The sequence below is a fragment of the Arthrobacter cheniae genome (genome assembly GCF_003602275.1).
Lineage (GTDB): Bacteria > Actinomycetota > Actinomycetes > Actinomycetales > Micrococcaceae > Arthrobacter_D > Arthrobacter_D cheniae.
This window is the reverse complement of sequence record NZ_QZVT01000010.1, coordinates 56,914-103,466: the sequence shown is the minus strand read 5'-3', so window position 1 is coordinate 103,466 and position 46,553 is coordinate 56,914. Positions and strand designations below refer to the sequence as shown.

Below are 46,553 nucleotides of genomic sequence, written 5' to 3'. Positions count from 1 at the left end.
CGCTACAGCGGCCTCGCGCTGAGCCTCAGACAACGAGCTACTCGCATACATGAACTGCTCCTCGGAAGTTAGATTTCTAGTCCAACTTTCGGGGAGCAGTTCACACAGTCGGTCCCCTCACTTCGTACTGCCCGCTGGAGCTTTCGCCGTCAAGCAGCCTTCGTCTCGGCGGTAACTTGTTCTGCGATTTCGTCCGCTGTCCCCGCCAGCGGTGAAGCTGTCTTCGGATCCCCGGAGTCCGTGGATGAGGGGTCGACGACTGCACCGTCAAGAGCCCGCTTCATCTCGGCGGCGCTGAGCCCAAGACGGGCCGCGACCGCCGCGCGGCTCTCACCGGTGTCGAGCATCTGCTGCACCTTCACCCCGGCTTCCTTCGCGGCCGCTTCCGCGTCCTGCTCGGCTTTCGCCAGGATCGCGTCCGCCCGCTCCTGCGCCTCGGCGCGGATCTGCTCGGCCTGCTGCTCCTGCTCGAAGAACTCCGCCGCCAGGTCAATCAACCGCTCATGCCGCTCGGTCAGCTCCTGAGCCTTCGCCCTCGCCTTTTCCCGTGCCGCTACCTGCTGCGCTGACTTCCTCGGTGCTGCCATGATGACTCGTCCCCTTCACTCATCCTGCGTTCAAAACCTGTGCCTGATCCTGCCCCGGCCGCGACTTGCAATCCGGCGCGTATTCCATCCCAAACCTAACGGTTAGCGCCCGACCACCACGGACCGACCCCAACCGAGAACCAGCCAATCACGGACACCGTTCGACCTCGAGGCCGGCACCCACAACTACTCATGCGGACCTCGCTGACGCTCGGACTGGATCTAACGGACGTTGACCACACGTGGACAGCTCCGAGATAACCCTTGCGTCTCTCCGCTTCCCACCTGGTGGATAACGTCCGTTTGCGGTTCCACACAACCGAACGAACTGTGGATAACGGTGAATCGTGTTACCCACAGCCCATTCTCATGTGCACAACCGCATCACGTTCGTGATGGACCAATTGTAGTGGCTTCCACGCGGTTCCATCGCGTTTCCTCCTCCGTCGTCACCTCACAATTCCACCCCGTTCCAACCACCACAATCTGTCACACCTCATGCACTCATGTAAGTGAGGTCGACCGCGCGCCCATTTTGCGCGACAATGGGCCTGTGATGACCGTCCATAAGCTCAGTGCTGGGGACGGCTACGCCTACTACACTTCCGAGGTCGCCAGCGCTGACGAGCTCCGCGCGGGCGACCGTGAGCTGGGGGACTACTACACCGTCGAAGGCATGCCCCCGGGCCAGTGGGTCGGACACTCCGAACAGTTGCTGGGAGTCTCCGGTGAGGTAACCGAGGCGCAGATGAAAGCTCTCTTTGGTGAGGGAATCAAGCCCAACGCAGCGCAGATCCTTGCAAACGGGGGAACCAAGAAGGACGTGGCCTTGGGGAAGCCGTACCTCCAGTTCGGCGCCGCCGACACTGAGATGACCCGCCGCATCGAGGAAGAGTCAGCAAGATTTCGTAGGCTCGGTGGCCCCGCGTGGAGTGGACCGGAGAACGCAGATAAGGCGCTGCCGAAGGATGTTCTGCACGAGATTCGCTCCCGGGTTGGTGGCGAGCTGTTCCGTGAGTCCCACGGGAGAAACGCCCGCAGTGATGAGGAACTTGCCCAGTACGTGACCGCGCAGACGACACCAAAGCAGCAGACCGTTGCGGGCTATGACCTGGTGTTTTCGCCCGCGAAATCAGTGTCGGTATTGTGGGCGTTGGGCGGCGACGAGGCCCGAAGAGTCATCGAGACCGCACACAACGAAGCGATTGCCGAGACGATCACCTTCCTTGAGAAGAACGCCACCTACACCCGGCGGGGAGCACAAGGTGTCCGGCAGATCGACGTCGACGGCGGGCTGGTCGCAACCCAGTTCCGGCACTACGACTCCCGCGCCGGAGACCCCCAGCTGCACGACCACGTTGTTATCGCGAACAAGGTCATGGGCACCGACGGGAAGTGGTCCTCCCTCGACGGACGCACCCTCTACAAGATGAACGTCGCCGCGTCAGAAACCTACAACGCGAAGGTCATCGAGAAGGTCTGTGCGTCCCTCGGCGTCAGCACAGTGGCCCGCGCAGCCGGTGGTGGAGAGCCCATCTACGAGGTTGCCGGTATCGACCTCGACACCATCCACCGGGCATCCTCACGACGGTCAGACATCGCCGGAACCATCGGCAGACTCGAAGCTGAGTTCGCTGACAAGCACGGGTACGCGCCGAACGAGAAGCAGAAGATTGCCCTCGCGCAGCAGGCCACCCTGGAGACACGGCCGGAGAAGAAGAGTGCCCGTCGGCTGTCGGAGCTGGTCGAGGAATGGCAGCAGGATTACAGTTCGAGCACGAACATGCCGGTTGGACCTGACCTGCTCGAGCACGTCCGCAACGCGAGCACAGGAACGCCGGTGGGTGCACTGGTCAACGACCTCGACGCCCACGAACACGCACGCCTGGTCGTCCACGAGCTGGCTGCGAAGCGTGCCGTGTGGGGACGGAACCACGTCATCGCGCAGACTCGCAGGCACCTCAAAGAAGCGTTCCCGGGACAGACCATCACCGACGAGACCGTGGAGAACGTCACCCGGGAAGCCACCGGGACGCACAGCCTCCAGGTCACCCCGGACACGATCACGCCGAAGCTGGCCGAGTTCCTGCGTGCCGACGGCACGAGTCAGTTCCAGCAGGCCGACGTCGCGCTGTTCACCTCGCAGGAGGTGTTGAACGCCGAGCACCGGGTCCTGGCCGCGGGACAGAAGATCGTCATTCCGGCCGTGTCCGCTGAGCGCTTCGACACTCTGTTGTCACAGCACGTCGAGGCCGCCGCTGCCAGTGGGGGGCCGGTGTTGTCGCAGGGTCAGATCGACCTCGCACGCGCCTTTGCGACCGACGAGAAGCTGCTGACCCTCGGCATCGGACCCGCCGGCGCGGGTAAGACCAAGAGCCTGTCCTTGGCCGCTGACGCGGTCCGTGACAGCGGCGGGAAGGTCATCGGACTGGCACCGACCGCAGCGGCCGCAGCGGTGATGTCCAAGGACATCGGGGCGGACGCGACGACGATCGACGCGTTCCTCATTTCACACCGGAACCAGCAGGGCCAGCAGAGCACCACAGCCAAGGATGGCCACGACAACGGCGGGTCTGCGTTCGCTCTCGGTGCCGGGGACGTGATCATCGTCGATGAGGCAGGGATGGTCACCACCCCGAAACTTGCCGAGGTCGTCGCGGTCGCCAGGCGCAACGGTGCCGTGGTGCGTGCGATCGGAGATGACCGGCAGCTCGGAGCCATCGGCTCCGGCGGCGCGCTGCGCCTGCTCAACAACGAGGTCGGAGCAGTCCGCCTCGAGGAGGTCCACCGCTTCCACACCGAAGGCGAAGCAGACGCTTCCCTGGCCCTCCGTGAACCGGCAACCGTCGGAGCTGACACCCCCTTCCAGTGGTACGTGGACAACCAGCGTGTCACCGCCGGCACCCTTGAGGCCATGACCCAGAATGCTTTCACCGCGTGGATGACCGACACCGCAGCAGGTAAGACGTCGCTGATGATCGCCACCGACAACGCCACCGTCACGGACCTGAACGCCCGCGCCCAGGCCGCCCGCATCGCCACCGGTGACCTCACCGACGGGGTAGGCCCGATCACGGAGTCGACGCCGTCCGTGGTCCTCCGGGACGGGCTCCGCGCCTACCCCGGCGACACCGTCGTCACCCGCAGGAACGACCGAACGTTGCAGCTCAACCAGGGCAAGGACTTCGTCAAGAACAACGATGTCTGGACCGTGGAACAGGTCACCGCCAACCCCACCACCGACCACGCAGCAGCACAGACGGAGACTCAGGACCGGCAGCGTATAACCCTCCGGCACTCCGGCCACCGGGGACGTATCACCGTGAACGCCGATTACCTGAGCGAGCACGGACAGCTCGGCTACGCCGCGACCGTGCACCGCGCCCAGGGCGCCACCGTGGACACCGCACACGCGATCCTCGACGAGCGGACCGACCGGGCCGGCGCCTACGTTGCCGCCACCCGCGGACGCGAGACGAACAAGCTCTACGTCGCTCTTGGCGACGACCGTGATGTCAGGGACCAGACCGTCACCCGTGACAGTGTCCTCGCGTCGATCACCGCGAACCACGACCGGACCCTGTCCGCCCACGAAACAGTCCGCGCCGAAGCCGTCCGCACCGGTGACGTTGCCACCTTCGCCGGCGTCTACAACGACGTCGAAGCAGCAGCATGGACCGCGAAAACCCGGGGCATCGCGCAGGACGTCATGGGGCAGGAAGCCGCCGCTGCGTTCACCTCGCACGAGTCATGGGGCGCAGTGGCCACGCATCTGCGGCGGGCTGAGAACGAGGGCTTGGATGCGTCCACGGTCCTCGCTCAGGCGTACCGGGAACGCGGGTTCGCAGGCGCCGACGACGCGTCCGCCGTCCTCGCCTTCCGGGTGGAGAATCGGATCGAGACCGCGCAGCAGATCCGGGCGAACACCGGACAGCGGCCGCTCGGTGCCCTCACCGACGATCATCTCGACCGCCTCGCGCAGCAGGCCGAGAAGCACGCCGAGGGCGCTGACACCGGTCAGCTCCGCCGGACGCCCGGTGAGGCTCCCATGGACACCGAATGGGCTGCCCGGCCGTTCGCGCTCCTGCACACCAGCAGACTCACCGAGACACGCGACAACGTTGTGGAACGGTTGCAGTCCGTTGACCCGACCGCCTCAATCAGTGCCGCGACGAGGAAAGAGCAGTGGATGGTGAAGACCATGACCCTTGAGCTCGAGCGCAGGCAGGATCTCTCTCCGACGCAGACCGCGATCGAACGCGCCGCCCGTGGTGAGGATCCCCGCAGCGCCCACCAGGTCACGATCGCCGAGGCAATCCGCCAGGAACGCCAGCTACGCGAGGCCGGTATCCCCAGCACCAGCACGCCGGCGTCCACCGAACTCGTCAGCACCAGCAGTCGGACAGTCACCAGTGCCGGCGGTGCAGGGTTCGGGCGGACCACCATCAGCGAGGACCTCGCACCGTCCGTGCTTCTGCAGGACGCCCGGGTACCGGTCGAGTACCGGGATGAACTTGACCGGCTCCGGGCCCATTTGGGCCAGCGGGTCATGGTCCGTGGGGCGCAGCTTGCGGAAGAACAACCGGCCTGGGCGGCCGCGCTCGGGCCGGTGCCGGCGAAGGAGTCCAAGGCCGCCGAATGGCACAGCATTGCGGCCGAGACCGAGGCGTATCGGAACCGGTACAACATCGGCACTCATGAGACGGCGATGATCCCGAAGCAGTACCAGGACGACCCTGTCGCGCAGCGGTTGGTCGAGCGTGCCACGGCCCTGCACAAGCACAGTGCCCTCACACACGTCCCGCCGCGCAGCGCCGCCCAGGTGCAGCAGACAGCCGACGAAGCAGCGATCACCGACCGCATGACCGCGAATCAGGCCGCAGCGCGCAGGGCTATCGAACGCCTCCAGGCCGAACGTGCCGCTGCCAGCGACCCGCTGCCGGCACCGCAGCAGCGCGAAGCGCGCATCGTCGACGCCATACAGTCCACTGACTCTGTGCCGGCCGCTGTGCAGCCCGCGGGGACGCCTGAGGTGCAGCCGCAACGCTCCGCGACGGAAGAGGCCGCGATCGAACGTGCGATCGCACGGCATCGGGCAGTTGCGGAGAAGTCCGCAGGGACGTCGTCCTCCGACACGTCCGGGTCCGACAGTGAAGCAATCGGGCAGTCAACGAGTTCCCAGAAGAAGGAGAGCACCGTGAGTCAGGAAAAGGGTGGCACCGCACAGGATGCAGCGCGGAAGAAAGAAAGGAGTCAGCGGCAAGCCGAGCTGATTCAGAGCAGAAAGGCTACTGCCGCCGAGCGTCAGGCCCGGGAGACGGCATCAGGCAAGAACGATTCAGCTGCCGCGAAGCGTCGAGCTGAGCAGGCAAAAAACAGCGGCCGGTCACTGTGACTAGCCGCTGTTCAGGGCAACCTAGTTAGTCCCAGGACCAGTCGGTAGGAGGCGCTTCACACGCGAGCACCCTCCGGCTGGTCTTCGGCTGGTGCGTGGTGCCGCACTCTCCGAAGGGACCACGCTTGGCGAAAAGTACCGCTGCGTGACTGTCGAAATGATCGACCCACCAGCCTGACATCCCGCCCCCGGCCTGAGCTTCCAACCACTTTTCGTGCAGCGCACGAAACCGGCTGACTGCCTCGGGGTGATTCCACCACTGGGAACACCAGTGCTGGCCGCTGGAGCGGTCCACGGACTCCACTTCTGAGATGAACTCCTCGACCCATGCGACCAGGTCGGCCGGGGTGATGACCTCCGGATCCTGTTCGGTGCTTTCGTCCGACGCCAGATCATCGCTCATGAGGTTTTTCCTGTCTTGATGCGCTCGACCGTAGGGCCAATGCGGGTATTGAGGGTCTTGTCGCGGAACCAGGGGACGGTGCGGACAATGGTGCCGCCTCCGTTGGAGGTCTTCACCCACGCTCGGTTCACGGGTAGCTCGGAGAGCTGGGAGACGGACATAATGTCCCGCCGCTGGGTCTGCACTGACCGGGAGGACCCGTTCTTCGACGTCGAGGAGCTGCGGACCTTCGCGTCGTACTGACCGATGACCTTGGACAGCGAGCCGAGGAACGCGTCGTCGTCGGACCCGCCGCCGTAGACCTTGACCGCGGCCGCGGACCAGAGGGTGTCCCAGCCGGTGCGCTCGAGCATGGCCACGCCCTGGCCTTTCGTCTGGAAGTACGCACTGACGACGATGCCCATGGACCCGAAGAACGAATACCACTCCGGCAGCTGCTTGAGCTTGACCACGTTCCCGACCTCATCCAGGTCAGCAACCAACGGCACAGTCAGGCGCCCACCGGCGCGGCGGGCGGCCTGCTGCGCGGCGGTGAACACCGCGTACACGAGGGTGGACACGAACGCAGCCCCGGAACCGGCGGCGTCCTGTGAGAGCAGGATCAACGTGTCCTTACCGGTGACGAACCGGGCCGGGTCGAACATCGGAACCCCCGGCGTCGGCGTCGACCATGCCACGAGCTCGTCGTGGACGAGGGCCGAGGCCATGCGCTGCGCACTGGCCGCCACGGATCCGCGAGTGTCCTCCGGCTGGTCACCCATGCCCTTCAACGCGGCCGCCGGGCCCGGATGACCGGCGCGCTCGAGCAGACCCGCCGGTTCCAGGAAGTCAGCACCGGACACCCAATGCAGGACGTCCCTCATCGTCCCGTCACTTTTCGCGGCCGCGAGCAGGCACCAGGACAGGAAGTCGCGGCCCTGCGAATCGAACTGTGCATCCCCCCGGCCCGACCCAGCACCGGGAGCGGACGAGGTCTCGAAGATCGAGGCGACTTCGCCGGCGCTGATCGTGTCGGTGACGACCGAGAGTGGGTTGAAGATCATCGCGGGCCGGTGGCTGTCCCGCCAGATCCGCTGCGGGTCGAACAACCACACCGTCCCGGTCTCGGACCGGGCGGCGATCACTTCGGCGACGCCGTCAACCTTGTTGCTGGTCATCAGATACGGGCCGGGCGCTTCGGTGGCATGACGGACAACCTGCGTCGTCGTCTTACCTCTACCCGTCCCCCAGACGTGCGCGGAGCACTCACGCCACCCTTGGATGACTGCCTTCGTGCCAGTGTCCCCGGTGTACCCGATGGTCAGACCCGGACCGATCCCCTCAGCGTCAGGGTGCAGGCGTGCAGCCTCGGTCAACCGGTCTTCCTCCATGGCCGGACGCATCTTCCCGCCAGGACTCATCCGACGCGCGGCGCTACTGGTCCTCGAGGGAGTGCGAGTCCCCCACCAACCCAGCGCCACGATGACCAACAGTGCTTCGACGCCGAGCAACCACGAGGCCGCCGGCGGCCACGGTGTGCCCCTCATCAGGCCAATGCCCAGGGCGATCGGATTCCACGGCAGGGATACCGGCACAGGGGTCAGAACCGCCCCGAGGTGGATCAGGCCAACCGCGAGAGCGATCGCGCCCATGACCCCAAGGACTGTGACAGCCGAACCGTTCTCCTGATCGTTCAACGGTTCACCTTCTCCTGCGCAGCAGCCCATGCCTTGTTCGTGTCGTGGGCGCGGCGCTCCCCGGCAGTGAGGTTCACCCGGAACGGCACACCGGGCTCGTCTCCGGTTTTCAGCATGAACCGGCCCCGCCCGGGCGGAGGCGAGACCTGACCGGTATTCGGGTTCATCGACCCTTCTGCTGACCAGCCGACCAGCAGGGCTTTCTCCCGCTCGGAGACCGGGAATACCGTCTCGATAAGGCTCATCTCGTTCTGAGCGAGCCCGCCGAGGATCTTCACGGAGGAGCGTTCCACGAAGCCGGTGGCGATCTTCGTCAGCTCGTCCGTGGAGAGCAGCAGGTCCTTCATGGAGTGCGTGATCATCAGCTGTCCCAGTCCCTTGGTCCTGTTCAGGCGGGTCAGGGCGTCGATCTGGTGGACCAGCAGCTCGCTGGCTCGCAGCGACTGCCACAACTCGTCCATGATCATCAGGTGATGGCGTTCCTCCATCAGCCCGGCGTCGGCCATGGTCTTCGCAGCCGAGACACCGGCCTGCCCGTAGGACCAGCACACGGTCTGCACTGCGGCGCGGAGCATCAGCTGGGACTCGTCGATCATCGAGATGTCGAAGTCCACCGACTTGTCCATGAGCATTTCTTCGGTCGTCGGCTGGCAGAACACATCTCCGAACGGGCCGTGCTCCCCGAGCGCGTTCAGGCCCGCGAGGAGGTTCTTCACCTGAGGCATATACTCCGTGGAGTCCTCGATGAGCAGCGCCGCCTTGATCTGCGGTGGGCCTGCTTTGATGACGCCGACGACGTCGCCGACCAGCGGCTGCCGTCCCTCGGCTTCGGCCTTTTCTGCTGCCATAGCGATCGCCATGGACAGGACGGTTTGCTCCTGCTTCTTCGCATCCAGGGGCTCCTTGAACACGAGTTCGATGAGCCCGGTGAGCGTCATCAGCCGGCGGCTGTGAATCTCGGCGCGCATCTGCCGCTGCACGGGAGCTTCCAGACCTCCGAGCCTGTTCCAGAGCGGCCCGGCGTCCAACGGGTTGATCGCCCCGACACCGGGGGCCACACGGATGATCTGGCCGTTGGTTTCCTTCACGACGCCGGCGAAGTCGGGTTTGAGGTCCCCGGCCACCAGGATCAGGAACCCCTGATCAATCAGGGCCAACGCCATGCGGACAGCCACTGAGGACTTTCCCCGACCGTTCAGGCCGAGGATGAACCCGGACGGGGAGGAGATGATCCCGCGCAGGAACAGACTGATCGGATCCCCGCACACCACGGACCCGTTCAGGAGGTTCCGGCCGAGGATCGCCCCCACCAGAGGCGAGGACGTGCCGACGCAGAACGGCCACAGACCTGCGGTCTGGTTCGAGGTGGCCGTGAATTCCGGGGGCGGTTCCACCCACGTCACCATCCCGCCGTCGGACACCTTGATGCCCTTGTCGGTGAGCTGCGGGAAGGACGCGGCGGCCGCCGTCGTCGCCGCCACCGATTTGCCGAAGAACCTGTCGCTGACCTTGTCGACCAGCTCATCGAAGACAGACATCTAGAGGGCCTTTCTCACGCTGGCGGAAATGGTGGCGACGTTTTCTGGGATAAGCCCCAGGCCGAGGTTGAACGCGAACGCCGCATCGTCGTTGTAGTCACACCCACGCACCCTCATCTGGATCCCGCTCGAGGCGTTGCGCATGATGGACGCCTCCACCTGAGGCAGCTGCTCCGGGGTGTGGACGGTCGCGGTAATCCCGATCGCGAACCGCACCAGGGCTGCACCTTCGGCCTGCTCCCGCTCAGCTTTGCGCGCCTTCTCGAGCGCGATGATCTGCGAGCTGGTCGGGCGTCGGCCCTTCTGGTTCGTGGCGAACTGCGCGTTGGTCAACGCTTCCTGGACCTGCACCGCTGACTTCTCCGGCGGCTGCGGCCGGTAGAACACGGTGACCCGCTTCTGCACCATGCTCGAATCCGGGCTCAACAGCGCCACCAGCGCGTTTTCCCGGAACGTTCCGGCCGGCGGGCGGAACATCTGCCACGACTTCGACACGAGGCCGGCGTGCTCGTACCGGCCCGGGAACCCGACCGTCCGTGCTGAGGCCGGACCGACCTCATGCCACGTCAATCCTGTGCCGGTGCCGGTCAGACGGGCCCGTTCCACCGCTGCCGCGCCCAGTGGGTTGTACGCCACATAAGTCTGATCCGTCAGGTCCGTGGCCTTCATCAGCGCCACACTGCCCGCACCGGCGGACTCCAGTTCCTCGATGAACCCCTGGAGTAGGGACTTCACGTCGGACACCAGCTCGTCGACGGTGCGCTCCGGCGCCCGGCCCTGGTCACTGGCCTTGCCGCTGAACGTCAGCGACACCCACTGCTCGAGCTTGGGGACATTGTGGTTGAGGTTGTGCACGACGTCGTCCATGACCTGCCGGGCGAAGGATGGAACCTCGTGGTTCCCCGCCTGCTGGCGGGCCACGGCCACCGCGTCCGGGAGACGTTCGCCGGGGTCGGTGGTCGACTGGGTGGTCACCGCGATCTGTTCGACCCGGGCGTTCGATCCGGCGTCACGCTGGAAGGCCGCCCATGACCCGACCAGGCGGTTCACCCGGTCCTGATCGAGCAACCCGAGACCGGAGGAGTTGGTGGAGAGAAACACGGTCCCGGTTTTCAGCCGTGGGTGCCACAGCATCACGCCCTCGTGACCGAAGAGGTCCTGGAAGTTGATCAACTCCGTCGCGGCAAGCAGGCCCGGTGCACGGAATGAACCGTCCGGGATCTGCGACACCGGCCCGGCCTTGTAGGTGGTGGCTCCTGCTTTCTTGCCCTTGGTGTGCAAGCTGCGGGCAATCCACCGCTCCGGCTTGGAACGGCCGTACCGATCTTTGGATCCGAGTACTGCGGCCACGGCCAACGCGAAAACGGCGAGCCCGATCGCCACCCAAATCTGCGACATCATGATCGCGACGAACACTCCCACCGCCCCGATACCCAGGACAGCGGTCGAGGCCATGGTGAACCCCATCAAGCCCGCCGTCTTGTCCTCGGCGATGTTGCCGTACTGCCGGACAACCTGCTGATCAGTGCTCATACGTCATTCCCGCTTTCCACTCCGTGTTCGGCTTCTCGCGCTGCGTCCCGCAACGCGAACTCGACGCGCTGCCGGGCAAACCCCGACCTATCCGCCGTCTTCTCCGCCCCACCAGGGGCTCCATCCCGGTACCCCTGCGCCGCCGGGGATTCACTGCCCGCACCCTGTGGTCCGCCACCGGCGTCACCATCCGGCACGGCAGACCCCGTCGAAGGACTATTTGACCCAGCTGACGGTTCAGCACCCGCTGGACCTCCCCCTGACCCGTTGGGCCCTCCATCACCTGAGCCGGACCCCGGGCCGCCCTCCGTCTGAGCAGGTGCGCCTGAGCTAGCTGTCTGCCGCTCCGCACCTGTCGGTCCGCCTGCGCCACCGCCAGACTCGGCACCAGCACCTCCACCAGCTCCTCCACTGTTGTTGCTGTCCGCTCCGGTCTCCGTGGCCCCCGGTGCGCCGGATCGCTGAGCTTGCTGCTCCGCACCCGTCGGTCCACCAGCAGAACCACCAGCACTTCCGGATCCACCGGTGCCGCCACCAGAACCAGCACCACCATCAGCTCCGGCAGCACCGCTCGAGGCAGCACCGCTCGAGGCAGCACCGCTCGAGGCAGCACCGCCGCTGACTCCGTCGCCACCACCGGGAACAGCACCACCAGGTCCACCACCAGAACCAGTACCTCCGGTCAGGGCAGGTGTGCCGCTCATCCCGTCAGCACTAGCGGCTCCCGCCGTTCCGGCAGTGCCTGCGGTCCCAGCCGCCTCGGTTGCCGCTGCGGTGCCTGCGGTCCCAGCTCCTCCTGCGGTCCCGGCCGCGGCCATGCCCGCCGCCCCGACGCCAGCAGTGACCGCACCGAGTGCCAGTGCTCCACCGAGCATCGCGAGCCCTGACGCGCCCATACCCTGCGGTCCGGCGCTGATCGCCGGAACGAGGACTTTCGCCAGGGCAGGCATCGCAACGGAGGCGCTGAGGATTACGACGAGGCCAGTGATCAGGCTGATCATCGTGTTCCCCAGCTCGTTGTCGGCCGTGCCTTCGATACCTTTGAGCAATGCGAGTCCCGCCCCGTAGAGGATCGCCGCAGCAGGCTTGAACAGCACCACGGCAGCGAGCCATGCCACGGCCTTGTCGAAGGACTTCCGGCCGCGCTCGGTTTGCGAGGCAGCGGCGAAGATCGGTAGGACACCGCACAGGGCGATCGCCATGCCGTAGGAGAAAATGACGATCAGCGCGTTCAGGATTGCCCCCAACAGGGCCAAAGGAACGATGAACAAGATGATGCCGGCGAGTTGCATCGTCATCGTCCCGCTCGCGATAGCGTCCAGCCCCATGGCTTGCCCGAGTCCGTCTTCCTGCGCGGACCCGGAGATGGTTGTGACCAACCACGGTGCGAGCTCATCAGTCGCAGCGAACAGCAGCGCCACCATGGGGACCGCGATCGCCGTCGTCAGAATGGTGCGGACCATTCCCATCACCAGGTTCTCGGCCGAGTTGCGGTCCTGATCACGGGCAATCTTGATCAGCGCGAACGCAGTACCGAGGACACCAGCGACACCGACGAAAAGCACCGTCGACGTCTGAATCCGCTCAGTCGCGGAGCCCTCCCCCATCGAGGGCGCCCCGATCTTCAACCACCACGTTCCGACGAAGTTCAGAATCTCCGTCAGAATCTGGATGACCCACCCTGCGAGAAAAGTAATGAGCTTCTCAATCGCGTCCCCAGCAACTCCTTCAAAGAGATCTCCAACCCAGTTCCCCATCAGCTTTTCGGTCCCCACTCGACGTACGGCTGCCCCTGGTATCGAGCACCTGTGATGAAGTCATTGCCCGAGGCCGGGTCGAGCTTCCAGTCACCGTCTTCCCAGACCAGGTCAACTTGAGCCATTACCGTCTGGTCTAGCCCGCTGTCATCCACTGCCGTGTATACGAGAAGGTAGGAAGCTGCATCGGCGTCGTAGCTGTTCTGGATGTAGCCGATCAAATTCAGCCGGGTAATGGCTGTAGAGTCTTCGCTTTGCTCGATTCCGTCCCGAATGCGCTGCGCCCTCTCCCCCAGCAGGACTCGGTTCGGTCCTTCCGCCACCGCCGCCTCGAGGTCGGGTGCTGCCTCTTCGCTGACCGAGGGGTCGAGTGCGACGGCATAGGTGGCCGCTGCCATCAGTGCGCCGGCTTCGGTGTGTGAGTATCCGACCCGGAGGGTTGAAGGCTGTTTCTGGCAGCCTCCGAACTCCGAGAACGGAACGACGTTGTAGCCGGCGGCTACCCACTCCTCAACTACAGGAGCGGAATCCGCGACGGAGGTGTCGTCATCGCTGAGGTCCGCCTGGCAGTCCCACGCGGTATCAGCCTCCACCACGGCGGGTTCTGTTGTGGTGGAAGATGTGGGCTCCGCCGCACCGGGAGCCTGACTGGTCGGGCTCGTCGGTGCGGCAGAGTCATCAGCGTTGTTATCGAAGAAGAAGGTCCGTATGCCCCAGGCCGCGAGGCCCACCACTACGAGGATCAGAAGCATGACAGCAGCACCGAACCATGCGGGTCGGCCGGTGGGTCGGTCGGTAGTGTCCTGTGTGCTCATCGTCTGTCCTTGTCTTGAGGGAAGTGAAGTAATCAGGGGTCAATCAGGCGGCGGTGACAGCGGTCCAGATCGCCCCGGACGAGCCGATCAGGAGTGCTCCGATCATCGGCCAGAGCGGTGCCTCGACTGACTCCCCGTTGCGGCGTGCTTTACCAGCCTGTACCAGCCCGAAGATGAAGTAGACGAACAGCAACGCGGTGGCGCCCCAGAGGATCCATCCCATGACCGTGGTGAGACCTTCGGTGCCGGGAGGCTGCGTCGGGGTGTACTGCTGCGCCGTGATCGTGCCCTCCGTGGAGGGAGTGAATGCGTTGATGGTGGTGATGGTGTGTGCTGCCAGTGCGCTTCCGAACATGATGGTTTCCTTCTCTCAGTGCCCGGTGTGGGCGATCTTTTCGATTTTCCGGAGCACGCTTTTGAGTCGCGTGCCGGAAGATTGTGGGGTTGCGCCGACTTCACGCCAGGACGCCTCATAAGGGATGGTCATGGCGACCGGGAACATGCGGGCGACACCGCGCGCGAAGTCCAGGGTCGGCTTCGTCAGCCGGTTTTTTGGCCGGTCGTGGACGATAACCAGGCCGACCAGCTCGTAAGCGAGCTGCCCGGAAGCCGATTTACGGGCCAGCTGCTGCGCCGCCTCGAGGGAGGACCCGCTGGTCGAACACACCAGCAAGGCCCGCCCCGCCCACGTCGGGCGCTGGTCGGACTCGTCCACGACGTCGTCCGAGCACATGCCCGCAAGGGTGGTGGTCCCGACTCCACCGGAGGCACCAACCAGCCACAGCGTCGCCGTAGTCACCGTGACTGACGCCGCAGGTTCGGTTTCCTTGACCGGCTCCTCGGCCAGGGTCTGCTGAATGTTCTGCGGACCGCGCAGCGACTCACGGTGCCCCAGGATCGGGTCATCGTCGATCGGGTCCTCTGCCGGTGCTACTTCCGGTTCAGTGATGAACGGGTTCCCTTTGGTCGTCACGCTCACAGCTCCTCCGCGATCAGAGCGGCAGCACGGAGCCAGGCACGTCGGGTCCGCGGGAGCATCGCAGAGAACCGGATACGGCCCTCGACCAGGGACGGGTCATAGGGCACCGTGGCGACAGCTTTCACGAACGGCCGGAAGGAATCAGCCAGCGCGTCCAGTTTTGCCTTGCCATGCGCCGGAGTGCAGCCCAGGACGATCACAACGGCGCGGTCCGCGAGGGACTGCGCGTGCTCGTCCCCGGCCCGTAGTGCGCTGAGAATCCTCGACGCACCCTCGGCTGCGTCATCGACGGACTTCACGGGGATCACGACCTGATCGGTGTGGCTGATCATCGCTTCCCAGTTGTCGCCGCGCTCGGTGTTCCCGGAGTCCTTGACGATCAGCCGGTAATACTTTGCGGCAACGGCGTACAGGCGGTGAACCTCGGCGCCGGTGACCTCATGACGGGCCTTGGCACCGGAACGGTCATCGGAGCGGAGCACGTCGTACTGGTCGGAGGGCTGGTGGTGAACGTAGGACGCAAGGTCTCCCGCCCGGGCACCGGCGGTCATGAAGTAGTCCGTCTGCCCGAGGAGGTCGACCACCGTTGCTTCGTGGCCGGCATCGCAGGTCCGCCACCCCAACGAGCCCAGCGAGTTGTTGTTGTCCCATGCCAGGACACCGGACCCACCCATACGGGCGAACACCGCCGACAGGCAGATGACCGTCGGGGTCTTGCCTGCGCCGCCCTTGGGGTTGAGGATCGTGATCGTCCGGGGCCCCTCCCAGTGTTGAGAGACGGCTTTCTCGTCTTCCCGCTGCGCCAGCTCATCGGCGGACGGAGCGAGTTTCATCCCGAAGTGGTTCAGCAATCCACGCATCCCGAGCTGCGCCGGAGACGCCGTATCGGGTCGGTCCACGAACGACGGCATCGAGGACCGGCGCGTCGGCAGGACTTCTGCAGTCGTGACCTCTTCCTGCTCGGCCGGTGCTGCCACTGGTGCCTGCTTGACGACGTCCGCAGGAGCCTGCGCCGTGTCCGTCTCAGTGTCCGTGTCCGGTTCAAGGACCGCCACCGCTGTCTTCGGTGCAGGTGATTCTGTCACCGGCTTGGTGGGTGCCGGGATTGCTGTGGAAACTCGCCGGGATGCCGGAAGAGGTGCCGCAGGAGCAGGAGCAGGCGCTGGTGTTGGCTCAGTCGGAGCCAGCGACATAGCCGGTGCTGCCTCGGTCGTAAGGGTTTGCTGCTCTTCCGGGGTTGTGGTGGGGGCCTGCTCGATGACGGCTCCATCGGCCTGCACGAGGACTGTCCGAGCCCCGGCCGGGTCTTCGATGTGGAGTTCAACGCTGGTAGTCGCGTCTGCGGCAAGGCCGGTCGCGGTCGTCATCACTGAGCGCCGCGCTTCCATCACCGTGGAGTAATCCGCGTGGGTCTTGTGTCCTTCCACGTCCAGGTCGAGGGCTCCGGTCTGGTCGATCACAGCGGTCATTTTCATCAGGGGTTCTCCTTCGGGGAAACGGCGGAAGTGGAGGCAGGATCAGGGGTATTTGTCGTTGCAGGAGTCGGCGCGATGGTTGAGGTCGGTGAGGCTGCCGGGCGGGGGCCGGTGTCCGCCAGCGCGTACAGGGAGTTCGGTGAGTCTCCGGTGGGTGATCCAGTGGCACGGGTGATGGCCTTTCCGTCCGCCGTGATGAGGTCCGGGACGGACGCCTGCGTGGAGTCGGTGGTGTCCTCGATTTCGCCCTGGGGATTGATGCGCGACTGTTCGCCGTCGGTGTTGACCCAGGCGTACCCGGCCGAGAGCTTGCCCGCGCCGGGTAACCGGTGAGCTTTCATGGTGGAGACGTCGATGAGGACGGACCCGGCCAGCATGAGAGTGTTCTCACGGTCCAGCTGGAGCCCGGAGGCTGAGACGTCCCCGCCCTCAAGAGTCACGAGTCCGGCCTGCGTCACCTCCGTGGCATCCGGGGCTGTCCCGAGGTCGTAAAAACCGATGCTCACTCCGTCGCTTGCCCCGCCGCTTGGCCCGTCACCGTTCTTCCATGCGGCCACCACGCGACCGTCGATGGATCCGAGGACGCTGATCAGTTCCGCACCCTCTGCCGGGGCTGGCAGTGTCGCCGGGGACGGCAGGGCGGCAGAGTCCGTGGTGACCCGCCAGATTCGGCCGGCTTGCAGGTCCGCGGTCACCAGGTCCGCGCCGAGGGCTTCGATCGGTTCGGCGGCCGCGGGGACCACCCGAGACACGGTGCTGCCGTCAGCTGCGACGATCAGAGTCTGCTTGGTCGGAAGGTCCACCCGGGGCGCAGTGCCCCCGTCGAGAACGATCGTCCCGTTCTGCGGAACGTCCACGCGGATCGGATCAGGCCCGTCCCCGAACATGACCAGCTCACGCGCGGTCGACGCCGCGACCCGGGACTGTCCGTCGAGAGTGAACAAGGCCACCTGGCTGATGGTGAACGGGGCGGTACGCGTCCACCGCTCCACCCCCGTCTTCGGATCATGAGCGGTCAGGGTCGAACCGTCCACACTCACCGGGTGACCAGAGGAATCCAGGATCGCCCGGACCGTGGAGGACTGCATTGGCGCAGTCCACGTCGCGTAGGTGTCCCACCCGGCAGGAGCAGGAACCGGGAGCTGCGCCGGGGGCGGCGTGTAGACGGTGGCGGCAGGTGTCACTTCGGGATCCTGCAGAACGTAAACCCCGCACACCCCGACGGTCACGACGAAGACCCCGGCACTGCCCCACATCATCAGCTTCCGGCGGCGTGCCTGCGGACGCCGCACGCCACCCCGGGCGGCGGTCGCTCCGCTCGAGGTACGGCGACGGCCAAGACGTCCACCCGTACGCGCACTGGTCTGTCCGTGAACTGTCCCTTGGCCGCTGGTAAGAGTCGTTGCGGGGTCGGTGGAACGCTCCTCGAGGGTGCCGAACTCGGTGTCGACGATCATCTCGTACACCTCGCCGTCCTCGGTGTGGCCCTGCACCCGGCAGGCTTTCAAGCCCAGCCGACGGCAGGCTTCCGACGCGGCGTCGGCCGCGACGTCGGCCGGGGACGCATCCTCGAGCACCGGGTAGGTCAGGACGTCCCCGTTGGCGTCGGCGACGATTTCGCCCTCACCGATGGTCAGGACGATCACCGGCCACGGGTGCACGGCGTGACTCATCGTTGACCCCCAACCGCTGCGGTCAGGTCCCGGGTCTGGTGCCCGACGACGTCCCACCGGCCGTCCACCTTCTCGAGGTAGAGAGTCACCTGCCGCTGGCCGCTGCCCTCGAGCGGTGTCTCATCCCGTGCAACCCACCGCCAGGTAACGTCGAGGACCCGGATCGCCTTGTCCGGGGAGACGTCCTGAGCGGCGTCACCGATCGCGGGAACAGCTCGCGGAACGCTGTAGGCGCGGTGCTCGGCTGGTTCCAGCCAATCACCGTTGCTCGCGTTCCGTTCCGGTTCGATCTGGTTCGCCGCCCACTCCTCACTCATCAGCGGCTTCGCGCGGACCGTGGCCGCTGTCTCCGTGCGATCCACCGTCGTGTCCCAGGAGTGCAGCATCAGGGCAGCAACTCGGGCCGTCGACTCGACATCGGAACGGTCAGCGTCCTCAGGGGACGCGAAGGTGTCGCCACCCAGGACCTCCTCGGCCGCAGCGGAGGTGGAGGAGCCTTCGGAGATCGTCGTCGGCGCGGAGATAGGCGCGACGTCGTCCTCAGCTGCCGGAGCATCAACGCCGCAGCTGGTCAGGGCGACCATCGAGACCACGAGAGCTGCTGTCCGGTACAGGTGTGCGCGTGAGCGATAGGTCATTGCACCCACGCTCCTTTCTCTTTCAGGATCGGCTCGGGGTCGAGGTTGAAGTTGTTGTAGGGGTAGGCCGCGTCCGGGGATTCAGGACTGTAAATCTCGAAGTGCAGGTGCGTGGCCACGCGTCCGAGTTCGGCTTTGTTGCCCTCGATGCCGACGATGTCACCGCGTTCCAGGACATCGCCCATTTGCACGTCGTAGCTGTTCAGGTGGCAGAAGCTGAACTTGAACGCCGGTTCTCCCTCCTCGATGACCTTGGCAATGACGCAACCGTCAACAGGGAGGAAGCTGGTGACCTGAATCTTGGTCGGGGCGATGACCTGGCCGCCATCGTTGTAGCCGGCGCCCGGGGTCGAGATGTCGACGCCGACGTGTTCCTGCGCCCACGCGGGGACGCCCTGAATTTCTCGGTGCCCGTAGCCGGAGGTGAACACGCCGCCCGGCAAGGGTGTCGTCCACTCGCCGTCGCCGAGGTCCCCGTCCCACGCCACTCCCCCGGCCGGGGCCGCACAGTCGGCGGTGAACTCGTTCTGCCCGGTGTTCAGGATCTTCTCGATGTACTGCTGGGTCTCCGTGAACGGCGGGACGCCCTTCGCGTTCTGCACCGCACCGGGGCCCGCGTTGTAGGCGGCGAGGGTGAGCTTCACCAGAAGATCCGCGTCGTCACCGGCCAACGGCTGCACCTGGTCCTTGAGAGCCGCCATGTAACGGCCGTAGGCGGGAATCGCGTCCTCAGCCGAGTACGGGTCCCCGACCTCCCCGTACATCGCCCACGTACCAGGCATGAACTGGGCCACTCCCTGAGCACCCACAGGGCTCCGAGCGGCCTCGTTCCAGCCTGATTCCTGCTTCAACTGCGCGGCCACCACGCTCACCGGCAGGCCCGCGGTCGTCGCCGCAGCATCGACCAGGTCGCCCCAACCATTCGGGATCGTCGAGGTCGACGCCAGCGTTCCGGTGTCCGTGATCGAACATGTACCAGTACGTTCCTCGGTCTGCGTCAACACGGCCACCGCACCAACCCCAGCGACCGGAAGGCCGGCGAGCAGCAGCCCCACAACAGCAACGACGGCCACCATCGCCCCAGATCCTTTGGTCTCTTCGTCCGCCACCTACGCTCCCCTCATCGTTGTTTTGGCCTGCTGGCACGCAGTGCTCTGACGGACCGATTGAGAGGTTTCGTCCACCGGGTTCACCGGGGCGAGGAGGAAACAAGTTTGAGCGGGGGGTTCCTGCGCAGCGGGCCGGTCAAAGTTTTTCCGGAACGCGCCGGCGCGCAGCGCCCGGTTGACGACACCTCGCGGTCCGTCATGATCCGAAGGACAGCAGACCGAAACAGTGCCCTTACAACCCGAGCGCAGCGAGGACCGCTTGGTTACGGACGTGTCCGTACCCTCGACCGCGTGAATATGCCGGTCATTCGTGGCGACGTGCGAGACCATCCACATCACTGCCTTCCTTGGACCCTTGCGGGCCAGATGCCCCCAACAGGCACGATTCACAATTAGCACGGAGCCCCGACGTCCATATGTTCCTTGGTGTGACTGCAAGCTGAACTACCACCCAAGTCTAACACTTAATGTTAATGTATTATCCGACCGTGACCATCTACGGCAAAATGATTAGGTGCCCCGTGATGCCGATACCACTACCGCCGCGCCCTCTTGGGCGGAGCGCGCAATGAACACGTTCGGCATGAGCAAGATCAGGACCGAAGTGATGCGCTATCTGTCGCAACATCCTTTAGGTGCGACATCGGGGCAGATTGCTCGAGACCTCGGCGCAACTCCGATGACAGTGTTCCGGCATCTCCAGGACCTGGAGCACCAGCAGATTGTCGTTGCGGATGCCGACACGGTTCGCCACGGCCAGCGGGTGATGTATCGACTGGATGTCGAAGCCCGAGACAAGGCCCTGGCTGACTATGCGAAGTATCTGGATGGTGCTTGAGAGTCGTCGGGTGGAACTGATGGCGCTCTTGTCTCATCGTTTCTTCCTTGATCGAGACCGCCCCCCAGCCTCTCAAATCTCAAAATTATATTTACTTCGCTATTTATGTAAACATACTCTCAGGGGATACACCATCCGTCACCGACGTTCCGAGAAGGGGAACAGTGAGCCTCTCGGCACGCGAGTTCGACGCCTGGCTTAATGAGGCGGGCTTACCTGCCGGCTCTGCCGACATCGCCCGACATACCGGCCGACGGCTCTCGACGATCACGACGCAGCGATTCCGTAGCCGGATCACCGAAGACGTCGTCGTGAAACTCAGCCGGTCATTCAACCTCGACCCACTCACCGCCCTTGCGTACTTCGAGCCTTACCAGGGGCTCGACGTCGACCGGCGGCCGCCATCAACGGCCGAGCTGATCAGTCAACTCACGCACAACGACCTGCTGGTGGAACTCCTCAGCAGGAACAAGGCCGACCTCGCCCGGCTCTTGGGAGCCAACTACCTCATCAGCCCCATCCCCCACCCGGACGGCGTCAGGAAGTGGATCGACGCCATCGACCCAGGCAACATCCGATCCGAGATGTCCGCTCGCAGCGGCATCGCTACGACGAACCTTTCGACTCTCATGTCGGAGAACAAGCTGGCCCCCGACCTGGCGATCCTCGCCGCGTCCATCGCCGACGTTTCACCACTCGGCGGCCTCGTCGTCAGCGGTCTTTTAGATCCTGAGGAAGCCGGCTGGCCAGCTCAGGGCCGGGAGAACGCGCTACGGGACCTCGAGGACCTCGCGCTGCTAGACCTCGTGGACCAGCGGCTCAAGAGCCTCCGACGACGGCTCAAGAAGAAGATCGACTCGCAAGACACCGCACAAGCACTCTGGGAGACACTCGGCTAATGGACCTACTCTTCACCTGCATCCTCGTCGTGTCCCTTGGCTTCGCGGCCACACGACTCCCGGGCATAGCCAAGAAGCGGAATCAAGCGATCGCCACCTGCGGGGCTGCCCTGTCTTTCGCTCTCGCACTGATGGTCTCCCCCGTCTACAACTTCTTCGAGGACACGTTCGAGCGCACGAACTTCACTGACCTGTTCGCGAAACTCGCCCTGTTCTTCGCCGTCAACATTCTCGGCAACCAGCTAGCCCGCGGCCTGCGCGACGACCAAGCCTTCTCTCGCATCGGAGGGTTCCAAGGACGACTGGTCTTCATCTTTGCCTTCGTCCTCGAAATGGTGCTTTTCGCCTTCACCACCACCCCGGAACCGTCCCCGGGGCTCGAGCTCTACCAGACGGAACCGGTCGTAATCGCCTATACCGGCGTCGCCGTCGGTTACATCGCCTACGTCTGCAGCTGCCTGATCCCGCCCCTCACGGCACAGTTCCGAGACAGCCAGAGCAAGCTCAGCCGCGCAGCGGCCGGTCTGCTCATCGTCGGGTTCGCACTCGTCATCGTTCGGGCGATCCTCGTCTTCGTTGGTATCCCTTACCCCGGCATCTACGACTTCGCACAGGGCATCAGCCTGCTTTCCACACTCTGCGTCATCGGCGGCCTTGCTGTCGCCTGGCGCACGCTCCGAGTTCATGGGGAACCGCTTGTTCGACAATCAGCGCTACGAGACGAGGACTAGGCATGCAGAGTTTGAAGCGCGACACGCCGACCAGTTACCCGCAGCCAACTAGCGCTAGACGTATGTTGATGAGCATGGAAAAGCCTCCTCGCCGCCCACGCGGTACCCGTGCTGAAACTGTGCAGGTGGCGTACTACATCGCCCCCGAAGCCAAGCGAGTCCTTGTTGAGCTCTCCGACAAACTCGGCGTGAGCGCTGGCGCAGGCTTGGAAAAAATTCTTCTCAATCTCGAACTAGACGAGCGTGGTCTACCCGTCTGGGCTGACCACGACAACATCCAGGAGGTCCTGCCGATGGCACGGGCCAGTTAAACGACGAAGGCCCGCATAACGCGGGCCTTCGTCCAAGTTGATCGAGCTCTTCACCGTGTCACCGCCAAGATCTTCGGTGAGGAGCTCCCACAGGTACCGCTTTCGCTGTGCCTGCCGTGCCTACAACACGTCTCGCGACGTTTCTAATACACGAGAGGATTCTACAACACGTGCTGGAAGCTCCTCCAGTCGTTTCGGGCGCGCCGCGCCGTAACGATTCCTCATACCCCGCACACGCTGCGTGGGCTCTCGCTCCTCTGATCGCCGGGCAGCCGGTTTACCGGCTCGGACGTTGGATCCAGGGGTCCTTCCGGTACCAGCCCTCACGCACACCACTACGCATCACAGGCAGCCTGCCCGAGCGTCCTGCCGCGGTCATGGTGCACGACACCGCGGGCAATGCTCACACACTGTGTCTTGACCTTGATACGTCCGCCGGTGCCCGTGCGGCTGTCGTGGAAGCTCACGCCCACCAACTCCGGAAGGTGCTGGACTCAACCGGTGTGTCCTACGTCGAGGACCGTTCCCCCAGTGGTGGCCGGCACCTGTACGTGCCCCTCCAGCAACCCATTCCTGCCGCGGAAGCCCGCCAGCTCATCGAAGCGCTGCGCTACCTGACACCGAGCATCGACCCGAGCCCGCACCGCAACGTCACCGACGGCTGTATTCGCGTGCCAGGTTCCGCCCACAAGCGCGGCGGCCACCAGATGCTCGTCACGCCCCTCACCGACGCGCACCGCATCCTCACTCATCGAAACCCACCGGCGGCTCTGACCGCGCTGCGTGAGACTCTGGCGCCGGAACTGCACCGCGTGGAGCGCGAACAACAGAACCGGCAGACCCGCGCGGCGGCCGCCACCCTCGCTCTCCGCGCTCCAGCTGCACCCGACGAACCCAATTCTGGCTCTGTAGGCGCCGGCGGCCGCAAGGACTCCGTTCTACGCACTGTGGCCCGTACCGGTATCTATGACACCTCCCGGTACACCAGCGACTCAGAAGCCCGCATGGCCGTCCTGAACCACTTCGCTGCCTGCCACTGGACCATCGACCAGGTACACGCCGGTATGACCACCGGTCAGTTCACCGGCCTCACAGCCCTCTACGGCACCAAGACAGACCGCCTCCTCACACGCGAATGGGCGAACGCCCAAGCATGGACGACCACCAAGGGCACCTCAAAAGCACTCATCCCCAGCACAGGGAAAGACCATGCCCTTAACTGCTACACAAGCCACCCCCAACCCACACCCCCCTACCCCGCACCTTCCAGCAGAGCCAACGACACACCGCCTGCAAGCGCAGCCTCAGTCCACCAACTAGTCAATGACCTCGAAGTGGTTCTGTATGCCGTATTCGATCAACAGTTAGAAGCCCTCGGACGAGTGGCAGTGTCGCTGAAACCACTCATGCGCTCGATCCTCGGTTACGTCCGTACGACCGAAAGCACCATGATCGACGTCGGATGCAGGTCGTTTGCCCTCGCCACAGGAAGCCACTACGCGACGATCGCCCGCCTGCTACGCCTCCTCGAGGAACACTCATCCGGAATCCTGACTCGCGTCGGTCGTGGCCGTGGCCGCAACGCGGACCTCTACGCCGTGCAACTGCCCGAACACTTCGAGCAGCTCGCACGGGCACTACCGTGGCGGAAGGGGAAGATCTACGGCATCCGACCCGTGTTCCGGGTCCTCGGTAATGTCGCAGCCCTGGCCTACGAAGGCATCGAACGGGCTCGCCACTCCCCCACCACCACGGAGTTGGCCAGCACCACCCGAATCAGCCGCAACACCCTCAGCGGCCACCTATCCACCATGGAAAACCTTGGCATGATCCGCCGACACCACGGCGCTTGGCAGATCAACACCACCACCAACCTCCGCCAGCTCGCGGACCGACTCGGAGCCACCGACGACTTTTCCACGCAGCTCACCCGGTACCGCAAGGAACGCGCCGACTGGCACGCCTGGCTCGACCGACACCGCGTCCCCCAGCTGGTCAAACACGAACTGCACGACCCAGAGGTGGACGAGTATTGGCTGCCACCTATTGAGGACGACTACGAGCTGCACCGCACTGTCTGGAACGTAGCCAAACACGCTGCATAACACGCCGCTGGCACTGGCTAAGGGCTGCCCCTGGTAGACCCGTTCCGTGGCGGCATGATGCACTGGGAGTTGTTGCACCAGCGGTTTGAATGCCTTCTCCTGCCGGTGCGGCACGTATCGCGTGCAGGGCACCAGGTCGTCACTGATCAATGGTGTCCTGTACGTGCCGCCCCGATCGTTCCTCACGCGTTCTGCCTTCGCTCACTCTCAGCTGCGGAGTGTGATGGACTGGGATCAGCTGTGCTGGGCACTGAAACCCCCTTGGAACCCGGCAGAGCCCCGTGTGCAGGGCCGCAGGTGCGTAATCCTTGAGTGACGGTCCTGCACACGGATTAGCTAACCCTCCCGGAATCGAGGCGCAGATGGACGACGATCTTCACCGCATCCGTATAGCGGCTGCCAATAAGGAGTCGCTCGAATTTGAACTGGACTCCGCGGCCCTCGACCTCGAAGAAGCCATCACCGCTGCAATGGTCCATGGTCAAGACCTCGACGTTATAGCCGACGCCGCCGAAGTGGCCGTCGAAGACGTCTAGGACGTCTTCAAAAGTGCACAGCGGCCCGTACTGAAGTACTGAGCCAACCGACCGACGGCCCGCCCGCTCATCCGCGGGGCCGGCGGTCCTCCCGCCGAACAGCAAAACGCCAGCACTGTTCACAGTCACTCCGACAAGCATGCAACTCAGTGAACTGTCAGAGACTCATGATTACGTAGATGTGTTGTCCGCTCGGTCTTGAGACCGCCGAACCGACGACCGATGGGGTGCAGGGCGTTACCCCCCAGCGACGCCTTGCACCCCCCCCTCACAACCACCCTCAGGTCAGAACCCGGCCCCTGGTCTCTCAGCGTGCCTCCTGCCGCACCTGTGCACGGCACAAGCTCCCCACGCTCCGCTGCTTGTCCCGCACACACCTGGACAGCAAGAACCTATCTGACCGTCTGCACACCCCCACCTATCTCACCGACACGGGAGAGCTCGCCCCAAGCGAACGGTGAACGTGCACAGCCTCCACCCCTAGGTGGCCGGCACAAGGAAAAATAGCGTGTCCGGTCAGCAGGCCTAGGCTGAGGGCATGAAGATGCCGCGCCTATTCAACTCCCTGATGAACAAGACGCCCCAACGAGAAGCCACCATCTCGCCGGAGGGCACAACTACCTCTGCCTGTCACGTAGGTCCTGTCGATGACGCTGCACCATCCCCGGCAGCCCTGGAAGATTTGGCGAATGCTTGGGACGAGTTGGAGGCAGCGGCAAAAGAATCAGGAGTCCTTAATTTCCATGCTTGTTCCCGTACCGGGGAACGGTGGCAGGACGACCCTGAATCGGTAAGAGTTATTGCCGCCCAGCTGCGGGAGACTTCCGCCTTGTAACCGGTCGAGGGCGACACGCTGGTTGAAAAGGCGAGGTAGCGCCTTCCTGGAAGAGGCTCATTACCTCCCCCGCCTGCGCTACTTCCCAGCTGCGCACTATATCGATCAGGTCCCGAAACGATTCTTGACCGGGATCTCACGCCGTCGGCACTGATCCGGCCGCACCCAAGCCTCACGAGCCCGCGAAAACTCCACCCACTGCGCGTACACCGCATCAGGGGTCCATGCCATTGCGAAGCCCTTCACCGTCTGCTTCCGGCCGTTCGGGTACTCCAGCTTTACCCACAGGGCAGGTGCCTTCTCCGGCTCCGTTGTCGGCTTATCGAGTGGGTCGAGCTGCAGCGGAGGCACATACCGGTCGGCGCTTGGCGGTATGCCATGCCAACCAGGGCGGGGAGCTGAAGTCACCGGCACACCGTAGCGGCCTCCCCCGACAGTCAGGTTCTACGAGTCCCGGTCCGTATGGATCGCGATGAGCTGCTGCCCTTCGGGCACGCGCGAAAGCATCAGATCCTTCGCTTCTTCGTAGGTCGCACCCTCGGCGCTGACCTGGTCTAGCTCGTTCCCTCGGACCACACCTGTGACAATCACCAGTTCAGCTTATGAGCGGGCTGCTCGACGGCAGTGCTAAACAAGGCTTGTAATACTTGTTTTACAAGCCTTGTTTAGCAATACTTGTTTTGTAAGCCTTGCAATACAAGGCTTGTTTGACCGCGAAGGCAGAGGGAGACGATGACTACCAGCTACGTAGTGAGTAACAACAAGGGCGGAGTCGGCAAGACCGCCGTGGTGACACAGCTGGCATTTGGCTTGGCGCGTGCAGGGCAAAAAGTCCTTGTCGTCGACCTCGATCCCCAGGCAAACGCCTCGCGCAGGCTCGGCTGGAGCTTCGACCATGCGAACCCCGTCCCGACTATCTCCGAGGCGATCAAAGCGAACGAGAACGGTGTCGGCGAAGACGCCGTGGTCACTTGCGCAGGAACCCACATGGACGGCTCACCACTTTCCATCGACCTGCTGCCATCCCGCCCCGACCTCGAGAACCGGATCAGCGAAGCCGGAGCCGTCGGAGCACAGCGCCGTTTGGTCCGCGCCCTGACCGGGTGGACCGATGACCGGTATGACTTCATCCTCATCGACACGCCGCCGTCCCTTGGGCACCTGACTCAGCTCGGCCTCGCAGCAGCTGACGGCGTGCTCATCGTCACGGAACCCGAGTTCGATTCCATCGAGGGAGCCGTGCGCGTGCGGGACTTCATCGAAGCCCACGCCATCGACCTCGCTAACCCCTCGCTGTACTTGGCCGGCATCATCGTCTCCCGTCTCCGATCGCAGATCGGGGAACACAAATTCCAGATCGACGGCCTTGAGGAGATTGCGCCCGGCAAAGTCCTCCAGCCAATCATCCCCGAGCGTTCCGTCTATAAGGACGCTTCCGGTGCAGCTGCATCCATCACTGACTACCGCACGGCCGCAGGACGCACCATGACGGAGGTCTACGACCAGCTCACCGCCACCATCCAGAACCTCGCAAAGGAAGCCGCACGATGAGCCCAACGCCCGAACGCAGCCGCCCCGCAGGTCGCAGCCCTCTCAAAGCGAACATCGAGAACATCAACACCGGCGCCCAGGCTGCCCCGCCCGTCCAGGTTGCCCCAGCCCCTGAACCGCAGGCGCCCCCGACTCCACCAGCCGCCGCGTCTGACGAGACGAAGTCCGTCACCGTGAAGCTGTCGGGCAGCGTCATCGGCAAGGCGAAGTCAGCTGTCCTGCAGACCAGCGGCAAGCCCGGAGGGCACCGCAGCTTCGCCGGGCTCGTTCAGGCCGCCGTGGAGCGGGAAGTTCAGCGCCTGGCCGAGGAGTTCAACGACGGCCAGCCCTACGAGTCCCACCAAGGCGAGTTCCGCCGCGGACGCCCCTTTTCCTGATCGAGGCGACAAGGCTTGTTTTGAAAGGCTTGCAATACAAGCCTTTCAAAACAAGCCTTGTTTCTTTGGTTGAGAACTAAGCCATGTTTCTAGGGGAGGCTGTGCACAGCCAGCACCTGCTTAGGGCGAGCTGACCCCTGTCGGTGACGTGGTGGGTGTGTGCAGACGTAAGAGTGGTTCCTGCTGTCCAGGTGTGTGCGGGACAAGCAGCGGAGCGGGGGGGTTTGTGCCGTACATGGGTGGGCAGGAGGCCGCAGCGCGAACCGGCAGCGGGTTTATCCTGCCTATAGGAGCTCCGACTTACGCCGGATGCTCGTCCTCCTCGTCGGGTGCCGGCGTGACCGCGTTCAGCCACACCCAGCCCTCACGCTGGATCTTGATGAGCGGTTCGAGGAACCGGATCTTCACCGCTGTGCGCGTGTACGTGATCGCGTTCGCCTGAACCCGAATGGCCTTCGACGGGTAGCGGACCCATGCGTATACCCGGCGTGGCTCCGGGAAATCGGTGGGCTGGCAATTCTCGACGTCGAGTTCGGCCGCGGTGAGCATGATCAGCTCCTCGCGCATGACGAACTCCTCGATCCGATCGTCCATCAGCCTGGCGTAATGCTCGCCGTACCGTTTGGACCCCATGGGCCGGCCACGTCCTGCTTACCGCCGGCTCAGAACCCGTCGACGCTGGCGACGCGGCGCAGCCGCCAGTCCTGCCACCGCGGATCCGCGCTCATATCGAACTCCAGTACCGGAGACGCCGGTCCGGTCTGTGCCTGGAACCGCCAGAACTTGGTCGTGAGCATGCTGCCTCGACCACCGAGGGGAGTGGTGGCTGGTTCCCACCAGCTGCTCGAGCTGGACCATGACACTGGCTTACCGATAATTTGCCATAAGCAGCCCCGCCAGCGCAGCGCCAGCGGCATCCCCGAGGGCAGGAACCGGATGTCGGCGACCTCATCGAGCACATGCCAAGCCGGTGCGTCGGGCCCCTGCGCGTCCTGCTCGGTAGTCGTGGTGCGTGGTCTGTCGACTGGTTGTGCTGTCATTGTCCGTGCCGTCCTGATCCTCTGTCGTCCCTTGTACAGGCTTTAAAATAGAACACAGGTTCGATTATTTGGGAAGCTGTGCGCGGACTGGTGCAGTGGGGGAGGAACGCCTTGATGCTTAGTCCCAGTATCGGATCGTAGGCTCGTCGGATGGACGAGCTCGCTGCCTTCATCCTTGCCCGCGTCGCGGAGGACCACGACCTCGCCTACCAGGCACTTCACGACCCAGGAGCCGGTGGGATCCTCGGCGCCCACACTAGGAACTGCCATGCGGCCGACGCCGGTCGGTCCGTCGACGTCGCCGGCCACGAGCTGCTGCTTGATCCGCTGGCCTGCCACAACATGAACCAGAGCCCGGAGAAGGTCATCGCGGACTGTGCCGCGAAACAGCGCCTGGTCGCGCATGTGCAGAGCATCGACTGGGACTATGAGCCGGCGGGGGAGCAGGACTACATGCGTACGATCCTCGAGCTGCTGGCCCTGCCCTGGCGTGAGCACACCGACTACTCACGGCAATGGGCCGCGTAAGCCTTGCTAAACAAAGCTTGCAATACAAGCCTTGTTTAGCAAGGCTTGTTCCGGCATGCTCGCACTGTCAGCTGGAACGGGCAGAATGTCGGGCATGTGTGGACGCTTCGTAATCGCTGGCAGAACCGGCATTATTACCGGCGCGATGAGGTGTCATCTGCCGATCCTTCAGCGGACGATCGGACTGAGAGACTGCCGTCATGACGATTGACATCCGAACCATGCTGCACCGTGTAGTAGCCGAGGTATTTGACGAGAAGTATGTCGTCGTAGATGTCACCTCCGAGGACAATCCAGGGCTGCACGGAGTGCATATGTTCTGGCGCCCAAACGAGGGCCGCACAGCGAGGATCAGAGCCAGCTATGAGTGGATGGACGCCTTCATACCCGAACTGAATGTCCAGACGATTCTCTTCGACTATGACGACGTCGAGGAAGAAAAGGAGGTCCAAGTCCGGAAGCTGTGCTTGGTGATGCGCGCCTACCTTCAAGGGGAGGGGCATATTGAGAAGCGGCGGCAGTTGTTTCGGCGGGGTGAGGTGGCAACGCTGAGGATTCAGGTGGACGGTCACGAATGGCGACTTGGGCGTTCCACCTCATCGTCTCCCGGCTGACCGACCAGCCCCTGTCGCGGAGACGAACCCTGTAGCGCAAATGCCAACGATTAGAGTTAGGGCGGCCCTTCGTGCCGTCTAACGTGTTCCTGCGCGGCAGCATTTATCGTGCGAAGCTTCTCACCCAACTCCACGGTCGCAACGACAGCCGTTTCCTCATCACGTTGACGTGCGTAGATGGCTTCCTGGGGCAAGTCGTTCTCACCAGCGACATACCACCGCGCAAAACGTGATCCCGATGGCACTATGAGACGGGCGTGATCATGGTCCACGGGAAGACCCTCCGACGGAGTGTCGAGCCGATCGATCTGGAGTGCAGGTGCGGCGGCGAACGGTGGCGTCCTAGCCGATGGGCGTGGCGGACGCAGGAATAGTCGACGTAAAGTGTCCCGGTCGTCTCGACCAAAGCCCATTTACTCATGGTGCATCAACCATGCTAGTGAGGGAATGGATTTACGGCTACTCGTTGCATCAATGATGCATTAGATGCAACACTGCGGAAGTGAAGGATTCTACGCGGCCCGACTCCTCGATGCGGTTGCTATCGAACGTCGTACCGCTTCATGAGGAAGCGTTCGTGTTCGATGCGATGTTGCAGGGGTGGCGTAACCAGCAGTTGAGCCGTGGTCTGAACCGGCAGGGTATCGACACTCGGATTGGTTTGATTCGACGCTTCACGCTGTTTTGTGAGAGGAGTCCCTGGCAGTGGACTGCAACGGATCTGGAGGATTTCACCGTCCATCTTACGAGCCGCGGAAAGCCTTTGGCCCGGTCCACTGTTAGGAGCTATCACGGGGTGGTTCGTGCGTTCTGCGCATACCTGACTGATGGTCGGTATGAGTGGATGATGGAGTGTGAGGCGAGATTTGGGAGTGCTCCGCAGCAGATTTGCCATGACTGGAACACCACTGTTCACCTACTCGAGTACGAGGGTCGGGCCCAGCGGCGCGCTTTGACCTTCGAGGAACTCGAAGCGTTCTTTTCCTGCGCGGACCAGCGGGTTGACTTGATCGTCGCTACCGGGAAAAAGGGTGGGCTGGCCGCCCTTCGTGATGCTCAGATCTTTAAGACGGTCTACGCTTTCGGCCTGCGCAGGGCAGAAGTGTTGGGGCTTGATACGGCTGACCTTCGTCCGAATCCTGCGGCGCCCCGGTTCGAATCTTTCGGTGCCGTCCAGGTGCGGTGGGGGAAAGGATCTCGGGGGTCCGGTCCGAAAAGGCGCACGGTGTTGACCGTGCCGGAATTCGATTGGGCTATCGAGGGCCTTCAGCAGTGGGTTGAGCAGGGACGCAGCCGCTTCGCGACGACCAAGCCGACCTCCGATGGCCGGGCTTTGTGGCCGACCGAGCGGGGCACACGCGTCTCTGACCGCTACCTCGCGCAGCGGTTCGCGGAGATCCGCGATGAAGCGGGACTCCCACCTGAATTGAGCTTGCACTGCCTGCGCCACACGTACATCACCAATCTCATTGAGTGGGGATACTCAGAGAAGTTCGTTCAAGATCAGGTGGGGCACCTCTATGCTTCCACCACCGCCATCTATACCTCCGTGGGCGATGACTATAAGAACCGCGTCATCGCCCAAGCCCTCTCCCGTATCTATGGAAGCTCCCATGCCACTTCATGACCCCCAGCAGGCGTTCACCTGGCACCTCAGAGAACACATGGCAACAGCGGGGATGTTCAAGACCACTGACCTGGTGGAACCGCTCCGCGAAGCCGGTGTTCACTTGTCGCGGGAGCAGGTCTACCGCCTCGTGACCAGTCCGCCGGTCCGGCTGAACATGGAAGTCCTGGCAGCTCTATGCCAGATCCTGCACTGCACACCAAACGACCTCATTCACGTGCGTTCCGCTCAACGAGGTGTCCGAGAAACCCGCCGGACCGGCACATCGAATAGCGGAGCATCCGTCGGGGAGCTCCGCCCTATCCCGGCGCGACTGCGGCGACCGCCAAGCGAGTAAGCCACCACGTACAGACGACCACACTGACGACATCACCAAATGCTTCCCCGCAACTGTCACCTATGCCAGCGGACCATCACCGCGGCTTACACCCTTCTGGGTGGGCCCATCTGCAACCCTTGCTACTCCACCCTCCGCCGGTGTCCACAACCATGTCCTGTGTGCGGCAGAGTGAAGGTGCTGGCCTTCCACGACAGCAAGGGGGTCATTGTCTGCGCCTCGTGCGCAGGGGTCCCTGCACGCTTCGCCTGCAAAAGGTGCGGGACGGAGGAACAACTCACCGGCTCCCACTGCGGCACATGCCGGCTCACCGAACGCGCCCGGACGCTCCTGTCCCGCCCGGACAAAACCATCCACCCAGGACTTGAAAGTCTCCTGACCCACTTGCTGACCGTGCCCGACAAACGCACTGCAACCCGGTGGCTACGGCACCCCGAAGTCTCCAACACGCTGCAGGCCATGGCGCACGATCTGCAGGACATCAGTCACGACACGCTGGACACGCTCACCCCGGATCCGGTACTTCCGCCGGATCCTCATGAACGCGGGGACATTGCCCGTCATCGACATCGAACTCCACGATTTCACCGTGCACGTCGCGAAAGCACTCAGCACGCTCCCACCCGCGCAAGCACTCATCATCGAGCAGTACTACCGCTGGGAAATACTCCGGGCACTGCACCGCCAAGCAGCACAGCGCCCGCTGCGTCCCAGCGAGTCCTACCGTCGACGTCAAGAGATTGTCGTCGTCCAGAACTTCCTGACACACCTTCATGAGCGCGGGACGACCCTCCAGGACATCACCCAAATCGACCTCGACCGCTACCTAGGACAAGCATCAACAACCGGTAACAGGCTCGGTGGTTTCGTTTCGTGGGCCCGCCGAGTAGGGATTGCTTCGGCGCTTGCTACGCCTAGGAAGGGCGCTTTACGACCGCGAGCAGCAATGAGCGAAGCGCAACGATGGGCTCACGTCGACCGGCTGCTCGGGGACACGACACTCGACACAACAGTGCGGCTGGCAGGACTCTTCATCCTCGTTTTCGCGCAACCCCTCACGACCTGCGCACGACTGAAACTCACTGACGTGACACTCACGCCTAGTGCGACGACCATCAGGTTCGCGGCCGCACCCATCAAACTCCCACCGAGCATCGACCAGATACTGCGGCGCCACCTTGAACAGCCGGCGGTCCGCGCAATCTATCGTCCAGCAGCCGACATGTGGCTCTTCGACGGACTCATGCCGAACACCCACATCACCGAATCAAACCTGGCCAGAATGCTGAAGGACATCGGCATTGCACCACGCGCAGCGAAGGAAGCAGCGGCACGCCAGCTGAGCTCCACAATGCCCGCCCGTATCGTTGTCGACACCATCGGCATCTCACTCAACACCGCCAGCAAATGGGCTCAAGAATCCGGAGCGACATGGCGGCACTACCCTCATCTCAGATAAGGAACTATTGGAACAATGCATCAGCGAACACGTACCTTTCACCGACTACAAGGCCGCTATCCGGGATGCGTTCAGCGTCGACGAGTCCTTCGAGGATGAGCTGAAACCGTCGTGGAACGTGGCCTCGATGCAAGGGATCCCGTTCGTGTCCGAGCAGCTGCGCGAGGACGAGTTGGTGCGTTGCCTTGAGATAGCACGCTGGGGACTCGTTCCCGTCTGGAGTAAGGACCCGAAGGCCGGGGCGAGGATGATCAATGCCCGCAGCGAGACGGTCACGGAAAAGCCGTCGTTTCGCACCGCAGCCGCCAAGAGACGCTCGATAATTCCTGCCAATGGCTACTACGAGTGGCAGAAGAACGAGGACGGGACGAAGACCCCGCACTACCTCCACGCCGAGGACGAGCACCAGCTGCTGGGCTTCGCTGGCCTGTACGAGTTCTGGCCCGACCCGAGCAAGGAGGAGAACGCAGAGGACAAGTGGTTGGTGACCGCGACGATCCTCACTCGGGCTGCGCACGACGCGCTCGGGCACATCCATGACCGGACTCCGGTCATCATCCCGAAGGACTTGCAGGATCAGTGGCTGGATCCGACCATGACCGCCCGGGACGAGGTGCAGCACTTCATCGATACCATCCCCGAACCCAACCTTGTGCCGCGCATTGTCAGCAAAGAGGTCGGATCAGTCCGCAACAACGGTCCGGAACTTATCCGGCCTGCGTGATGGCTTTTGTGTTCGGGGATTGATCCTGAGCCATAAGTGTTGCCAGGTCTGTTAGGAATGTTGCGGGGCTACCCGCGAGGCCAGAGTGCTCTTCACAGATGACTACCTCTTTTGGGGAGAGGGTCTTTGCGATCACTCTCGCTTTTCCGGACTGGTCTGTGTACTTGAGAACCACCAGTGAACCCAACACCATCGCACCATCCGCTTCGTTCTGACTCAGACAGTTGATAAGTCGCTCAACTGACTCGCTTCTCAGTTGGTCAACCTCAGCCTGAAGCTTCTGAACTGTCGCTAGCTCTGCGTAATGCTCAGCTTGGGTTGCTACCTTTTCAAGCTTCTCGACTGCAAGATCCCTACCGCCCTCAACCCACTGCGCCTTCAACCAGGTCCAAACAGAGCCTCGCTCTACCGATTCGATTGTGACGTCTGAGTAGCCCAGCTCACGTATGACATCTTGAGCCGCCTGAACCAACCGCAGAACTGCTACTGGATCTTCAGAGTCCGTGAAGATTACAGCTCGCAGCGGTCGCACTTCGTCTTTAGGTGCACGCCTCTTCACCTGCGGAGCAGTAGTTGTTTTCACCTTCTTGTTTATTGCCCCGGTGACGGGCTTAGTCCTGAGCTCGCGATAACGCCCCGTCTGGGGATCCAGGATGATATGTCGATCGGACCCGACTGTTAGTTCTAAAGAACCGAGCAGGTTAGGGAGATTTCTTGGCGAATACCTTTTTCGCTGACGGTCTAACGTACCGACGACCCGATTGTCCGAAAGCGACAGGAGCAAGTACTCGCGTGGGGTCCGCCCAACTCTCACTCCAACGGCGTCCTCTTCGCTCCAGCGCTCAACAGCCCGTCCTAGCTGCCTGAGTGAAGATTTTGGTACATACGTTGCATCGCTGCGCCTTCGAGGTACCACTACCTCTCCACCGGTTCGAGCAGTACCTACCGAAGCGACTGCTCGCTTCGGTTCTTTGTGTAGTTCTTTCTCTTCACCCATTAGCTGATGGTAGTTGAGGTAATTCGCCTAGGGCGTCAACTTCCAAGGTGTGCAGAAAGGACCGGTTATGCACCGGTGTTTTGATACATGACCGGTTAGGAGGTATCGAAGGGGTGTCCTCCTTCTAGTGGAGGGTAGGCGCTCATTTCGAGCTCGCTCGGGTTGCGCTTTGCCCTTCGGTTTACAGGCTCTGCGGACTACTATCGAGCGAAGCTCTCGACGCGACATGAGGACGGCAGCATATGGACAGCCTCCACCCGGCCCGTGTGGGAGTTCTCGTGGTCTTCATAAGTACAGCGTTGACGCTTTCCTCCTGCACGACTGATTTCACCCCGGGTGAAGAGCCGGCGGGCGCACCGGCTGGAACCTCTGCTGAAACACTTGCTGAGACGCCGGTGGGGACTCCGGCCCCGGGGCCGACGTCCACCGTGATTGCGGTTCCGCCGTCTCCTACGTCGACGAGTTCCGGTGTCCCGTCGAGTACAGCTTCGGTTTTTCCCACTTTGATCCCTGACGATGAGCTGTCCGGTGCCGCATTAAAGACCTTCTCCGGGACGTGGGAGGACGTGGACTACGCGTTCGATTTACCATCGGGTTGGGCTGTTGTGGATGAGCCCTCCGGATCCGCGGGGGTGTACGTCATCAATTCGCAAAGCGTCCGTGTGGCGGACCTAAGCATTCTCGTGGCATGGGGTGCGGAATGTTCGCCTGATAACTGCGTAGACCGTCCTGTGACCTATTTGGGGGATTGGGCAGCTGGGGCACCGTTGTCCAAGTCCGGACCCTTCGTTGTTCGAAGCATCGCCATGGATCTCTCGGCTTTCCCGCGGGACCGGGAGGTGAACGGTTGGCCGGCCAATGTTCGTATGGTGACGTCCATGTCTTCCAACCCGGGGCCACCCTCGTCCACCATGGTGCCCAGGTACATGTATGGGCTGGGCCAGGTTGAGACGGACGTCATAGCCTCAAATGGGGTGACTCGTCGGACCATCCTTTTTATCTCGACCCGAAACTTCAACACGTTACGTGAGGCACAGGACTACGCGGGATCGGACGAGCACCGGAAGGTTCAGGCAATCATCGCGTCCTTCCGCGAGCAGAAGAGCTAGTTGAGCTGCTCGGTGCTTGAACTTTGGTAATCGGATCGGCTCGGTTTATTCGTTCTGGATGACTAGAGCGGTATGTCAGGGTGAGGTCATGAAAAAATTTATTGCCTTTCTTGCTCTTGCTGCTGCTCTTGCCCTGTCTGGTTGTGGGGGAGCGGACGCGCCCACGACTGAGACGGTGGAGTCGGTAACGGAGGATGTGCCTCAGGTTCCGGATCTGGTCGGGGCGTGAAAGCAGAGCAACCCAAACAGTGAGGAAAACTACCAGCAGGCCACGGTCACCGCGGACACCATCACGATCGAGTGGGTCGCCGACGGCGGTGATACGACGTCGATCTACTGGGTCGGAACGTTCGAAGCACCAACGGAGGAAAGCGGATCATTCACGTCCGTGCGGGACAAGGAGGCCACCGACCCTGCTTTGCTGGCATCCACCGAGGACAGCAAGGACTTCATGTTCGAGGGCGAAACCATCTCCTATAAGGTCAGCGCGCTTGGAACGACGACAACGGTCGAACTCGAGAAGAACTAAACGAGCAACGCCCCGATGAACGTCGCTCATCGGGGCGTCCTGGTTCTGACAGTTCAGGCGTCTGTGGTGACGCCAGCCTACTTCTGGGCTTCGTTGTACGCATCGACGATGGACTGGGTGATGCGACCCCTGGAACTCGGGTTGTGCCCGTTGTCTTGCGCCCACTGGCGGATCTTTTGCGTGTCCTCACGCTTTGATCGGTTCATCGAAGCCGACTGCTGCCCGCCGTGACTCTTTCGATCACCACGAGCCCTACGTCCTTTCTCCACGTACTCGGAAAGCGTAGACCGCAGCTTTTCAGCGTTCTCCTTAGTCAAGTCGATCTCGTAGTTGGTGCCGTCCACACCAAAGCGCACCGTTTCCTGCGCTACTTCACCATTGAGGTCATCAACCAAATCAACCTGTACACGCTGTGCCATTGTTCTCCTTAGGATGTATGTCTAGATAGAGCCCCCAAATACACGACTGTATCGCGAATCGGAATCAGCACTGAACTCAGTGCTCACGGAAGGTAAGCGACTAGTTCGTCAGGTTGATACTGGAAACCCTCAGGGGATTCGGGAAAACTGACGCCTATTTTCCTAAGGACTACTCATAGAGTGCGATGGACATGGAAACAGGACGGGCAGTTCAGTTCTCGCGCTACTCGGACAGCAAGTTCCTGGGCTTCATGGAGAACCTCGTCTTTCATATCGTCCCACTTCGCCTCTTTAGAAATGAACACAGTCCAGGCGACAGGTAAAAGTTCCTCTCCCAGGACGATGATGGATGCTCGCATCGATAGGCTCCAGTGCTTCATTGCGCTGAAGTCACGTGTCGGGTAGTTGTCGGCCGTCTGCACGATGTTCAAGGCATGATTCAGTTGCATCTGAAGCTGGGCTTGCTCGCGGAGGAACAATCGGTCGTCCTCCATCGCCCTGGTTGCATCCCGACGGTCGCTTTCAGCTCGCTCATCAGCGGACTGGCGGTCCGCGTACGCCAGCGCCATCGCTGTCTGTCGGTCCTTTTTCCCGTTCGCTAGAGCTACCCACAAGCCGACAACAGTAACGATTGCCAGGAAGATTTGAACAACATTCTCAATAGCAGGATCGGCTAGCATGCCCATTACAATGCTCCTTACTTCATAACCGCATGGTTCGACAGTGGATAGTGGTCAGAAGTGAAGCGATGCTGCTCATGTTTGTCATGACGATCACTGCGCCCCCGCTCCGCGACTCCTAGCAAAGAGTAAGGGGATCTACCGACCTTCACGACGTACGCATTGAGTAACTAACTGCCCCGTGCTGCGAAGAGGGGTCGGGCCCCTTCAATGCCAACGAGTCTTGTTTTCGGACCGGGTTGTTACCGTCGGAGGATGAAAGAGAATACGTGGCCGCGAGATAACTATTCAGGTAGCGGTGGAGGACTGTACACCGGTTCGGGTGGAGGGCTATACACCGGTCCCGAGGGTGGTGCGTATACGGGCAACGGTGGAGGTGCCCATATTGGAGCTGGCGGAGGTGCGCATACCGGCCCGGGCGGTGGACTATATACAGGGCCGGGCGGCGGGCTATCTACAGGCCCTGGAGGGGGCTTATCCACAGGGCCGGGTGGTGGGTTGTACACCGGTCCCGGCGGCGGCCTGTACTCGGGTCCAGGGGGAGGGCTCTATACCGGGAGCAGCACTGAGCCTTACAGAAACAACTGGCCCCCTGCTTCGATTCTGTTTCATCACCTACGCGAGAGCAGGCTCGGTGACTACGTTGACCTCCTTGAGCGTTACGGGTGGAGGTAGGTGGCACATATGGGCGGCTGGAACGCTTGCCCGTAGCGGGCCGTCGTTCCGATGATGTCGGACGGATAGACCACAATGGGTTCCATGCCTGATCTCGCTGTCTCCACCTTCGTCGACACAGCTGAGCTACGTAAAGCACGGGGTGCGTTCTTCACCCCGGAGGCGATCACTCGCTTCATCGCTCAATGGGCTATCCGTAGTTGTGATGACAGGGTAATGGAGCCCTCAACCGGTGATGCCGCGTTCCTGGTTAGTGCTGTTGAACGTCTTCAGAAGCTTGCAGGGCCTGGTGTTCACGCCCCCCAAGTGGATGGGGTAGAGATCCACACAGAAAGCGCCCGTATCGCCCGAGCCCGGGTGGAGGAGGCCGGGGGAGTCGCTGACATCACCGTCAGCGATTTTTTCCAGGTAGCTCCGCGTCCTTTGTACTCGGCTGTGATCGGCAATCCTCCCTACATCCGCTACCAGGATTTCGCGGGGGAGTCCCGCACCCGTTCCCGCGAAGCGGCATTGAAGGTCGGGGTTTCCCTTACCGCGCTGGCGTCGAGCTGGGCTGCTTTCACCATCCATTCCGCGTTGTTCCTACAACCGGGCGGACGGATGGGGTTGGTGCTCCCGGCCGAACTGTTGAGCGTGAACTACGCGGCCGCGGTGAGGCAGTTCTTGTTTGATCATTTCCGCAGCGTGGAGTTGGTGCTCTTCACCGAACAGGTCTTCCCCGATGCTGAAGCCGACGTGGTCCTGCTCCTCGCCGAAGGGTTCGGTGAAGGACCGACTGATCACGCGACGATTCACCAGGCCAAGGACGCAGCAGCCCTGGCGACCATGGGCGATCCGCTGACGTGGACGCCTCAAGATCCTGCTGGCAAATGGACGGGTCTCCTTGTTGCTGCTGACGCGATCGAACCCCTCCAGACCTTACGGACGAGGGGTCACTTCACGGATCTAGAGGTGTGGGGTGACACGACTCTTGGGATGGTGACGGGCAACAACAGCTTCTTCGCACTCTCGCCAGCACGCGTCGCTGAACTAGGGCTGACCCGTAAGGATCTCGTCCGGCTATCGCCGCCAGGCAGCGCCCACCTCCGCGGGCTGGATCTCACGACGTCGAAGATGACGAGTCTGGGTCAACAGGACAAAGCTACCTGGATGTTCCGGCCGTCAACCGAACCGTCACCTGCTGCCCAGGCGTACATCGACACTGGGCACCGGGCAGGCGTCGACCAAGCCTATAAGTGCCGTGTCCGGAAGCCCTGGTATCGGGTGCCGCTGCTACCATCGGCGGATCTTTTCCTTACCTGCATGAACGCTGACACGCCCCGCCTGACGACGAATAGTGCCGGCGCGCACCACTTGAACTCCGTGCACGGTGTCTACCTCGCCGAGGAGCTCAGGGTGCTAGGGCGTGAACTCCTACCCCTTGCGAGCCTGAACTCGGTGACGCTGCTGAACGCGGAAATGGTCGGTAGGTCCTACGGGGGCGGGATCCTCAAACTCGAGCCCCGCGAAGCCGACGTATGGGCGATGCCCTCACCAACCCTCGTGGGGTCCAGAGCCGAGGCGTTGAGAGCTCTCCGGCCTGCGGTGAGGAAGCTGCTGCAGAACGGCAAGCTCGCTGACGCTGTGAAGCTCGTCGACGAGGTCCTGCTCATCGACTCTGACATCATCTCGACCGGAGCGCTCCAGACAGTCCGGCAAGCGCACACCAACATGACTGCCCGCCGGACGACAAGGGGACGTAGTGGCCGCTGAGCCATCGACCAAAGCCAAAGCGTGGGCGATCTTCGACCGCATCGTCGCTGACGCCGCCCCTGACAGTGTTCACACCAACCCCTGGACAAAGAATGATGTTGGAGAGCTCGTTTACGAGCCTGACTTCGACACGTTGGTCCGGCTCCTCGGAGTGCCGCTGTACCTGAAAGCCGAAACCACGACCGGCGTTCCCGCGCTGGCGTTAGATGTGTGGCTGTCCTACGAACTACGCCGCGCCGGTTTCGACCCTGACGCTGCGTGGCCTCGCCCGACAGCACCACGGATCCTCCCGGGACCGATCGTCAGTCTCTTGGATAAAGTCACGGCGAAGGAACGCGAAGCGCTCTGGAAACGCCTGCGCGCTGCAACGCCCCCAGCAGGAGCAGCGGCATCCAGTGCGAACATTCTCGGTAAGAACTACCTCAAACAAGTCGACGTCGTCATGTCGAACTGGGTCGCCGGTCCCGAGCTGCTCATCAGCACGAAACGCATGGATTCGAGCTTCGGTAAGAACGCCGCCAATCGTGTCGAAGAGTCCTACGGCGACGCAAAGAACCTCCGCCTACGCCACCCTCTCGCAGCCCTCGGGTTCGTGTACGGGCTACGGTCGACGATCTTCCAGGAAGCACCCGACAAAGCCGAATGGCTCATAGACTTGCTGCAGAAGCTCGGTCGAGAGGACGACGCCTACCACGCGGTGTCACTCATCATCATCGAATACGGGGACCATCTCGCCATCGATGACAAGACAGACGACCCTGGCGACGGTGAGGACGCCCTAGCAGAAGCCGGCGTCACCACGCCTGTCGGAGAGCAAGGCGAATTCGAGGTAGAGATCGACCAAACTGAGGTAGACGTTGCCCTCGCTGCCTTACCTAGAGTCGTCATCCAGCACGAACGAGTACCTGCCGACTTGCAACCAGGCCACTTCATTGCCGAGATGGTCCGCCGCGTCCTCGACGCCACACCCGTAAACCTCCATAAAGACGCGAGGGTTCGGCGAAGACAAGCCCAGTAGCAACTATTCTTCAGAGCTCCCGATTGACTCTTCTGTAGTCCTTGATCCGATCCAGCTTTCCAATAAGAAGTCCAAAATAGGAGTTAGCGCCCCGCAAGCTTGCGAGGTGAAATCGAAGTTATTTACATCGTGATCAAAATTCGCCAGTTAGTACCACAGAGTAGTACGCAGAATGAGCGACGCCAAAAATACCTCACAATGATTATGAGAGGAATTGGAGATGGAAGCACCAGCGAACTCCGATGATCAAGTAGGTGTACGGTTTCCTGAGCAGGGACAACTGCGTGTAGAGGGGATAACCTTCAATCTGGGCGGAGAGCTTATTGATCCAGGCAGGATAACTGTGCGGACGGAGGTGTGGCCTCACTGGTTGACGATTGCCGGGGAAGAGTTAGCTGCTGCAGGTTCTGCCCGCGAAAGCAACCCGGGGCGCGACAGTAGCCTGGAGTCCGACCTAGCCATCCTTCGCGAATATCGCAAAGCCATGATGAGCATCTGTACAACAGCATTCACATTAGAGGCTTTTACAAATGCTGTAGAGTCGCGCTGCCCTAAATTCGAAACGAGGAACCGTTCACGGCAAGCAAATCTGGGTTATCGCCGACAGTCGGCATCTGCCCGATGCCATCAAGTTTGGACTCATGCCTTTTGTATGTCAAACACAAACAGTGCAGCAACGAAAACGACTTTGAATCAAATATTTGCCTTGAGAAATGAAGCGGTTCACCCTCCTGCTAAGTTTTTTGAGCCAGTGATGCATCAAGCGTTTCGGATGGGGTTCGAACGCAGATTCGCTATTTATACAGTCGAGAATGCCGAAGCTGCATATAAGACGTCCGTGGACGCGCTGATTCACCTTCTTGAACGTCCCAGAGGCGACAATGCCAATTGGTTAGAGTGGTGCGCAATAATGTTGCAGCGGCCGGAGCTTGCTTGACCCTCGTTCCAGTCCTTTTGTCAAAGCAACCGACACATGTTAAAACATTTTTACATACCTCAGTTCGGTGCACCTAGTGACGACGCATCGCTTGTCGAAGATTTGCATCGAGCTAAAGCTTCCTCGTAGAACGCCAGTCGCGTTGATGCTCGCGCCATGTCGCGCTGTTCGAGCAAGAAGGAGAATGCTAGCCACACGCCAAGGAGAACTATCCCGACCCCAATGACGTAAGCGGTCGCCGTGCCCGGTGACCCGTCTTGCTGCTCGAGACTGTTCAGGATGATTGGTGGCACAGTCAGGATGATGCTGACGAAAAGGGCAGTGACGGCCGCGAGGCTTCCCCCAGCAAGATGAGCGGTGCGGGTCCGTAGCAGGCGCAAGTCTTCAAAGCGTCCCGCCTCGTTTAAACTAAGAAAGAGCGCTATGTCTGAGCGTTCGACTGAGGGAAAGCGCTGTGATCGCCGTCCCCGGCGTGTGAAGGAGTGCATCTGTGAAGGTTACAAAACCACACTGACAGATTTACGTGTCAAGGAGCCGATAAGGCTGACCCAATTGTTTTGACGGTCGTGCTGCCCGATCGCTGTCGGAGCCCGAGTCGCTTATGCAGATCTAGCATCCATCGACGACGACATCGACCTGCACCTGGCCACTGCCGGTATCCCACCGCTGCCGCGGGGCTACGCCTGGTTCACTCGCCGGCAAGGGCAGTGCGACACGGATGCGACATTCTGGTTGGTCATCAACTGAGGCATGCAGGAAGCTGCACCAGATGCCGTCGAGCCGCTCGAGCTACGACTCGTCATCGATGGCGTGCTCCCGAGCCCTCTATCCCTGAGGCATGACGGTTGGCCGGCCGCACTGAAGCCACATAAGGCCCTTGCTCGCGATCATGGCATCGCTGGCTCGATCTTCCTACGCTTATTTAGCCAGCACGGCGTATGTGCCACGCCTTACGGATTAACACTCGGCAAGAAGGTGGCTCGAATCTTGCACAAGGAGAGGAGGCCCCTGGCTCAGGAGCAAAAACAATGATTTGTGTGATGCCAAGCAAGTTGGTTGTAACTACGACGCCGTTTGATCGTCTCTGCTAAACGGCTCCGAAGGGTAATACTTTACGAGGATCTGGATCAGTTTCGTGCGACAGATAGCATGCGTTGAACAGGATGTGGGAGCAATGTTCCAACGGCTACCTCATCTACCAGATGGGCAAAGTTCAGCCAAGTCTCTCGGCGAATCGTTTCCGTGGTTGTTCCATGTAGCTTGGCCAGCCCTGCTTCGACATCAAGGATAGAGCCAGGCTGTCTGGGAGACGAAGAGCTGCGGTTTCCGGATGGATGATCTGTCTCGATTAGGATCCGATTCATTGGAATCATTAGTAGATCCGTTGCGTGCTGCATGTTGGCGGCGTTGACAGAGAATCGGCAACCAAGATCGAGGGCTCGTTTCGTCTGTGCTTCCGTGCCTCGCCACCAGTGGAGTACTGCACCCTTGACTCTTATGGCTTCCAAGGCTTCAAGCGTTCGTCCCGTAGCGCCTGAGCTATGGACGGACAAGATTTTTGGGGTTTGCTGAAGATGTGTGAGGATCGACCGGAAAACTCTATCTTGGTCCGCCATCGATACTCTGGATCGACCATCAAGTCCAACCTCACCGATATACGCACTAGAGGATATGAGTTCTGTGAACTTGGACGGATCGTAGGCGCTTTGTGCTTCGGGAATGCCAGGGTGACAACCTACCCCCCAGATGGTGACTCGATCGTTCCGGTCTTTAACGCTCTTATATTCGTCGAGTGTCCTAGTGGCGGCAAAGACGACGGCACCTAGTCGCTCAAGGTCGGTAGCGCCGGTCTTGGGGCTAATATGCGCGTGAAGATCAAGCGGGGGAAGTGATCTGGTCATCCGAGGAGACTCCTGAGTTCTTCGACCCCCCGCTGGCAGAGCGTAAGAGCGTCCATTGCGGCATAATCTTGGGGCAGGGACATGATCATTACGTCATGTGGACGGATGCCGCGACGGACGAAGTCGCGCATGGGTTCCACGATGGACTTCTGCTTGATGAATGCGCTGAACTGGCCGCTAGTGTCATCGACGAGGTAGGTAGTCTTGTCCGCCACTCCTGAGGCAGTAAATGATGACTTTCTTACAAGGCAGCCAAAGCACACCCCGCAAGAGGAGCCTGCTGGCGCGCCGCTGTAGCGCGCATCTGTGTGTGAGCAAGAGTTGGTTGCAGATAGATACGCCGACGCCGCGTCGGCGCCGATCGCATCTGCAACCTGTTGAAACATCTCCCCTTTGGTGAGGCCCTCAAAGGGATTTTCAATTTCCCCGCAACCTCCAACGCTTCGCATCAATTCGCTCAATCCACGAAGGAACCTGGGGTGGGTTGTGTGCGTAGACAGGCTGCCGCGACGATCAGCTCCGAGAGGAGGGTTAAGTGACGCGAGCCCGTTCTCGGGAATCCATAATTTCGAGTTTGCACGTTCAGCTACGGCAAGTCCAAGGGCGAGGAATAACAACGAACGCGATCGACTGGAAGGCTCATCTCTGAATGCAGTCCCATCGAGGCGTTTAGAGCCGCGGTGGAGTCTGAATTGGTGATGAACTTGCCGTACTCCTGGCGCAAATCCTCCAATTGAGGACACGAGTTTCTGCTGAAGAGGAGAGAGTGCGGTTGAGCTGAACTGAGAGACTAAAGCATGGGATTTGCCTTCACCAAGCTCTATCGCTGATATCAGGGCGCCGGCAGCCGAGTCGGCGCCACCACTAAGGAGTACCGTACGGTCGAAATGTTGCTTGTCGAGAGGAAGTACATCCTCCTCAGGCGCTGTGGCTTGCACAAACTGAAAAACCCATCGATCGCCAGACAGGAAGCCCACCAACTGACTGAGTTGCTGCGCGTGTGAGGTCCAGGCGGCGGGATCGTTCACTTCGACGGTGATGTCGAAGTCGCGCACGTTCCAGCTCGATCCGCGGCCTTCGCGGAGCACCGATCTGTCGGCACCGAAAACAGCCAGCGCGATCCGCACTAGATCTACGTTTAGCGGGTTGACAGTGCCGAGCCCGCCCAGATGAGGGTCAACGGATCCAACAAAGGTCGATCGCCCGTCACGTGTCCATAAAAACGTTTCGTCATAGCTGCCGCTTCGCTGAGCTGTGTTGGCAGCAGCTTCAGAGATGGTGAGGAGTATCCGTGTCATGACTGCACTCCGAAAATCGTTCCGATGTCCCGAATGCCAGTTTCAATGGCCCGCGCCATCTCTTGCTCGGTAGCTCCTATAGGGTTCAGAGATGCCTGCGCAGCATACTCAGCAGCGACATCACGAATCTGTCGCTCAACACTAATGCGCTTTTCGTAGCTAACGCCTTTGGCATAGATAGTGGCGGAAACTTCCGTCAGCGCAGTCTCCGCAATGGTTGTCTCAATCGACTTCCGCACAACCTCTTCAGGCGTCGGCGGTTGATCCGCTGGCTGCTCAAGGATCCATGCAACAACGTCAGCCACGATGTAACGTTCCTCGGCGTCAGCAATGGTGCTGTCTGCGGGAGCTCCGAAGGCGGCTTCGATGATTTTGATGCCGATTGCGACGGGATCACCGAGTGCTTGCAGGTCGTCGTAGTTCAGGCCAGCCTCTCGGAGTGCTTCCCGATTGCCGGCAGAGTACGCCATTGCGAGGCGGCCAGCACGCCCGGCCGCTTTCGACACTCGTCCGACGGAGCGTGTTGCACCACCCGAAGATCGGCTTCCGCCTCCTCCGCGACCACCGCTACCACCAGCGCCAGGTCCGTCAGCGCCGCCGCCTCCACGGGAGCGCAGAAGCACACGCAGTGCTGGGCCTAGGTCTATCTGGGGACCCTGTGCGGGAAAGCCGGAAGGCGAAGATTCTCCAGGATTGCTGGGTTCAGGGCTGCCCGGCCCGGTGTCATCAGGTGACCCTGTTGTGCCGGGTCCATCAAGCCAGTCCGCAATGTTGTCGCGCAGGTCAGCAGCGTCTTTGCCACCACTTCCCCCAAATGACCCGCTAGTTCCCATGACTTCCGCTCCACGCCTCCTCAATAATTCCAATTGCCCTCAGTAACTGCGGGTCATTAGTGGCTGCTTTCCATGTCACCAGCACTGGGCGGAAGGACGCTGCGTCCTGGCTTCGAAGTTTGATGATGGTGGCGGTCTCAACTTCGCCAGCGGGCAGACCCTTGAGCGCTGCAACGACGTTTGGCAGGGTAGCGGGCCGCTGCTCTGCCATGCGAAGGAGGCTCTCCACAGTGAATTTCTGGAGGGACGGCTGGTCTCGAGTGCGGCGCCCAAGGTGGCTGACTAGTGCATGGGCGTCAGGATCAGGCAAAGCCA

General features: G+C 62.1%; 43 protein-coding genes (1 of these 43 running past the window's edge). 20 read left to right on the top strand and 23 right to left on the bottom strand.

The genetic code is table 11. The features are described 5' to 3' along the window. Positions 1–149 precede the first annotated feature (149 nt). Positions 150–587, bottom strand: a complete 438-nt coding sequence (locus D6T63_RS16050) for an SPFH domain-containing protein (RefSeq protein WP_120150063.1) — start codon at positions 585–587, stop codon at positions 150–152. Positions 588–1,143: 556 nt separating this feature from the next. Here D6T63_RS16050 and mobF point away from each other — a divergent pair. Continuing rightward, positions 1,144–5,982: a MobF family relaxase gene (gene mobF, locus D6T63_RS16045; RefSeq protein ID WP_120150062.1), complete on the top strand. Its 4,839-nt coding sequence runs from the start codon at positions 1,144–1,146 to the stop codon at positions 5,980–5,982. Between the two features lie 25 nt (positions 5,983–6,007). Here mobF and D6T63_RS16040 read toward each other — a convergent pair whose 3' ends face one another. Genes D6T63_RS16040 through D6T63_RS15975 form a run of 12 tightly spaced genes read right to left on the bottom strand, consistent with a single transcriptional unit; the run spans position 6,008 to position 19,545 of the window. Continuing rightward, the gene (locus D6T63_RS16040; protein WP_120150061.1) at positions 6,008–6,385 is read right to left on the bottom strand and encodes a DUF4913 domain-containing protein; all 378 of its coding nucleotides are present in this window, start codon (positions 6,383–6,385) and stop codon (positions 6,008–6,010) included. Continuing rightward, positions 6,382–8,061 (bottom strand): type IV secretory system conjugative DNA transfer family protein, encoded by a 1,680-nt coding sequence (locus D6T63_RS16035; RefSeq protein ID WP_182977056.1) that lies wholly within the window; start codon positions 8,059–8,061, stop codon positions 6,382–6,384. The genes D6T63_RS16040 and D6T63_RS16035 overlap by 4 nt, the downstream gene beginning before the upstream one ends. Further along, positions 8,058–9,599 (bottom strand): ATP/GTP-binding protein, encoded by a 1,542-nt coding sequence (locus tag D6T63_RS16030; protein WP_120150059.1) that lies wholly within the window; start codon positions 9,597–9,599, stop codon positions 8,058–8,060. Before D6T63_RS16030 ends, D6T63_RS16035 begins: the two co-directional genes overlap by 4 nt. Further along, the gene (locus tag D6T63_RS16025) at positions 9,600–11,132 is read right to left on the bottom strand and encodes an SCO6880 family protein (RefSeq protein ID WP_120150058.1); all 1,533 of its coding nucleotides are present in this window, start codon (positions 11,130–11,132) and stop codon (positions 9,600–9,602) included. It lies immediately after the preceding gene. After that, positions 11,129–12,889: a hypothetical protein gene (locus D6T63_RS19355; protein WP_182977055.1), complete on the bottom strand. Its 1,761-nt coding sequence runs from the start codon at positions 12,887–12,889 to the stop codon at positions 11,129–11,131. Before D6T63_RS19355 ends, D6T63_RS16025 begins: the two co-directional genes overlap by 4 nt. After that, positions 12,889–13,704, bottom strand: a complete 816-nt coding sequence (locus D6T63_RS16005) for a hypothetical protein (protein ID WP_120150054.1) — start codon at positions 13,702–13,704, stop codon at positions 12,889–12,891. The genes D6T63_RS19355 and D6T63_RS16005 overlap by 1 nt, the downstream gene beginning before the upstream one ends. A gap of 43 nt (positions 13,705–13,747) precedes the next feature. Continuing rightward, positions 13,748–14,059 carry a hypothetical protein gene (locus D6T63_RS16000; RefSeq protein WP_120150053.1) on the bottom strand — a complete coding sequence of 104 codons (312 nt, stop codon included), beginning with the start codon at positions 14,057–14,059 and terminating at the stop codon, positions 13,748–13,750. A 15-nt stretch (positions 14,060–14,074) separates the two neighbouring features. After that, the gene (locus D6T63_RS15995; RefSeq protein WP_120150052.1) at positions 14,075–14,677 is read right to left on the bottom strand and encodes a DUF6668 family protein; all 603 of its coding nucleotides are present in this window, start codon (positions 14,675–14,677) and stop codon (positions 14,075–14,077) included. 2 nt (positions 14,678–14,679) lie between these two features. Continuing rightward, positions 14,680–16,158: a MinD/ParA family ATP-binding protein gene (locus D6T63_RS15990; protein WP_120150051.1), complete on the bottom strand. Its 1,479-nt coding sequence runs from the start codon at positions 16,156–16,158 to the stop codon at positions 14,680–14,682. Next, entirely contained in the window at positions 16,158–17,831 is a 1,674-nt protein-coding gene (locus tag D6T63_RS15985) for a hypothetical protein (RefSeq protein ID WP_147394408.1), read from the bottom strand. Before D6T63_RS15985 ends, D6T63_RS15990 begins: the two co-directional genes overlap by 1 nt. Continuing rightward, positions 17,828–18,469, bottom strand: coding sequence for a hypothetical protein (locus D6T63_RS15980; RefSeq protein ID WP_120150049.1), 642 nt, complete (start codon positions 18,467–18,469; stop codon positions 17,828–17,830). The genes D6T63_RS15985 and D6T63_RS15980 overlap by 4 nt, the downstream gene beginning before the upstream one ends. Continuing rightward, complete coding sequence (locus tag D6T63_RS15975; RefSeq protein ID WP_235830799.1) at positions 18,466–19,545, bottom strand: transglycosylase SLT domain-containing protein; 1,080 nt, start codon at positions 19,543–19,545, stop codon at positions 18,466–18,468. Before D6T63_RS15975 ends, D6T63_RS15980 begins: the two co-directional genes overlap by 4 nt. A 601-nt stretch (positions 19,546–20,146) precedes the next feature. Here D6T63_RS15975 and D6T63_RS15965 point away from each other — a divergent pair. The 6 genes from D6T63_RS15965 to D6T63_RS19350 all read left to right on the top strand — a co-directional run bounded on the left by D6T63_RS15965 (position 20,147) and on the right by D6T63_RS19350 (position 24,998). After that, positions 20,147–20,416 carry a helix-turn-helix domain-containing protein gene (locus D6T63_RS15965; protein ID WP_120150046.1) on the top strand — a complete coding sequence of 90 codons (270 nt, stop codon included), beginning with the start codon at positions 20,147–20,149 and terminating at the stop codon, positions 20,414–20,416. Positions 20,417–20,580: 164 nt separating this feature from the next. Beyond that, positions 20,581–21,315: a hypothetical protein gene (locus tag D6T63_RS15960; RefSeq protein ID WP_120150045.1), complete on the top strand. Its 735-nt coding sequence runs from the start codon at positions 20,581–20,583 to the stop codon at positions 21,313–21,315. Beyond that, positions 21,315–22,046, top strand: coding sequence for a hypothetical protein (locus D6T63_RS15955; protein WP_120150044.1), 732 nt, complete (start codon positions 21,315–21,317; stop codon positions 22,044–22,046). Before D6T63_RS15960 ends, D6T63_RS15955 begins: the two co-directional genes overlap by 1 nt. A 2-nt stretch (positions 22,047–22,048) precedes the next feature. Continuing rightward, on the top strand, positions 22,049–22,357 hold the full coding sequence (locus tag D6T63_RS15950; RefSeq protein WP_120150043.1) for a hypothetical protein: 309 nt from the start codon (positions 22,049–22,051) through the stop codon (positions 22,355–22,357). Between the two features lie 485 nt (positions 22,358–22,842). Beyond that, on the top strand, positions 22,843–24,462 hold the full coding sequence (locus D6T63_RS15945; RefSeq protein ID WP_235830798.1) for a helix-turn-helix domain-containing protein: 1,620 nt from the start codon (positions 22,843–22,845) through the stop codon (positions 24,460–24,462). A 362-nt stretch (positions 24,463–24,824) separates the two neighbouring features. Then, positions 24,825–24,998, top strand: a complete 174-nt coding sequence (locus D6T63_RS19350; protein ID WP_182977054.1) for a hypothetical protein — start codon at positions 24,825–24,827, stop codon at positions 24,996–24,998. Positions 24,999–26,277: 1,279 nt separating this feature from the next. Here D6T63_RS19350 and D6T63_RS19345 read toward each other — a convergent pair. Further along, a complete protein-coding gene (locus tag D6T63_RS19345) occupies positions 26,278–26,424 on the bottom strand; it encodes a hypothetical protein (RefSeq protein ID WP_182977053.1) in 147 nt (48 codons plus the stop codon). 141 nt (positions 26,425–26,565) lie between these two features. On the opposite strand from D6T63_RS19345, the gene D6T63_RS15935 reads away from it, so the two are divergent. Both D6T63_RS15935 and D6T63_RS15930 read left to right on the top strand, forming a co-directional pair. Further along, positions 26,566–27,384 carry a ParA family protein gene (locus D6T63_RS15935; RefSeq protein WP_120150040.1) on the top strand — a complete coding sequence of 273 codons (819 nt, stop codon included), beginning with the start codon at positions 26,566–26,568 and terminating at the stop codon, positions 27,382–27,384. Continuing rightward, the gene (locus D6T63_RS15930; protein ID WP_120150039.1) at positions 27,381–27,761 is read left to right on the top strand and encodes a hypothetical protein; all 381 of its coding nucleotides are present in this window, start codon (positions 27,381–27,383) and stop codon (positions 27,759–27,761) included. The genes D6T63_RS15935 and D6T63_RS15930 overlap by 4 nt, the downstream gene beginning before the upstream one ends. A 300-nt stretch (positions 27,762–28,061) precedes the next feature. On the opposite strand, the gene D6T63_RS15925 is transcribed toward D6T63_RS15930, so the two are convergent. Both D6T63_RS15925 and D6T63_RS19030 read right to left on the bottom strand, forming a co-directional pair. After that, entirely contained in the window at positions 28,062–28,394 is a 333-nt protein-coding gene (locus tag D6T63_RS15925) for a hypothetical protein (protein WP_120150038.1), read from the bottom strand. A 29-nt stretch (positions 28,395–28,423) separates the two neighbouring features. Then, the gene (locus D6T63_RS19030) at positions 28,424–28,801 is read right to left on the bottom strand and encodes a hypothetical protein (RefSeq protein ID WP_147394407.1); all 378 of its coding nucleotides are present in this window, start codon (positions 28,799–28,801) and stop codon (positions 28,424–28,426) included. A 150-nt stretch (positions 28,802–28,951) separates the two neighbouring features. Between D6T63_RS19030 and D6T63_RS15920 the strand changes: the two genes are divergently transcribed. The 6 genes from D6T63_RS15920 to D6T63_RS15885 all read left to right on the top strand — a co-directional run bounded on the left by D6T63_RS15920 (position 28,952) and on the right by D6T63_RS15885 (position 34,090). Continuing rightward, a complete protein-coding gene (locus D6T63_RS15920; RefSeq protein WP_120150037.1) occupies positions 28,952–29,329 on the top strand; it encodes a DUF6221 family protein in 378 nt (125 codons plus the stop codon). 200 nt (positions 29,330–29,529) lie between these two features. Further along, positions 29,530–29,943 (top strand): hypothetical protein, encoded by a 414-nt coding sequence (locus D6T63_RS15910; RefSeq protein ID WP_147394406.1) that lies wholly within the window; start codon positions 29,530–29,532, stop codon positions 29,941–29,943. A gap of 502 nt (positions 29,944–30,445) precedes the next feature. After that, positions 30,446–31,570, top strand: a complete 1,125-nt coding sequence (locus tag D6T63_RS15905; RefSeq protein ID WP_235830797.1) for a tyrosine-type recombinase/integrase — start codon at positions 30,446–30,448, stop codon at positions 31,568–31,570. Then, complete coding sequence (locus D6T63_RS15900; RefSeq protein WP_328588683.1) at positions 31,464–31,907, top strand: helix-turn-helix domain-containing protein; 444 nt, start codon at positions 31,464–31,466, stop codon at positions 31,905–31,907. The genes D6T63_RS15905 and D6T63_RS15900 overlap by 107 nt, the downstream gene beginning before the upstream one ends. Before the next feature lie 538 nt (positions 31,908–32,445). Then, the gene (locus D6T63_RS19025) at positions 32,446–33,366 is read left to right on the top strand and encodes a hypothetical protein (RefSeq protein ID WP_147394405.1); all 921 of its coding nucleotides are present in this window, start codon (positions 32,446–32,448) and stop codon (positions 33,364–33,366) included. A 7-nt stretch (positions 33,367–33,373) separates the two neighbouring features. After that, positions 33,374–34,090 carry an SOS response-associated peptidase gene (locus D6T63_RS15885; RefSeq protein ID WP_235830796.1) on the top strand — a complete coding sequence of 239 codons (717 nt, stop codon included), beginning with the start codon at positions 33,374–33,376 and terminating at the stop codon, positions 34,088–34,090. On the opposite strand, the gene D6T63_RS19020 is transcribed toward D6T63_RS15885, so the two are convergent. Further along, positions 34,074–35,087: a hypothetical protein gene (locus D6T63_RS19020; RefSeq protein WP_147394404.1), complete on the bottom strand. Its 1,014-nt coding sequence runs from the start codon at positions 35,085–35,087 to the stop codon at positions 34,074–34,076. The two genes, D6T63_RS15885 and D6T63_RS19020, sit on opposite strands and share 17 nt — an antisense overlap. Before the next feature lie 1,497 nt (positions 35,088–36,584). Here D6T63_RS19020 and D6T63_RS19340 point away from each other — a divergent pair. Further along, positions 36,585–36,725: a hypothetical protein gene (locus D6T63_RS19340; RefSeq protein ID WP_182977052.1), complete on the top strand. Its 141-nt coding sequence runs from the start codon at positions 36,585–36,587 to the stop codon at positions 36,723–36,725. Between the two features lie 77 nt (positions 36,726–36,802). On the opposite strand, the gene D6T63_RS15870 is transcribed toward D6T63_RS19340, so the two are convergent. Together D6T63_RS15870 and D6T63_RS15865 are read right to left on the bottom strand one after the other, a co-directional pair. Then, positions 36,803–37,144 (bottom strand): histone-like nucleoid-structuring protein Lsr2, encoded by a 342-nt coding sequence (locus D6T63_RS15870; protein ID WP_120150028.1) that lies wholly within the window; start codon positions 37,142–37,144, stop codon positions 36,803–36,805. A gap of 173 nt (positions 37,145–37,317) precedes the next feature. Beyond that, a complete protein-coding gene (locus tag D6T63_RS15865; protein ID WP_120150027.1) occupies positions 37,318–37,830 on the bottom strand; it encodes a hypothetical protein in 513 nt (170 codons plus the stop codon). Between the two features lie 744 nt (positions 37,831–38,574). Here D6T63_RS15865 and D6T63_RS15855 point away from each other — a divergent pair. The 4 genes from D6T63_RS15855 (at position 38,575) to D6T63_RS20040 (ending at position 42,953) form a co-directional block, all read left to right on the top strand. Beyond that, positions 38,575–40,251 carry an N-6 DNA methylase gene (locus tag D6T63_RS15855; protein WP_328588682.1) on the top strand — a complete coding sequence of 559 codons (1,677 nt, stop codon included), beginning with the start codon at positions 38,575–38,577 and terminating at the stop codon, positions 40,249–40,251. Then, positions 40,241–41,269 carry a hypothetical protein gene (locus D6T63_RS15850; RefSeq protein WP_120150025.1) on the top strand — a complete coding sequence of 343 codons (1,029 nt, stop codon included), beginning with the start codon at positions 40,241–40,243 and terminating at the stop codon, positions 41,267–41,269. The genes D6T63_RS15855 and D6T63_RS15850 overlap by 11 nt, the downstream gene beginning before the upstream one ends. 220 nt (positions 41,270–41,489) lie before the next feature. Beyond that, positions 41,490–42,206, top strand: coding sequence for a hypothetical protein (locus D6T63_RS19015; protein WP_147394403.1), 717 nt, complete (start codon positions 41,490–41,492; stop codon positions 42,204–42,206). 576 nt (positions 42,207–42,782) lie between these two features. Further along, entirely contained in the window at positions 42,783–42,953 is a 171-nt protein-coding gene (locus D6T63_RS20040; RefSeq protein WP_220725954.1) for a DUF5956 family protein, read from the top strand. Between the two features lie 380 nt (positions 42,954–43,333). On the opposite strand, the gene D6T63_RS20250 is transcribed toward D6T63_RS20040, so the two are convergent. The 4 genes from D6T63_RS20250 to D6T63_RS15830 all read right to left on the bottom strand — a co-directional run. Then, on the bottom strand, positions 43,334–44,107 hold the full coding sequence (locus D6T63_RS20250; protein WP_120150024.1) for a TatD family hydrolase: 774 nt from the start codon (positions 44,105–44,107) through the stop codon (positions 43,334–43,336). Beyond that, positions 44,104–45,405, bottom strand: coding sequence for an adenine nucleotide alpha hydrolase family protein (locus D6T63_RS15840; protein WP_120150023.1), 1,302 nt, complete (start codon positions 45,403–45,405; stop codon positions 44,104–44,106). The genes D6T63_RS20250 and D6T63_RS15840 overlap by 4 nt, the downstream gene beginning before the upstream one ends. Beyond that, the gene (locus D6T63_RS19565; RefSeq protein ID WP_220725953.1) at positions 45,402–45,875 is read right to left on the bottom strand and encodes a hypothetical protein; all 474 of its coding nucleotides are present in this window, start codon (positions 45,873–45,875) and stop codon (positions 45,402–45,404) included. Before D6T63_RS19565 ends, D6T63_RS15840 begins: the two co-directional genes overlap by 4 nt. Positions 45,876–46,227: 352 nt before the next feature. Next, positions 46,228–46,553 carry the end of a KAP family P-loop NTPase fold protein gene (locus D6T63_RS15830; RefSeq protein WP_120150021.1) on the bottom strand. The gene runs 1,609 nt beyond the window's last position, so 326 of the gene's 1,935 nt are visible here — the last part of the coding sequence; the start codon falls outside the window, past its right edge; it ends in the stop codon at positions 46,228–46,230.

Excerpts from the sequence above, each read along its gene's own strand:
- D6T63_RS16050 (WP_120150063.1), bottom strand. The coding sequence starts at position 587 with ATGGCAGCACCGAGGAAGTCAGCGCAGCAGGTAGCGGCACGGGAAAAG.
- mobF (WP_120150062.1), top strand. The coding sequence starts at position 1,144 with ATGACCGTCCATAAGCTCAGTGCTGGGGACGGCTACGCCTACTACACT.
- D6T63_RS16040 (WP_120150061.1), bottom strand. The coding sequence starts at position 6,385 with ATGAGCGATGATCTGGCGTCGGACGAAAGCACCGAACAGGATCCGGAG.
- D6T63_RS16030 (WP_120150059.1), bottom strand. The coding sequence starts at position 9,599 with ATGTCTGTCTTCGATGAGCTGGTCGACAAGGTCAGCGACAGGTTCTTC.
- D6T63_RS16025 (WP_120150058.1), bottom strand. The coding sequence starts at position 11,132 with ATGAGCACTGATCAGCAGGTTGTCCGGCAGTACGGCAACATCGCCGAG.
- D6T63_RS19355 (WP_182977055.1), bottom strand. The coding sequence starts at position 12,889 with ATGGGGAACTGGGTTGGAGATCTCTTTGAAGGAGTTGCTGGGGACGCG.
- D6T63_RS16005 (WP_120150054.1), bottom strand. The coding sequence starts at position 13,704 with ATGAGCACACAGGACACTACCGACCGACCCACCGGCCGACCCGCATGG.
- D6T63_RS16000 (WP_120150053.1), bottom strand. The coding sequence starts at position 14,059 with ATGTTCGGAAGCGCACTGGCAGCACACACCATCACCACCATCAACGCA.
- D6T63_RS15990 (WP_120150051.1), bottom strand. The coding sequence starts at position 16,158 with ATGAAAATGACCGCTGTGATCGACCAGACCGGAGCCCTCGACCTGGAC.
- D6T63_RS15985 (WP_147394408.1), bottom strand. The coding sequence starts at position 17,831 with ATGAGTCACGCCGTGCACCCGTGGCCGGTGATCGTCCTGACCATCGGT.
- D6T63_RS15980 (WP_120150049.1), bottom strand. The coding sequence starts at position 18,469 with ATGACCTATCGCTCACGCGCACACCTGTACCGGACAGCAGCTCTCGTG.
- D6T63_RS15975 (WP_235830799.1), bottom strand. The coding sequence starts at position 19,545 with ATGGTGGCCGTCGTTGCTGTTGTGGGGCTGCTGCTCGCCGGCCTTCCG.
- D6T63_RS15965 (WP_120150046.1), top strand. The coding sequence starts at position 20,147 with ATGAACACGTTCGGCATGAGCAAGATCAGGACCGAAGTGATGCGCTAT.
- D6T63_RS15955 (WP_120150044.1), top strand. The coding sequence starts at position 21,315 with ATGGACCTACTCTTCACCTGCATCCTCGTCGTGTCCCTTGGCTTCGCG.
- D6T63_RS15950 (WP_120150043.1), top strand. The coding sequence starts at position 22,049 with ATGCAGAGTTTGAAGCGCGACACGCCGACCAGTTACCCGCAGCCAACT.
- D6T63_RS19350 (WP_182977054.1), top strand. The coding sequence starts at position 24,825 with ATGGACGACGATCTTCACCGCATCCGTATAGCGGCTGCCAATAAGGAG.
- D6T63_RS15935 (WP_120150040.1), top strand. The coding sequence starts at position 26,566 with ATGACTACCAGCTACGTAGTGAGTAACAACAAGGGCGGAGTCGGCAAG.
- D6T63_RS15930 (WP_120150039.1), top strand. The coding sequence starts at position 27,381 with ATGAGCCCAACGCCCGAACGCAGCCGCCCCGCAGGTCGCAGCCCTCTC.
- D6T63_RS15925 (WP_120150038.1), bottom strand. The coding sequence starts at position 28,394 with ATGGGGTCCAAACGGTACGGCGAGCATTACGCCAGGCTGATGGACGAT.
- D6T63_RS19030 (WP_147394407.1), bottom strand. The coding sequence starts at position 28,801 with ATGACAGCACAACCAGTCGACAGACCACGCACCACGACTACCGAGCAG.
- D6T63_RS15920 (WP_120150037.1), top strand. The coding sequence starts at position 28,952 with ATGGACGAGCTCGCTGCCTTCATCCTTGCCCGCGTCGCGGAGGACCAC.
- D6T63_RS15910 (WP_147394406.1), top strand. The coding sequence starts at position 29,530 with ATGACGATTGACATCCGAACCATGCTGCACCGTGTAGTAGCCGAGGTA.
- D6T63_RS15900 (WP_328588683.1), top strand. The coding sequence starts at position 31,464 with ATGCTTCCACCACCGCCATCTATACCTCCGTGGGCGATGACTATAAGA.
- D6T63_RS19025 (WP_147394405.1), top strand. The coding sequence starts at position 32,446 with ATGAACGCGGGGACATTGCCCGTCATCGACATCGAACTCCACGATTTC.
- D6T63_RS19020 (WP_147394404.1), bottom strand. The coding sequence starts at position 35,087 with ATGGGTGAAGAGAAAGAACTACACAAAGAACCGAAGCGAGCAGTCGCT.
- D6T63_RS15870 (WP_120150028.1), bottom strand. The coding sequence starts at position 37,144 with ATGGCACAGCGTGTACAGGTTGATTTGGTTGATGACCTCAATGGTGAA.
- D6T63_RS15865 (WP_120150027.1), bottom strand. The coding sequence starts at position 37,830 with ATGGGCATGCTAGCCGATCCTGCTATTGAGAATGTTGTTCAAATCTTC.
- D6T63_RS15855 (WP_328588682.1), top strand. The coding sequence starts at position 38,575 with ATGGGTTCCATGCCTGATCTCGCTGTCTCCACCTTCGTCGACACAGCT.
- D6T63_RS19015 (WP_147394403.1), top strand. The coding sequence starts at position 41,490 with ATGGAAGCACCAGCGAACTCCGATGATCAAGTAGGTGTACGGTTTCCT.
- D6T63_RS20250 (WP_120150024.1), bottom strand. The coding sequence starts at position 44,107 with ATGACCAGATCACTTCCCCCGCTTGATCTTCACGCGCATATTAGCCCC.
- D6T63_RS15840 (WP_120150023.1), bottom strand. The coding sequence starts at position 45,405 with ATGACACGGATACTCCTCACCATCTCTGAAGCTGCTGCCAACACAGCT.
- D6T63_RS19565 (WP_220725953.1), bottom strand. The coding sequence starts at position 45,875 with ATGGCGTACTCTGCCGGCAATCGGGAAGCACTCCGAGAGGCTGGCCTG.